The following is a 56862-nucleotide window of genomic DNA, read 5'->3' on the forward strand; positions in this document are numbered from 1 at the left end:
CAGACCTGGCCGCCGTTGTACACGCGGAAGTCCCACGCCTTCTTCGCCACGGCGGCGACGTCGTCGGCATCCAGCACGATCATCGGGTCGATGCCGCCGAGCTCCAGCACCGCCTTCTTCAGGTGCCTTCCCGCCTGAGCGCCGATGATCGCTCCGGCGCGTTCGGAGCCGGTCAGCGAGACCCCCTGCACCCGGGGGTCGGCGATCATCGCCGCGATCTGGTCATGCGAGGCGAAGACGTTCTGATATCCGCCGACGGGCACGCCGGCCTCCTCCATGATCGTCTGGATGGCGAGCGACGAGCGCGGGCAGATCTCCGCATGCTTGAGGAGGATGGTGTTCCCCAGCAGCAGGTTGGGCGCGGCGAAGCGGGCGACCTGGTAGTACGGGAAGTTCCACGGCATGACGCCGAGCAGCACGCCGATGGGCCGATGCTCGATGTACGCCTTGCCGGGGATGGTGCTGGGGATCTCGACATCGGTGATCAGCCCGGGCCCGTGGACGCCGTAGTACTCGATGATCGACGCGGCGAACTCGACCTCGTCGATCGCCTCGGCGATCGACTTGCCCATCTCGAGTGCGATGTGGCCGGCGAGCTCGTCCTTGCGCTCCTCGAAGAGCTCGGCGACGCGACGGACGACGGCGGCGCGCTCCTGCACGCTGCGCCCGCGCCATTCGCCGTAGGCGGAGTCGGCGGCCGCGACGGCATCCTCGATCTGCGCGTCGGTGGCGGTCTCGAACGCCTCCACGACCTCGCCCGTCGCCGGGTTCTGAACTCGGTACCCGCTCATATCGTTCCTCACTCGGTCGGGAGCACGGCGCATCGTCGGAGCCGTCGGTCTCGATGGTCGCGCGGGATGCCCACCGAACGCAAGTCGACGCGGGTCAGCGCGGCACGATCATCGCGATGGCGGTCACGGCGATGCCCTCGCCTCGGCCGGTGAACCCCAGTCCGTCCGTCGTCGTGGCGGTGATCGAGACCGGAGCGCCGCCGAGCGCCTCGGACAGCACCTGCTGCGCCTCTGCGCGCCGAGCGCTGAACCGTGGCCTGTTGCCCTGGAACTGGGCCGACACGTTGCCGATCGCGAACCCGGCCTGGGCGAGCAGCTCCGCCGTGCGTGCGAGGAACACCGCGGCGTGCGCGCCCGCGTACTCAGGGTGCGCCGTGCCGAAGTGCTGTCCGATGTCGCCCAGCCCCGCGGCACCCAGCAGCGCGTCGACGATCGCATGGGCCACGGCGTCGCCGTCGGAGTGGCCCGAGAGCGCCGGCTCCCCCGGCCACTCGAGGCCGGCGAGCCACAGGTCGCCCTCGCCGCCGAAGGCATGCACGTCGGTGCCGATCCCCACGCGGGGGACGGATGCCGTGGGCGCCGTGCCGCCGGCATCGGGGACCGTCGCGAAGGCGGGCGCGGCCGCCGACGACAGCAGGTGACGGGCGCGGTCGAGGTCGGCGGGCGTGGTGATCTTGAAGCCGGAGGGCGCGCCGTCGATCCGGCGCACGGCATGGCCGGCGGCCGCGAAGAGCGCGGCGTCGTCGGTGTACTCGTCGCCGCGGGAGAGCGCCGCGGCATACGCCTGCTCGAGGAGATCGCGAGGGAACCCCTGGGGCGTCATCGCGGCCGCCAGCTCCGACCGGTCGACGGGTCCGACGACGGCCTCGCCGTCGACGCGCTTCAGGGTGTCGACGACCGGGAGTGCAGGGATCACGCCCGTCTGCCCGTCGACGGCTGCGACCACGGCGTCGATCGTCTCCGGGGGCGTCAGCGCGCGCGCCGCATCGTGGACGAGCACGGTCCGCACGTCGCCCCACAGCGCGGAGAGCCCTGCGGCGACCGACTGCTGCCTGGTGTCACCGCCGGTGACGACGCGTCCGAGTTCGGCGCGATCGCCGGCGGCAGCGAGGAGCTCGGCCTCTGCGTCGCCTTCGAATCCCGGCGGGGCGACGACGACGACCTGGGCGGGACCCGCGGCGAAGACGCCGTCGAGGGCGTGTCGCAGGATCGAATGGGTGTCGATGCCGACGAAGGCCTTGGGGGCACCGGCGTCCAGCCTGGTGCCGGATCCGGCGGCGACGACGATGATCGCGGTGTGCGGGACGGGAAGCATGCTCACGCCCCTCACGTTACCGGCGCAGACGAAAGAAGGCGGATGCCGAAGCACCCGCCTTCATGTCTCGGATCCGCTCAGGACGCGAGGACCTCGTCGAGCAGGGCGCCCGCCTTGTCCTCGTCGATCTTCTCGGCGAGCGCGAGCTCGGAGATGAGGATCTGACGAGCCTTCGCCAGCATCCGCTTCTCGCCCGCGGACAGCCCGCGATCCTGATCCCGACGCCACAGATCGCGCACGACCTCGCTCACCTTGATCACATCGCCGGAGGCGAGCTTCTCGAGGTTCGCCTTGTAACGGCGCGACCAGTTGGTGGGCTCTTCGGTGAACGGAGCCCGCAGCACCTCGAACACATGGTCGAGGCCCTCCTTGCCGATCACATCGCGAACGCCCACGAGATCGACGTTCTCAGCGGGCACCTCGATGATGAGGTCCCCCTGGGTGACGTTGAGCTTCAGGTATTTCTTCGCCTCGCCCTTGATGATGCGCTCCTTGACCTCGATGATGGTCGCAGCGCCATGGTGCGGATAGACGACAGTCTCGCCAACCTCAAAAAGCATAAAAACGTGTCCTTTCGGCAACCTCAAGGATACCACAGGGGTGATGCGCTAAGGTTCGCGCCCCCACGTCCTGAGTCCGCCCTCTCCGTACGCATAGAATGGATGCGGATATCCCGTCGGACCTCAGGAGGACCCGTGAAATCGCGCCTTGTCGCATCTGCCGCCATCAGCGCCCTCGTTCTTCTCGGCGCGACCGGTTGCACGTTCATCTCGCCGCAGGCGACGACGATCGAGTACTCCGCCTCCGACGGCGTCAACGTCTCGGACTCCGACGGCCCCATCGACGTGCGCAACGCCTTCATCGTCGCCAACGAGGACGGCTCGGTCGGCAACTTCGTGGCCGCGGTCGTGAACGCCACCGGCGAAGAGGCGACGCTCACGATCACGATCGACGGCCTCGAGCCGATGACCGTCACCGTGCCGGCGAACCGGACCATCAGCTTCGGCGCCGAGGGCGAGGAGCCGAAGCGCATCGACGGCCTCGACACCATGCCGGGCGCCACTCTCGAGATGCACTTCCAGTCCGGCGACGGCGCGGGCACGAAGGCCGAGATCCCGGTGCTCGACGGCTCGCTGTCGTACTACGCCGACCTCGTGCCCACCGAGACGAAGCCCGAGCGCTCTGCGACGCCGGTGCCCACCGACACGGCGGCACCCGCTCCGCAGGAGTGACCAGAGACCACCGCAGCGAAGAGGCCGACACCCGCGGGTGTCGGCCTCTCGCGTATCAGGCCCCAAGGGCGGGCGCTCGCCTCAGCCCTCGAAGCGATACCCCAGGCCACGCACGGTGACGAGCATGACGGGCTCGCCGGGGTTCTCCTCGATGCGGGAGCGGATGCGCTTGATATGCACGTCGAGCGTCTTCGTGTCGCCGAAGTAGTCGCTGCCCCAGACACGGTCGATGAGCTGCCCGCGGGTGAGCACCCGACCCGAGTTGCGCATCAGCACCTCCAGCAGCTCGAACTCCTTGAGGGGCATGTTGATCTGCGCACCGGCGACGGACACCGTGTGCCGGTCGATGTCGAGCGAGACGCGACCGCCCTCCAGCACGCGCTCGTCGAGCTCGTTCTCGGCCTGCACCACGCGCCGCAGCACCGCACGCATACGGGCGAGCAGCTCACGAGAGGAGTACGGCTTCGTCACGTAGTCGTCGGCTCCGAGCTCGAGCCCCACCACGATGTCGACCTCGGAGTCCTTGGCCGTGAGCATGATGATCGGCACGGCGGACGTCGACCGGATCTGGCGGCAGACCTCGGTGCCGGGCATGCCGGGCAGCATGAGGTCGAGGAGCACGATGTCGGCGCCGCGCTCGCGGAAGGCCGTCAGTGCGCCGGGGCCGTCTTCGGCGATCTCCACCTCGTACCCCTCGCGGCGCAGGAGGTACGCCAAGGGGTCGGCGAGATCGGGTTCGTCTTCGACGAGAAGGATGCGGGTCATGCGTTCTCTCCGTTTCGGACGCGGGCTGCGGCCTTCGCCGCCTTGCGCTCGCGCTTCTTCTTGCTCTTCCTGTCGCTCTCGATGCTCGGAGGAGCATCGATCCGCGGAAGCCTGATGGTGAAAGTGGATCCTCGCCCCGGACGCGACCACAGCAGGACCTCGCCGCCGTGCCGCTGCGTCGCGTGCTTGACGATGGAGAGTCCGAGGCCCGTGCCGCCGGTGCGACGCGAACGCGCCTCATCCGCCCGGTAGAAGCGCTCGAAGATCCGTTCCCGGTCGGCCTCGGCGATGCCGATGCCCTGATCCGAGACCGCGACCTCGACGACGTCTCCGTCGGCCCTGACGCCGATGCCGACGCGCGAGCCCTTCGGCGAGTACACGATGGCATTGGCGATGAGGTTGCCGAAGGCCTCGATGAGGATCTGCGAGTCGCCCCGCACCCACACGCCCCGGTCTCCCCCTCGGGCGAGCTCCACCCCGGCCGAGTCGGCCTGCACCACGTGCGCCTCGAGCGACGCCGCGATGACCTCGTCGATGGAGACGGGGCGGACGTCGGACAGCGCGTCGTCGGCCTGCAGCCGCGACAGGCTCATGATACGCCCCGTCAGCTGTCCCAGCCGCGTGGCCTCGGCCGAGATCCTCGTCGCGAAGTGTCGCACCTGGGCGGGGTCGTCGGCTGCGGATTCGATCGCCTCGGCGAGCAGCGTGACCGCGCCGACGGGGGTCTTCAGCTCATGGCTGGTGTTCGCGACGAAGTCGCGGCGCATCTGATCGAGGCGCTCCTGCTCTGTGACGTCGCGGATGATCAGCAGGGACATCCGCGGGCTGATCGCGCTCGCCCTGGCCGACACCAGACGCGGGTCGAGGCTGAGCCCGCCGCGCGTGATGCGCATCGACTCGGTCGCCGAGCCGCCCTCGTTCCGCACCCCGCGCACGAGCTGCCGGAGCTCGGGGTTCTCGAGGGGCGACCCGACCTCGATGCCGAAGCGAGCCGCCGCTTTGGATGCGGCGAGGACCAGGCCCGAGGTGTCGACGACGCAGGCGGCGTCGTCCATGCTGCGCAGCACCGCGGTGACACCGTCGGGAACCACGAGCGACGTCTCATCGGCGATGCGGGCCCTCGCGCGGTACGCCCAGGCCACCAGGAGCGAGAGGCCGACGCCGATCACGAGGCCGGAGGCCAACGCGAGCAGCGCGATCTGCGGCAGGGTCATGTACTCAGCGTAGAGTGCGTTCACCGACGGATCGGCGGGTTGCCCGGCGCCTGCAACGGAGCGAGAAGTACTATTCACATGCTGGGCACCGTTCGTTAACCTTCGGAGCAGACAATCGCTTCGGGCCTGTGCGGGAGCGCGGACCTCCTCTCGCGCGGACGATCCAGCCGTCTCGCGCTGGCATCACAGCCGAGACCCGAATGAAAGGTTGCGCCCACCATGCGCGAAGTCTTCCACCAGTCCCTCGAGGACCTGCAGTCTCGCCTCGTCGAGATCGCCGACCTCGTCACGGTCTCGATCGACAAGGCCACGCGCGCGTTCGCGACGAGCGACGTCGCCCTCGCCGAAGAGGTCATCGCCGATGACGCCAAGATCGACGAGCTGGCCGTCGCTCTCGACGAGCAGGCCATCGAGATCCTCGCCCGTCAGCAGCCGGTCGCCCGCGACCTGCGCATCGTCGTGTTCGCGCTGCGCGTGAGCGCCTCCCTCGAGCGCATGGGCGACATGTCCGAGCACATCGCGCAGCTCGCGCGCCTGCGCTTCCCGGAGCGCGCGATCCCACGCGGCCTCAAGGGCACGTTCACGAAGATGGGCGAGCTCGACGTCGAGATCTCGCGCACGCTCAGCGAGCTGCTTCGCACCCAGGACCTCCGCCTGGCCGACACGATCCGCAACACCGACGACGACATCGACGAGCTGCACGCCAGCGTGTTCGAGAAGGTGCTCAGCGACAACTGGAAGGGCGAGGCCACGGCCACGGTCGACGCCACGCTCGCCAGCCGCTACCACGAGCGCTTCGCCGACCACGCGGTGGCCGTCGCCAAGAAGGTCGTCTACCTCGCCACGGGCGACTGGCACGTCGACGAAGACGACATCCCCTTCGCCGCCGAGCAGCAGGAGCTCGGTCACGCCTGACGCGCGAGAGCGCACACGAAGGGGGCGGATGCTGACAGCATCCGCCCCCTTCGTCGTCAGCCCTACTTCTTGCCCTGAGCGGCGACCGCGGCCGCACCCGCCGCGGCGGCCTCGGGGTCCAGGTACCGGCCGGGACCGGTGGGAACGTTGTTCTCGTCCAGCTCGTAGATGAGCGGGATGCCGGTCGGGATGTTCAGCTCGGCGATGTCGTCGTCGCTGATCCCCTCGAGGTGCTTCACGAGCCCGCGCAGGGAGTTGCCGTGGGCCGTGACGAGCACGGTCTTGCCCGCCTCGAGGTCGGGGACGATCGCGCTCTCCCAGTACGGCAGCAGGCGATCGATCACGAGCTTCAGAGACTCGGTGCGCGGCACCTCTCCGTCGATGTCCGCGTAACGCTCGTCGCCGACCTGGCTGAACTCGCTCTCGTCGTCGAGCAGGGGCGGCGGCACGTCGAACGAGCGACGCCACAGCTGGAACTGCTCGGGGCCGAACTCCTCGAGGGTCTGCGCCTTGTCCTTGCCCTGCAGCGCGCCGTAGTGGCGTTCGTTGAGACGCCACGAGCGGGTGACCGGGATCCACAGACGGTCAGCGGCGTCCAGGGCGATGTTCGCCGTCTGGATCGCGCGGCTCAGCAGCGAGGTGTGCAGGACGTCGGGGAGGATGCCGGCCTCGGCCAGCAGCTCACCGCCGCGACGGGCCTCGGTGCGCCCCTGCTCGTTGAGGCGGACATCCACCCAGCCGGTGAACAGGTTCAGTTCGTTCCACTCGCTCCGGCCGTGACGGAGCAGGATCAGGGTGCGGTTCGCAGTCATGGGCCCAGTTTATCGAGGCGGCGTCGTCGTGGTCGGCGACGTGCTGGGAGGATGGACGCATGGCGTCATCTCCTCTCGGTCGGCCCACCCGTGGCACCACCGGGACGAACCGGCTGCGGCGCAACGATCGCTGGATCGCCTCTGCCGCCGCGTTCCGCCGAGCGGCCGACCCTCTCGTCGTCGATCTCGGCTACGGAGCGAGCGGAGTCACCGCATTCGAGCTCGCCACCCGACTGCAGCGTGTGCGTGCGGACGCCGAGGTGCGCGGCCTCGAGATCGATCCCGCCCGCGTCGCGACCGCCACTGCCCAGCTCGCGGACGTGCACGCCGGCCGCGCGCCCTTCCCGCCTGACCTCCGTGTCTCGTTCGCACGCGGAGGGTTCGAGGTTCCGCTGCCGGACGGACGCCGGGCGGCGGTGATCCGCGCCATGAACGTGCTCCGGCAGTACGACGAATCGGACGTCCCGGCAGCCTGGCAGACGATGGCGGCCCGCCTCGCGCCCGACGGCCTGCTCGTCGAGGGGACCTGCGACGAGATCGGACGGGTGTCGAGCTGGATCGACGTCGACGCATCGGGAGCGCCGCAGCGCTTCACGGTCTCGCTGCGCCTGGCCGATCTCGAGCATCCGAGCATCGTGGCCGAACGACTGCCCAAGGCCCTGATCCATCACAACGTCCCGGGCGAGCGCGTGCACGCGCTGCTCGTCGCCCTCGACCGGGAATGGGACCGTGCGGCCGCTCTCTCGACGTTCGGGGCGACGCAGCGGTTCCTCGCGGCCGTCTCGGCGCTGCGCGAACAGGGGTGGCCCGTTCTCGGAGGGAAGAGCCGCTGGCGTCTCGGCGAGCTCACACTCCCCTGGGCCGCGGTCGCGCCGCTGCCGTGAGGCCCGCGGTCAGCCCGCGTGCCGGGGGTCCGGCGCGCTCGGGCGTCGCGACAGACGAGTGAGGCGAGGGATGTCGGCGGTCGCTCCGGCATCTGCGGGGACGATGACCTGCTGCGCGGCGGCGACGTCACCGCCGTCCGTCCGCACGACCAGGTCTCCGACCGGAGCACGGCGCGAGAGGATGGCGAGCGCGATCGGCCCGTCCTCGTGGTGACGGGCGACCGACGTGATGCGGCCGACCTCGTCCTCCCCCGCGAACACGGCGTCGCCGGCGGCGGGGAGCACGGCCTCGCTGCCGTCGAGGTGCAGCGCGGCGAGTCGGCGCGGCGGGTGTCCGAGGTTGTGCACCTTCGCCACCGTCTCCTGACCCCGATAGCACCCCTTGTTGAGGTGCACGGCGGTGCGGATCCAGTCGGACTCGTGCGGCAGCGACCGCTCATCGACCTCGGCGGACCACCGCGGTCGCCAGGCCGCGACGCGCAGCGCCTCAGCGGCGAGCAGGCCCGCGAGGTCCTCGGCCGAGAGGCTCGCTGCGAGCTCCTCCGCGGCATCGCGCGCCACGATCGCCACACGCCAGGCGAGTTCGGCACCGGGGTGATCGGCCACCTCGGCGTACTGGTGCCCGCCGGCGCTCACACGCTGCCAGGGGTCGGTCCAGACGAGCGGCATCCCTGCGGGAGCGGATGCTGCGCCCGTCGCCCGGTCCGCGGCGTCACCTCCATCGACGAAGCCGAGGAGGACGAGGTCGGGGCGCACCCCGACGGTGGCCTGCGTGCGGAACTTCATGCGCTGCAGCCAGGTGGCGAGCGCCTCGGCGTCGGCGGTATCCGCGATCAGCCACGTCGACGCGCCGTCGTCCACCACGCCGGCCGCGTGCTCGACGCGTCCCTGCGGATCGAGCACGAGGAGCTCGGTGCTCTCACCCGGGGCGAGCCGACCCACGGCCTGCGAGGTGATCGAGTCGAGCCAGCTCAGCCGCTCGGGCCCGGCGACCTCGATGACCGTCCGGTCGTCGAGAGGCGCGAGAGCCGACCCCGATTCCAACCGACGCTGTTCGCGGAACGCGTCTCCGAAGTGCTCGATCCCGTGCTCTCCCGCCACAGCGCCTGCGATATCGGCGAACCCTGCCATGTCAGACCCTCGCCAGTCGGGCGGACGCGTGCGAGCGCAGCGGGGTGCCGAGGGCGGCGATGTCCCACGCCCACAGCAGGTGCGCGTCGACGAGGCCGTACATGCGCGAAGCGCTGCCGTACTCCTTCGCCCCTGCACCGCGGACCACGGCGTCGGTCGAGATGTCGATGCGGGGGCCGTTGATCTCGCCCAGGTACAACTCGAGCATCCCGTCGGAGTGCGCGACCGAGACCTCCAGCGGGAAGCCTCCGGATGACGCGCGCAGCGCCTCGACGTCGTCGACGCCCCGCTCCTCCGCCTCGGAGACGGGCGGGAGGAGACCCGGACCGGCATCCGCATCCGTCGCCGGCCGGCTGATGCGCCAGAAGCCGGTCTCCGCGACGAGCGGCGTCGCCGTCGAGCCGGCGTCACCGGTGAAGGTGGCGGTCGCGGCGTAGTTCAGGAACGGGCCGCCGTCATGGCTGAAGCTCACGCGATGCGCGAACTCGCCCTGCAGCCGCTCGTCTCCGACGGGGTAGTCGATGACTCCGGTGCCCTCCCACACGCCGATCAGCCACGCCATGGGCGCGAGGTCGGCGGGGAGGTCGGTGGGCAGCTCGAGCACGGTGCGCTCAGCGCTGGCCGCGGAAGAGGTTGCGCAGCACGACGACCGAGACGAAGGCGATCGCGAGGCTCGCCAGGCCCAGGAGGCCGATGTAGAAGAGTTCGAGCGCCATGAGGTCCATGACCTCCACATTACCCCCCGTGCGGAGGGCTGTCTCGCGCGGACGCCCCGCGCGACACGAGGTGTCAGGCGACGAGTGCGGCGAGCGCGAATCCGACCGAGATGACACCCATGAGGAGGAGGGCGCCGATGGCGCTCCCGCCGACGCGGAAGATGAAACCCTGCGTGCGCCCGTACCAGAGCTGCACGGCGAAGGAGAGCAGCACGACGCAGCCGAACGCGACGAGCAACCAAGGGACACGCCACTCCTCCGGCACGAAGATGCCCACGCCGACCGACGCCACGAGTGCGACGCCCCAGACGACGAGGACGCCGACGAGCGCGTTGCGCGGTGCGAGGGCAGGTTGCGTCATGCCTCCATTGTGACCCATCGGCGCCCGGTATCATTGCGGCACGGCGTCCCCCAGCCGTCCGGAAGGAGTGCGTGTGGCCCAGGTCCTGGTGTTGACCAACGCTCCGGTCTCGGAGCAGGTCCTGCCCGCCTTGGAGCTTCTCAGCCACCGCGTGCGCCAGATACCCGCCGAGCCGGCCCAACTCGTCAGCGCGCCCGAGTACGACATCGTGATCGTCGACGGCCGCCTCGACCTCGTCGGCGCCAAGTCGCTGTGCCGCCTCCTGCGCGCCACGGGCCAGGCCGCGCCGCTGCTGCTGGTGGTGACCGAGGGCGGCATGAGCGCGCTCTCCGGCGACTGGGGCATCGACGACGTCCTCCTCGCGACCGCCGGCCCCGCCGAGACGGATGCACGCGTGCGGCTCGCCCTCGCCCGGCGCGACGAGGCGGCCGAGCCCACTCGCGTCCAGGCCTCCGGCGTGTCCATCGACGAGCAGTCCTACTCGGCGAAGCTGCACGGCAGGCCGCTGGACCTCACCTACAAGGAGTTCCAGCTGCTGCACTTCCTCGCGACCCATCCGTCGCGCGTCTTCACGCGGGAGCAGCTGCTCAGCGAGGTCTGGGGATACGACTACTTCGGAGGCACGAGGACGGTCGACGTGCACGTGCGGCGGCTCCGCGCCAAGCTCGGCGACCAGGAGCAGATCATCGGCACCGTGCGCAACGTGGGCTACCGGTTCAACGTGTACGACGACGAGACGATGGCAGCGGCGCGGTAACCGGCGGGTCCGTTCACACGCGCGTCACCTCACGGTGCTTAGATGTACCCCATGATCGATCCCGCTCTCGCCGACGCAGGTCTCGGCGATGCCGAAGACGATGACTTCGATGCCATCGAGTCTCCGGACGCGCTGCTCCCGGACCACCGCTACCTCGATCGCGAGCTGAGCTGGCTCGCGTTCAACCAGCGGGTGCTCGAGCTCGCGGAGGATCCGTCGCTGCCGGAGCTCGAGCGGGCGAACTTCCTCGCCATCTTCGCCAGCAACCTCGACGAGTTCTTCATGGTGCGCGTCGCCGGCCTCAAGCGCCGCATCGTGACGGGCCTCGCCGTGCCGACGAACATCGGCCGCTCCCCCGTCGACGCCCTCGCCGACATCTCCCGCGAGGCGCACGCGCTGCAGCTCCGCCACGCGGACGCATGGACCTCGCTCGTGCGTCCCGCCCTCGCCGACGCCGGCATCGAGATCACCGAGTGGTCGGAGCTCACCGACGACGAGCGGGCCAAGCTCTCGGACTACTTCGGCGCCCAGGTCTTCCCCGTGCTGATGCCGCTGGCGGTCGACCCCGCTCACCCGTTCCCCTACATCTCGGGTCTGTCGCTGAACCTGGCCATCCGCATCCGCAACGCGCGCACCGGACGCCAGGAGTTCGCGCGTCTCAAGGTGCCGCCCATGCTGCCGCGGTTCGTCGAGGTCCCCGGCAGCGGCGAGATCAAGCGCTTCCTCCGCCTCGAGGAGCTCATCGCCAACCACCTCGGCGATCTGTTCCCCGGCATGGAGGTGCTCGACCACCACGCCTTCCGCCTCACCCGCAACGAGGACGTGGAGATCGAGGAGGACGAGAGCGAGAACCTCATCCAGGCGCTCGAGGCCGAGCTCCTGCGCCGCCGATTCGGCCCGCCCATCCGCCTCGAGATCACCGACGACATGGACGAGGTCACGATGGACCTCCTCGTGCGCGAGCTGGACATCACCGACCTCGAGGTCTACCGGCTCCCCGGCCCGCTCGATCTGCGCGGACTGTTCGACCTCTCGCGCATCGACCGGCCCGACCTGCGGTATCCCCCGCACCTGCCCACGACGGCCGTGGCGTTCCAGCCGACGGGCAGCAACAGCAGGGCCGACATCTTCAAGGCCATCCGCAAGTCGGACGTGCTGGTGCACCACCCGTACGAGTCGTTCACGACGAGCGTCGTGGCGTTCCTCCAGCAGGCGGCCCGCGACCCGCACGTGCTCGCCATCAAGCAGACGCTGTACCGCACGTCCGGCGACAGCCCCATCGTGGAGGCGCTGATCGACGCCGCCGAGGCGGGCAAGCAGGTCCTCGCCCTGGTCGAGGTCAAGGCCCGGTTCGACGAGGCGAACAACATCGTGTGGGCGCGCAAGCTCGAGAAGGCCGGCGTGCACGTCGTCTACGGCCTGGTCGGACTCAAGACGCATTGCAAGCTCGCGCTCGTGATCCGCGAGGAGGACGGCGTGCTGCGCCACTACTCGCACATCGGGACGGGAAACTACAACCCGAAGACCAGCCGCATCTACGAGGACTTCGGCCTGTTCACCACCGACCCCCAGGTCGGCAAGGACCTCACCCGCCTGTTCAACGAGCTCAGCGGCTACGCCATCGAGAAGAAGTTCAAGCGCCTCCTCGTCGCGCCGCTGCATCTGCGCAAGGGCCTCGTGCGGCAGATCGACCACGAGCGCCGCAACGCCGAGGACGGCAAGCCCGCCAGCATCCGCATCAAGGTCAACTCGATGGTCGACGAAGAGGTCATCGACGCCCTGTACCGCGCGAGCGCCGCCGGGGTGAAGGTCGACGTGTGGGTGCGTGGCATCTGCAGCCTGCGCACCGACCTCGAAGGCATCAGCGACAACATCACCGTGCGCAGCATCCTCGGCCGGTATCTCGAGCACTCGCGCATCTTCGCGTTCCACAACGACGGCGACCCGCAGGTCTACATCGGCAGCGCCGACATGATGCACCGCAACCTCGACCGTCGCGTCGAGGCGCTCGTGCGGGTCACCGACCCGAACCACCTCAAGGATCTGCTCGCGTTCTTCGACCTCGCCATGGACCCCGGGACGACCTCATGGCACCTGGGCGCGGAGGGCGTGTGGACGCGGCACGCCGAGGACGCCGACGGCAAGCCGCTCGTCGACCTGCAGGACAAGACGATGGGGTTGATCCAACGACGCCGTCGCGCACGGGCGGTTCGATGACCCGGGCGCAGGCGCAGAGCAAGGACGCGACGCGGTCGAAGTGGACGGACAAGGCCGTCTACGCGGCGGGCGCCGTCGTCTGGCGTCTCGTCGACGGCAAGCTGCGCGTTCTGCTGATCCACCGCACCAAGTACCGCGACATCACGCTGCCCAAGGGCAAGGTCGACCCCGGTGAGATGCTCGCCGAGACCGCCGTGCGCGAGGTGCACGAGGAGACCGGCATCCGCGTCACCCTCGGCGTGCCGGTCGGGGTGAGCCGCTATCACCTGCCGTCGAGCAAGCAGAAGGTCGTGCACTACTGGGCGGCCGAGGCCACCGCGGACGCGATCCGCGAGTCCACCTTCGTCCCCAACCGCGAGATCGCGGCGGTCGAGTGGGTGAGCGTGAGCAAGGCGCGATCGCGGCTCAGCTATCCGGTCGACCTCGAGATCCTCGACTTCTTCGCGAATCTTGTCGACGACGGCGTGCTGCGCACCTTCCCCGTGATCGCGCTGCGGCATGCGAAGGCGCTGTCCCGCTCCGACTGGGACGGGGCGGATGCCGCGCGGCCGCTGACCGATCGCGGCCTGCGCCAGGCCGAGTCGATCGTCGGACCACTCCGTGCGTTCGGCGTGCGGCGGATCGTGACGAGCGATGCCGTCCGCTGCGTCCAGACCGTGAAGCCGCTGGCGAAGGCGCTCGATCGCAAGACCGTGAAGACCCCCAAGATCAGTCAGGATGCCTGGGAGGACGACGAAGACGATCTGCGGTCCGTCATCGGGCGTCGCGTCCGCTCCGGCAAGCCCGCGGTGATCTGCAGCCACGGCCCGGTGCTGCCCGGCATCCTCTCGGAGATCGCCCTCGCGACCGGCACGATCCAGGGGTCGTACGTCGCGGCGGCCGCCGACCTCGAGCCTGCCGCATTCTCCGTCGTGCATCTGTCGGCGACGAATCCCGGATCCGGGATCATCGCGATCGAGACCCATATCCCGAAGGTCTGAGCGAGCTCCCGAGGCCCGTCGAGGCCCAGGATATCGCGGGTGCCGCCCCAGAGAGACGCGCGCCGTTCACCTTCCGTTCACCTGCGCGGGAGAGTCTCGTTAACCGCCGCACCTAGCGTCACTGTGTGCCCTGCACCGGGCCCCACCCATCCATGATCGAAGGATCCACAGTGAAGATCTCCCGAATCGCACGTATCGGCGCCATCGGCGCCGTCGCCGCCCTCGCACTCGCAGGCTGTGCCGCGAACGAAGGCGGCAACGCCGGCGGCTCGACCGAGCCGTCCGACTCCACGCTCTCCGGCAGCCTCGACGCCACGGGCGCGTCCTCGCAGGAGGCCGCTCAGCAGTCCTGGGTCGCCGCGTTCCAGACGGCCAACCCCGACGTCACCATCAACTACACCGCGACCGGCTCCGGCACGGGTCGCGAGAACTTCATCGCGGGCTCGTCGAACTTCATCGGCTCCGACCGCGCCTTCGACGCCGAGGAGCTCGAGGCCGGCGGCTTCGGCTCCTGCGCCTCCGACGAGATCGTCGAGATCCCGGTCTACATCTCCCCGGTCGCCGTCGCCTTCAACCTCGAGGGCATCGACGAGCTGAACCTCGACGGTGCGACCCTCGCGGGAATCTTCTCGGGCACGATCACCAAGTGGAACGACCCGGCCATCGCCGACCAGAACGAGGGCGTCGCGCTCCCGGACCAGGCGATCGTCCCCGTGCACCGCGCAGACGCGTCGGGCACGCAGGAGACCTTCACGAAGTACCTCAGCGCCGTCGCCCCCGACGTGTGGACCTACGAGGCCAGCGACGAGTGGCCGCTCTCGACCGGTGAGGCCGGCGACGGCACCTCGGGCGTCGTCGACGCGATCACCAACGGCTCGGGCTACATCGGCTTCGCCGACGCGTCGCGCACCGCAGAGCTCGGTCAGGTCGCCGTCGAGGTCGAGGGCGAGTACGTCGCCTACTCCGCAGAGGCAGCAGCCGCGCTCGTCGAGGCATCGCCGCTCGAGGAGGGCCGTTCCGACCACGACCTCGCGTTCGCCGTCGACCCGGCCGCCGCACCCGCCGGCTCGTACCCGATCGCGCTCGTCTCCTACCTCATCGGCTGCGTCGAGTACGACGACGCCGAGACCGCAGGTCTGGTGAAGGCGTACTTCGAGTACGTCGCATCGGCCGAGGGCCAGGACGCGTCGGCTGAGGCCGCCGGCAGCGCCCCGATCTCGGACAGCCTGCGCGACCAGATCAACACCGCGATCTCCGCGATCGTCACGGAGTGACCGCGCGCTCAGCCATCCGCTGAGCTCCGGTCCCCCGACGCCCCCGGCGGTGTCGGTCGACAGGACTCGACCGACACCCCCGGGGGCACCCGCATGAAATCCCCCGTACGCCCCTCAGAGCACACCGTGGAGCCGCTCAGATGACCACCACCACAACGGGTCCCGACACCACCCGTTCCCCCGGGTCGCGCCCCGCGCTGCGTCGTCGGGGCGACCTCGTCTTCTCCGGCACCGCGCTCGCGGCGGGAATCACCATCCTCGTCACGCTCGCGGCCGTCGCCATCTTCCTCATCGTGCAGGCGATCCCGGCGCTGTCGTCGGACACCTCGAACAACCACATCCTCGAGGGCGAGTCGTTCCTCTCCTGGGTCTGGCCTTTCGTGTTCGGAACCCTGTGGTCGAGCTTCATCGCCCTGGTGATCGCCGCCCCCATCGCCATCGGCATCGCGCTCTTCATCTCGCACTACGCCCCTCGTCGACTCGCCGGCGTCCTCGGCTACATCATCGACCTGCTGGCCGCCGTGCCGTCGGTCGTCTTCGGCCTCTGGGGTGCTCTCACCTTCGCTCCGATGCTCGTGCCCTTCTACAAGTGGCTCAACGAGAACCTCGGCTGGATCCCGCTCTTCAGCGGCACCCCCTCCGGCACCGGAAAGACGATCCTCACGGCATCCCTCGTGCTTGCGGTGATGATCCTGCCGATCATGACCGCCATCTGCCGCGAGGTCTTCCTGCAGACCCCGAAGCTCCACGAGGAGGCAGCCCTCGCACTCGGCGCCACGCGCTGGGAGATGGTGCGGATGGCCGTCCTCCCCTTCGCACGCAGCGGAATGGTGTCGGGCGCCATGCTCGGCCTCGGCCGCGCACTCGGCGAGACGATGGCCGTGACCCTTGTGCTCTCGCCGCTCGGGATCGTCACCTTCAACCTCATCAACCCGGAGAATCCGACGACGATCCCCGCGATCATCGCCCTGCGCTTCCCCGAGGCCCACGACGAGGGTGTCAACACGCTCATCGCGGCAGGTCTGATCCTGTTCATCGTGACCTTCGCGGTCAACTTCATCGCCCGCTGGATCGTCTCGCGTCGCGCCGAGTTCTCGGGAGCCAACTGACATGACCGCCACGCTCACCCCCACGCCGGTCGCTCAGACCACGCACACCACCTCGGCAGGGCACCTCCCGAAGTGGGCCCCCTGGGCTCTCCTGCTGGTCGCCTTCGTCGTGTCGGCGACGATCTTCGCCTTCATGAACGCCGGGGGCGACCCGGCCGACTTCAACATCGCGCTCACGCTCGTCGTCGGCCTGCTGTTCTACATGGTCCTGATCTTCGTGATCTCCTCGGTGATCGAGAGCCGTCGACACGCGACCGACCGCCTGATGACCGCCCTGGTGTCCGGCGCCTTCGTCGTCGCGCTCCTCCCCCTCATCTCGCTGCTCTACACGGTCGTCATCAACGGCCTGGCGCGATTCGACGGCGAGTTCTTCAGCTTCTCGATGCGCAACATCGTGGGCGAGGGCGGCGGAGCGATCCACGCGGTCTGGGGCACGCTGCTCATCACCCTCGGCGCGACGATCATCTCCGTGCCGATCGGTCTCATGACCTCGATCTACCTGGTCGAGTACGGCGAGGGCCGCAGGCTCGCGCGCGGCATCACGTTCCTCGTCGACGTCATGACCGGCATCCCCTCGATCGTCGCCGGTCTGTTCATCTACTCGGTGTTCGCCCTCATCGTCGGGCCCGGAACCCGCATGGGCATCATGGGCTCGCTCGCGCTCTCGGTTCTGATGATCCCGGTCGTCGTGCGCGGGTCCGAAGAGCTCCTCCGCATCGTTCCGAACGAGCTCCGCGAGGCGGCCTACGCACTCGGTGTCCCGAAGTGGCTGACGATCATCAAGGTCGTCCTGCCCACCGCGATCGCGGGCATCACGACCTCGATCATGCTCGCGATCTCGCGCGTGATCGGTGAGACGGCGCCCCTGCTGCTCACCGTCGGCATCGTGCAGGGCATGAACACGAACATGTTCAGCGGGCAGATGGCGACATTGCCGGTGTTCTCCTACATGCAGGCCAAGTACCCGGGCATCCCGGTCGAGGCGTATCTCGACCGCGCCTGGGCCTCGGCCCTCACGCTCATCGTGATCGTGATGGTCCTGAACCTGCTCGCCCGCGTCATCGCCAAGGTGTTCGCGCCCAAGACAAACGGCCGCTGAGCGCGCCGCAACCCGAATCGACAAGAAGGATCTCCCGTGTCCAAGAGCATCGAAGTCAACGACCTCAACGTCTACTACAGCGACTTCCTCGCCGTCGAAGGCGTCAGCATCGACATCAAGCCCAACACCGTGACGGCATTCATCGGCCCGTCGGGCTGCGGCAAGTCGACCTTCCTCCGCACCCTCAACCGCATGCACGAGGTCATCCCCGGCGCACGCGTCGAGGGTGAGGTGCTGATCGACGGCAAGAACCTCTATGGCGCCAGCGTTGACCCGGTGCTCGTGCGGCGCCAGGTCGGCATGGTGTTCCAGCGCCCGAACCCGTTCCCGACGATGTCGATCAAGGAGAACGTGCTCGCCGGCGTGAAGCTGAACAACACGCGCATGGCGAAGAGCGACCAGGACGCGCTCGTCGAGAAGTCGCTCCGCGGCGCGAACCTCTGGAACGAGGTCAAGGACCGTCTCGACAAGCCGGGCTCCGGCCTCTCCGGCGGTCAGCAGCAGCGTCTGTGCATCGCCCGTGCGATCGCCGTCTCCCCCGACGTGATCCTCATGGACGAGCCCTGCTCAGCGCTCGACCCGATCTCGACCTTCGCGATCGAGGAGCTCATCGCCGAGATCAAGACCCAGTACACGGTCGTCATCGTGACCCACAACATGCAGCAGGCGAGCCGCGTCTCCGACCGGACGGCGTTCTTCAACATCGCCGGCACCGGCAAGCCGGGCAAGCTCATCGAGTACGACGACACGTCCACGATCTTCACCACCCCGTCGGTGCAGGCCACCGAGGACTACGTCTCGGGACGCTTCGGGTAAGCATCCGCCCGGGGCCCTTGGTTCGGCCCGGTTCCGGCTCTCCGCGCACAGCTTCGGAGACCACCCCGCGAAACGCCGTGTGAACGTCATGTTCCACGGCGTTTCGTCGTCGTGGTCCGAAGCTGTGCGCGCCGCGGGTCCCGCCACTGACTCTGCACGGGGGTCTCAATCCGTCGGTCGTCCACGGTTCGCGGTCTTACGCGACTGGTCGGGTGCACGCGGACCCCATCCTGGAGCGATGTGTCGCTCCGGAGTGGTCGAGGTATGGACGTGGCGCGAGCTCAGGTCGACGAGCTCTCGCGGCCGTCTCGAAGAGCGGATGCGGCGGGGCGAGCTCCGTCGCATCCGACGAGGGGTGTACGCGGCGGCGACCGCGTGCACGATCGCCATCCGCGCGGCGGAACACGGTGGCGCGCCCGCCTGCGAGTCCGCGGCGCGACACCTCGGCATCTGGGTCCTCGACGCGCCGGGCCTCCACGTCTGGCTGCGACCCGACCGACACCATCAGGCATCGAGAAGCCAGGACTGCGACTGCATCCGCCACTGGGACGCAGGATCATCAGCCGCGGCGTTCGCCCTCCCCTCCGTGCAGCGCATCCTCGTGCAGATCTATCGGTGCAGGGGCGCCGAGCCCTTCTTCGTCGCACTCGAGTCGGCACGGCGACTCGGCCTGATCTCTCGCCCGGCCCTGCGGTCGCTGAGACGAACGCTGGATGAGAGAGGCAAGGACCTCGTCGACTTCTCTCGCTCGGACGCGGACAGCGGGCTCGAGTCGCTCGTGCGGCTCCGCGTACGGAAGTTCGGCTGGAGCGTCCGCACCCAGGTTCGAGTGGTGGGCACGGGCGCGGTGGACCTCCTCATCGACGGCTGGCTCATCGTCGAGACGGACGGACGGCAGAATCACGAGGAGCCGGCTCATCGTCATCGTGACCTGATGAGGGACGCGACGGCAGCGTCGTGGGGTCACGTCTCACTGCGGTTCGACTACGCGATGGTTGTCCATGACTGGGACATCGTCGAACGGGCGATCGTCGCGATGATGGCGCTCATGCCTCGGGCATGACCGACCGCACGATCGTCTGCACGCATTGGCGCGCACAGCTTCGGAGCTCACACGTCGACACGCCGGCACGAGGAGCCGACACGCCGGGAGCGGGGCCCCGACTCCGAAGCTGTGCTCCGGCCGGGGGTCGGGATCGGGGGACGGAGGACGGGGGTCGGGGGACGGGGGTGGGGGTCGGGGTCGGGGACGGGGGACGGGTCAGTCGCGCGGAGACAGCAGGTACTGGTTGAGCTCGGCGGTGAACGCCGCGTCGACGGGCAGGGCGGCGCCGTCCACGCTGGTGATGGGGGCCGCGAGACGGACGCTCGACACCAGCCACGCGGCATCCGCCGTGGTGAGATCGGATGCCGGGACCTGCGCGTATGCGGCATCGAAACCTCGCGCGGCGAGATGCTCGTACACGCTCAGCTGCGTCGTGCCGTGCAGGATGCCGCCGTTCGGCGCGGGGGTGACGAAGCGGTCGCCGAAGCGCAGGATGAGCGATGCCGTCGGAGCCTCGAGCACGAAGCCGTCGCGCGAGAGGAAGATCGCGTCGTCGGCGCCCCGGCGATGCGCCTCGCGGAGCGCCGCCATGTTGACGGCGTATGAGAGGGTCTTGGCGCCCAGCAGCAGCCAGGGCGCCCGTTCGGCGATGTCCAGGTCATAGCCCCGGTCGAGGGTCACGACGCGCACGCCGTTCGTGCGGACCGCGGAGAAGTCGGATGCCGGTGCCACCGTCACCCATGCCGTCGGCGTCGGGCCGTGCTCGACGCCTCGGCTGAGGATGAGCTTGATGACGTACTCGCCCTCGCCGCAGTCCGCGGCGGCCCGGTCGACCGCCTGATGCCACTGAGCCTGGTTCGGGACGGGCAGATCGCACAGCCGAGCCGAGTGGGCGAGCCGTTCGAGGTGCGGAACCACCTCCTGCGCGTGCCGATCGACGACGCCGATGGACTCGAACACACCGTCGCCGCGCTGGGTGCTCAGCTCGCCGACGCTGAGCGCGGGGGCCGCTGCGTCGACACGCGTGAAGCTGTCGGAGAAGTCGTCTCGGACGGCATCCGACGTGGCTGGGTCGATCATGAGGGCGAAACGGCGGGTCATGCACAGAGCCTACGACGCCGGGAATAGCCACAGCGGTATCGCGTTACAATGGAGTGGCCGGGCCGCATAACCCCGGGCTCCATTTTTCGCCGCTGCGAGCGGCCTTCCGCCGAGAGGCGTTCTTGCGGCCCGGTCTTCTCATGTCCGGCAGCACGCCGCCCGGGTTCAGGCGTGAACGTCCCCGCGCGCAGAGACCGCGTTCAGGCGAGAGCGCCGGCCCGCCACAGCACGGCCGAGGCCGACAGGTCTTGCGCGTAGCTGCTGAGTCGCAGCGCCCTCGTCGTCAGCTCGCTCCCCCTGGCGGGTTCCGTGTTCTCGTAATCGTCGGCTGTGTGCGTGGCGCCCGAGGCCTGCACCCGGCAGAATGCCGCCGCACGGTCGAGGGCGACGGCGAAGTCGCCGCGGAACGCACCGCGGAGGATCGTGTCGATGAGCACGACGAGCTCCTCCGGATTGGCGGGAATGGGTGCGCCGGCGATCACCACATCGGCCGAGGCCAGCTCGACCCGTCCGCGCTCGTACAGCAGGGCGGCGGTCTGCGGATCGGCATGGATGGCGAGCTGCAGCAGATACAGCCTCCACAGGGCGCCCGGAAGGGTGCGTGACGGCGCCTTCGACCACAGCTCGGCGATCTCGTCGATGCCGTGCTCGGCGGTGAACGCCACCAGCCGCTCGGCGCTGACGCCGCTCTCGTCGGCGCGCACACGGGTGAGAAGAGCGGATGCCGTCGCGTGCGCCACCCGTGTCTCCTCCGCCGGATCGTGAGTGCCGACGATGTTGTCGAAGGCACTGGTGGGGCGGCGCACAGGGCGGGAGAACTGCTCGGGCATCACACCAGGGTACGCGTCGCGACCGACATCGGGGCGCGGTCTCCACACCTCGACCGGTGTCGGCGTCCGATACGTCAGGCGGTGGGGATGACGATGACCGGGTCGGTCGTCGGTGTACCCGAGGGAGAGCCGCCTGCCTGCTCGATCGTGACCGCGATGACGTCTCCTGCGTGCATCTCACCCGCGAGGACCGCGGTCGCGTCGCCGTCCTCTGCGTCGAACACGCCGGCGGACACCGGAGTGTCGCCGCGGACGTACCAGAGCTCGTAGGTCTCGCCGTCGGCCAGGGAGGGGATGCCGTCGGTGACCAGCACCGACTTCCCGAGCGAGGCCGACCAGTGCGCGGTCGCGGCGCCGCCGTCGGCGAGTTCGATGGTGGCCTGCTGCGCGTCCTCCGCAGCCCGGATGTCCTCGAGAGCGACGACGCTCGCCGGCCGGTTGAGATGGCTGTTGAGGGCCACGGTCCCGACCCCGACGCCGACGAGGAGCGCGAGGCAGGCCGCGAGCGCGAACAGGATGCGCAGCGGGTGCGCGGGAGCTTTGGCGTTCAGGCCCCCGGAGCTCGCTCTCGGCGACTCCGGCTCGGGTGCGGCATCCGCGTCGTTCGACGGCCCCACCTCGGCGACGATCGCGTCGCCGTCCTGCGGCGTCTGCGCGATGCGTGCGAGGAGGGATGAGCGGATGCTGCTCGGCGGCTCCACCGGCATGACGCCCTCGGCGAGGAGCGCCGCGGTCGCGGCATCCACGTCGGCGAGGCCCTGCCATTCAGGGTGCGCGACGAGCGCGGCGTGGTAGCGCTGCTGCTCGTCCGGCGACAGCGCGTCGAGTGCCGCCCCTGCCGCGAGGTCTTCGAATTCCTGCTCGTTCATGCTGTCACCCCCAGTGCTGTCCGGAGACGGGAGAGCCCGTCTCGCATCCGTGTCTTGATCGTCCCCAGCGGTGCCCCCACCAGCACTGCCACCTCGTTCTGACTGTAACCGCCGTAATAAGCGAGGACGAGCGCTTCGCGCTGTGCCTCAGGAAGACCCGAGAGGGCGTTGACGACCTTCTCGCCCTCGATCCCCAGTTCCACCCGTTCCGCGACACTGTCGTGTGCGACACCGATATCCCTGTAACCGGCCTTCACGTCCCGGTCCGCGCTGGACTGGGATGCTCGGACCCGGTCGACCGCACGGCGGTGAGCGATCGTCATCACCCAGGTTCTTCCCTGACCCTTGTTCGGAGCGAACCGCGAAGCGGATTGCCAGATCTCGAGAAAGACCTCTTGGAGGACCTCTTCGCTCTGGGAGCGGTTCACGAGCACGCGCAGGATGAGGCCGAAGACGCGGGAGGAGAGGGTGTCGTACAGCTCTGCGAACGCGCGCTCGTCGCCGTCGCCGATACGCACGAGCAGGTCGGCGACCGCATCACTCGCCGTACCGTCCTCGGGTACGTCCATCCCATCGATGACCATCCCCTCAAGCATGCCGCATCCTCCCCCCTTTCCCGTGTAACCGTCACCCGAACGTGAAGGAAAACACCTCGGATTCCGCGGTCGGTGAGGATCGGATCGAGAGAATCCGAGATTTCTCCCATCCGATCCCCAGAGTGCTCCGAACAGCTGTCAACGTCACGGAGAGGCCGTGGCACACAGTTCTGAAGGAGCTCGAGATGTTCAGCACCAAGAAGAAGGTCACCGCAGCGATCACCCTCGGACTTGCGAGCGCATTCTTGCTCTCCGCATGTTCGATGGGCGGCACCACCACGGAAGAGCCGGCAGAGTCGACGGCGCCGGAGACGTCGGAGGAGACGATGGCCCCCGAGACCATGGACCCCGCTGCCAACCTCGTCGGCCCCGGCTGCGCGGCGTACGCCGAGGCTGTTCCGGAGGGCGCCGGCTCCGTGTCGGGCATGGCTCAGGACCCGGTGGCCGTGGCCGCCTCCAACAACCCGCTGCTCACCACTCTCGTGGCGGCTGTCAGCGGTCAGCTCAACCCCGACGTCGACCTCGTCGACACGCTCAACGGTGACGAGTTCACCGTCTTCGCGCCGGTCGATGAGGCCTTCGCGAAGATCGACCCCGCGACCATCGAGGCCCTGAAGACGGACAGCGCCACGCTGAGCTCGATCCTCACGTACCACGTGGTCCCCGGCCAGATCGCTCCCGATGAGATCGACGGAATGCACACCACCGTGCAGGGCGCCGACCTCGAGGTCTCGGGCAGCGGCGACAGCCTGATGGTCAACGACGCGAACGTCATCTGCGGTGGCGTCCAGACCGCCAACGCGACCGTGTACCTGATCGACTCGGTCCTGATGCCCCCGGCTGCGTAATCAGCAAGGGACGCCGAGCTGAAAGCTCGGCACCCCCGCTCATTCGTCAGGGGGAGGGCGACGAGCGGGAGGAAGGGGCCGTCGACGAGACACTTCGTCGGCGGCCCTTTCTGTGCGCCCTAGACTGGGAGTGCGGGCCTCTAGCTCAGTTGGCAGAGCATCGGACTTTTAATCCGCGGGTCGTGGGTTCGAGCCCCACGGGGCCCACCGCGTATCACCGCCGGTCGCATCCGGCCACCCCCTTCACCGCATCCGCGTGCCGCGAGAGGGTCGAATCGTCCCATCCGGGACTCGACCCCTCAACGAAAGGACGCATCATGGCGACTCTCACCGACAGCCGAGTGGCATTCCTGGCGACAGACGGATTCGAGGACAGCGAGCTGACCAGCCCGTGGGAAGCGGTGCAGGGCGAGGGCGCGAGCGCGACCCTGATCGCGCCGGAGGGCGAGCAGATCAAGGGCAAGAACGGTCATGTCCAGCACGTCGACCTCACGTCGGCTGATGCGAAGGCCGACGAGTTCGACGCGCTGGTTCTACCGGGCGGTGTCGTGAACGCCGACCACCTGCGCCTCGACAAGCCCTCGATCGATCTCGCGCGCACGTTCTTCGAGCAGCACAAGCCGGTCGCGGTCATCTGCCACGGCGCATGGATCCTCATCGAGGCCGGCGTCGTCGACGGGCGGACGCTCACCAGCTACCCCAGCCTCGCGACCGACCTCCGCAACGCCGGAGCGTCCTGGGTCGACGAAGAGGTGGTCGTCGACCAGGGCCTCGTCTCGAGCCGCACCCCTGACGACCTGCCCGCGTTCAACGCGAAGCTCGTCGAGGAGATCTCCGAAGGACGCCACGCAGGCCAGACCGCGTGACCTGAGCATCCTTCCGGCCGTCGGCGGTCCGGCGTCAGGCGCCCTCGCGGGCTCGATGACGCCGGACCGCCGCTCTGTTCGCGCACCGCACCGAGCAGAACCGCTGGCGTCCGTTGCGGGTCACGTCGACGACGACCCTCGTGCACGGCGACGCCTCACAGCGGCCCAGCCGATCCATGCCCCGCGTCACCAGATGCAGCGAGGTGCCGACGGCGATGATGGCTCGCAGCACATACGGCAGCGACTGGACGTCATCGCGATAGTGGAGATGCCACCCCTCGCCGTCATGGTTCGTGAGACGGGGATACGCCGCCGCCTGCGCCATCTGCGTGTTGAGAAGCCTCGCCCGTTCATCGGCGTCCTGCGCGTCGACGATCCGCAGCCAGTCGTCGATGACGCGACGCACCTGCTCGTGATCGTCGGGAGCGGGCGGGAAGACCATCGTCATGCCCTTGTCGAGGGTCCGCTGCTCGATGCCTTCACGGTCCTCCGGAAAGTCATCGGCCAGAGATGCCGCGAGCAGGATCGCGTACTCGCCGTAAGGGTTGAGATGCATAAGGCCATTACATCACGCTGGATGCATGACCTCGCTGCACACGCTTCCGATCGCCCGACAGACGCTCACCGCCCACGAGCACTCCTGGGTCGTGGACTCACGGCATCCGACCTCCGACGGCGTCGTGCTCTACGTGCGCTGTGGCGGATGCGACACCCGCCGCGTCGATCTGCAGACGCACCCGACGATGCCTCCGGCAGCCCTCAGCCAGGAGCTCCGTCATTGATCCCCCAGCTCAGGCCTCGACGACCTCGCCCGTGAGCGGAACCCACGGCGCGCCGACCGTGCGACGGAACACGAGAGGGATGCCGCGTCCGTCGCGCTCGATGGAGTCGGACACCTGCAGGTGCAGATGAGGCTCCGTGCTGTTGCCGGAGTTGCCGCACTCGCCGATCCGTTCTCCGATGCGCACCCGCTGGCCGGCCTCCACCCGCACGCTCCCCGACCTCAGGTGAGCGAGCAGCACGAGGGCCCCACTCGATCGGATGACGACGTGGTTGCCTGCCACGGCGGCAGCCCCCGCGCGGATCCGCGAGGCCTGGGTGATGGCGTACCAGAGGGATGAGGCCCCCGCGCGATGCGCCGCATGGTCCACCTCCCCGTCGTGCACGACGACCACCTCCCCGGCGGCGGGCGCGAGAATCGGTCGGCCGAAGCCCGCGAAGGCCGTCGGGGGCTCGCTGGCGACGACGCTCGCGAGGGTTCGCGGCGCGCTGCGACCCGTCTCGTCCACCGGGACGAAGTCGATCGCATACGACGTGCCGAACTGCGGCGTCCCATGACTCGGCACCCGGGACGCAGGACTGTTCTGCACCAGCCACCGGCCGACGAACGGCAGTTCCAGCGCGAACGGCGTCTCGGTCATGCGGTGAGCTCGGTCAGAGTGCGCAGCGTGCGCAGGTTCCGTGCAGTGCCCGCGACGCCGAGCGCGCGATCCAGCACTGCTGTGGTGAGCTTCGTGGACCGCACCCCGCCCTCGCCGTAGTCGATCCACAGCTCGTCGCCGATCAGGGCGATCCGCTCCCCCGACACCAGACGCGGGAGGAGCGCATCGACGGCGCCGGCGGCCGCCGGCCCGCCGAGGAACATCGCGTGCAGCATCTTCTCCGACGCGTCGGGGAACGGCAGCGCGTCGAGCGCCGCTCGCAGGTCCTCATGGGTGCGCACGATCACCGGGGTGTCCACGTCGAACTCCGCGGCGATCAGCGAACGAACCCGCTCGCTCGCGGCGCGCGGATCGGACGGATGCGCGCACACGATGTTGCCGCTGGCGATGTACGTCGACACCTTTCCCAGCTCGGGTTCGAGGACCTCGCGCAGTCGCGCCATCGGCACCCGGCTGCGGCCGCCCACGTTCACGGCACGCAGCAGCAGGACGCTGCGCGTCACGCAGCGCCGCTGTCGGCGAGCGCTGCTCCCGCGTGCGCGAGCTCTGCCAGGGCCGTCGCGCTCGGTTCGGCGGCGACACCGGCGACCAGGTCGGTGAGGACGCGCACCTGCACGCCGTGCGCGATCGCGTCCAGAGCGGATGCCCGCACGCAGTGGTCCGTGGCGAGACCGACGACGTCGGCGGAGAGGATGCCGGCTGCGGAGAGCAGCCCGCCGACGGTCTCCCCGGATTCCGTGACCCCTTCGAACATCGAGTACGCCGGCGCTCCCTGCCCCTTGCGGACGTGATGGGTGATGGCATCGGTCACGAGCAGCGGGTCGTAGTCCGCGCCGTCGGAGCCCGCCACGCAGTGCACGGGCCAGCTGTCGATGTAGTCCGGTTCCTCATCGAAATGGCCGCCGTTGTCACCGTCGGCGTCGTGCCAGTCCCGCGACGCGATGATCAGCTCGTAGTCGCCGGCATGCGCGGCGAGATGCGCCGAGATCGCGGATGCCACGGCATCCCCGCCTGTGACGGGCAGCGCACCGCCCTCGGTGAAGTCGTTCTGGACGTCGACGATCAGAAGCGCTCTGCTCATGCTTCGAGGGTACGCCCGAGCGGACCGGCCGGAGGGAACCAGAAGGCCCCGTGATGTTCTTCGCATCACGGGGCCTGGTGGAGCCGCTTGTCAGAATCGAACTGACGACCTTTTCATTACGAGTGAAATGCTCTGCCGACTGAGCTAAAGCGGCGCGATCATCGATCTTACCCGAGCCGACGCCTCATCGCCAATCGAGCGATCCGGCATCGGCGGGCGTGCGGCGCTCACTCGCACCGCAGCCCGTCTTCGGGCACCGTGTCGTCGAGGAGGAACGCCTCCACGGCGCCGTCGACGCACGCGTTGCCCTTGTTGTAACCGGTGTGGCCCTCGCCCACGCGGGTGATGAGGACGCCTTCTTCGAGCTGACCGGCGAGGGACTCGGACCATTCGTAGGGGGTGGCGGGGTCGTTGGTTGTGCCGACCACGACGATGGGCCCTGCGCCCTGCGCGGTGATCTCACCGCGGGTGCCGGTCGGCGGGTACGGCCACACCTCGCAGGAGTCGGGACCGGACCAATACGGGGCGATCGTCGGAGCACCTTCGGCGATCTTCGCGTTCGTGGCAGCCTCGGCGGCCGGATCGTCCTCGACCGGGTAGTCCATGCAGTTGTACGCCCGGAAGGCCTCGCTCGAGTTGTCGATGTAGCTGCCGTTCTCGCGGCCGTTGTAGAAGTCGGCGAGCAGGAACGCCGTCGACGGGTCGCCCTGCAGCGCCTCGTCGAACGCCTGCGTGAGGTAGGGCCAGCTGTCGGCGGAGTACAGGGCGGCGATGATCGCGGTCATCAGCGCATCCGCGCCGAGCATGCGACCGTCGCCGTTCTCCAGCGGGACGGCGTCGACGCTGGCGAGCAGGGCCCCGAGGTCTGCCATCGCCTCGTCGACCGAGCCGTTGAACGGGCACTCCCCCGAGTCGAGGCAGTCCTGCATGTACGCGCGCAGCGCGGATTCGAAGCCGAGCGCCTGCGTCGCACCGACATCGAGCCCCGAGACGGCGGGGTCGATGGCGCCGTCGAGCACGAGCCGTCCGGCCTTCTCGGGGTAGAGCGACGCATACGTCGCCCCGAGGAAGGTGCCGTACGAGTACCCGAGGTAGTTGAGCTGCGTGTCGCCGAGCACGGCACGGATCAGATCCATGTCCCGCGCGGAGTTGATCGTCGTGATGAACGGCAGGATGCCGCCGCTGTTCGCCTCGCAGGCATCGGCGAATCGCTGGTGCCCCTCGAGGAGCTCGGCCTCCCACTCGGCCGTTCCGCGGGCCGCCGTGGGGATGGAGTAGAGGTACTCGTCCATTCCGGCCGCATCGAAGCAGGTGACCGCGCTCGACTGGCCGACGCCGCGCGGATCGAAGCCGATCACGTCGTAGTTCTCGATGAGGTCGGCGCCCACGGCGAACTCGAGGCTGTCGCGTATGAGCTCGACCCCGCTCGCGCCCGGTCCGCCGGGGTTGGTCAGCAGCGAGCCCTTCGCCGTGTCCGTGCCCGTGGCCTGATGCCGGACGACCGAGAGCGTGATCTCGCCCTCGCCCGGGTTCTCCCAGTCGAGGGGCGCCGTGACGTCCGTGCAGTCGAATCCGAGTCCGCAGTCGGTCCAGGCGAGGGTCTGCCCGTAGTACGGCAGCAGCTCCTCCGCGACGCCGTCGGTGTCGGGCGCGTGGGTGACCGACGGCTTCGACTCCGCCCCTTCGGGGATCATCGCGTAGAGGCATCCGGAGAGCGCGACGGATGCCACGGCGAGCCCGGCGACGGCCCCGAGGGCTCGGCGGATGCGGGAAGTCGATCGATTGTTCACGGTGTCCTCCCGCTCGTGACCGTCACGAGCAAGCTCTCCAGGGCGAGCAGCGGTGCGACATTGCGCTCCAGCGACTGCCGTGTCTCGGCAAGGTGGTCGAGTACGACAAGCGTACGGGTCTCGGGCCAGGCGGCGGCGAGGGCTGCGAGCTCTTCGCGGAGTTCGCGGTTGATCAGCGCATCGTCTCTGCCGAACTGCAGCATCACGACGTCACGGAAGAGGGACTGCAGATCGGTGAGCACTCGGTCGATGCCGTCGCGGAGACTGCGGGTGGCACGCTTCTTCTGGTCGTCCTCGAGGGCCGAGATCTGCGTGCGCAGCGCGGGCGGGACGGCCTGACCTTCGGCGATGCCCACCGTGCGCAGCAGCGCGGCGCGCTCGGCGGCGTCGCGCTCGGCCGTCAACGCCTTGGCGTCGTCGGTCGCGGCCTGGATGATGCGGCCGGCGACGTCGACCGCATCGTTCACCCCTCGCACCCCGAGCACCGACCGCAGCGTCTCGTCGCGTCGGCGACGCGCGGCATCGTCAGTGGCGAGACGCTGAGCCATGCCGATGTGCCGTTGCGCGTGCCGCGCGGCCTGCTCGGCCACGGCCTCGTCGACGCCTGTGCGGAGTGTGATGAGGCGCGCGACGTCGGCGACGTCGGGCTCGCGGAGACGGAGGGATCGCACCCGAGAGCGGATCGTGGGCAGCAGGTCGGCCTCGCTCGGCGCGCAGAGGATCCACACGGTCTTCTCCGGCGGTTCCTCGAGCGCCTTCAGCAGGACGTTCGAGGTGCGCTCGACCATGCGGTCGGCATCTTCGACGACGATCACCCGGTATCGTCCGGCCGACGGCGCGAAATACGACCGTTCGACCAGCGACCGCGCCTCGGCGATCGTGATGATGACCTTGTCGGTGCGAAGGGCAGTCACATCAGGGTGCGTGCCCGCGAGCACCTGCCGCATCGCCGCCTCGTCGTCGGGGTGATCGGCGATCAAGGCGGCGGCGAACGCATAGGCGAGGGTCGAGCGTCCGGAACCGGGAGGGCCGGTGATCAGCCACGCGTGCGAGAGGGCGGCCGGGTCGGATGCTGCTCCGCGGAGCGTCTCGACGGCGGCGTCCTGCCCCCAGACGTCGGCCCACGGAAAAGGGGCGGCGACGGTCTGGGGCATGCCCTCAGCCTAATCGGGAGGACCGACATGCGCGGCGATACGGACGATCGACGCGACAGCCGGGGGTGCGGACGCTGGTCAGCAGTGGTCTGCGGATGCAGCCGTCAGTCAGCCGAGAAGCCCGACGACGCGTTGCCTGATCTGCGCGGCGATGGCCTCGGGCGATGCCGAGGCGTCGAGCACGAGGAAGCGCTGGGGCTCCGCACGGGCGAGCTCGAGGTACGCGTCTCGCACGCGGGCGTGGAACTCGGTCTTCTCGGCCTCGAGGCGATCGAACGGCTTGTCGGCGGAATCCAACCGCACCCGCGCGGCCTCCGGCGCGAGGTCGAGGAGCACCGTGAGGTCCGGAAGGGCTCCCTCGGCGGCCCAGAGCGAGAGGTCGCGGATCTCGTCGCCGTCGAGCACGCGTCCTGCGCCCTGATAGGCGACCGACGAGTCGAGGTAGCGGTCCTGCAGCACGACCTCTCCTCGCGCCAGCGCCGGCCGCACGACTGTCGCGACGTGGTGGGCGCGGTCGGCCGCGTACAGCAGCGCCTCGGCGCGCGGAGCGATGTCGCCCCTGTGGTGGAGCACGATGTCGCGGATCAGGTGTCCGACCTCGGTCCCGCCGGGCTCCCGCGTGCGGACGACCGTGCGTCCCGCATCCGCGAGCCAGTCGGCGAGCAGGTTCGACTGAGTGGTCTTGCCCGATCCGTCGCCGCCCTCGAGGGTGATCCACACGCCGGAGCGCGCGGTCACCGAACGATCCTCAGGCCTGTCGGGTCCGCTCACTCCGCACGCTTCGCGGCGTTCGCGGCGCGGGTGGCCGCAGCCTTCTTCGCTGCCGCCGAGCGCGCGGCCGCCTTCTCGGCATCCGTCGCCGGCTTCGTGGCGGCGGTCTTCTTCGCCGCCGGCTTCTTCGCCGCCGGCTTCTTGGCGGCGGGCTTCTTGGCGGGGGCCTTCTTGGCGGGGGCCTTCTTCGCCGGCGCCTTCTTCGCCGCCCCGCGCTTGGGCGCAGGGCCCTTGGCGCGCTTGTCGGCGAGCATCTGCACCGCGATCTCGAACGTGATGTCCTCGACCTTCTGGCCGCGGGGGATCGTGACGTTCGTCTCGCCGTCCGTCACGTACGCCCCGAACCGGCCGTCGCGGATGCGGATCGGCTTGTTGCTGACGGGGTCGGCCTCGAACTCGGCGAGCGCACTGGATGCGCGACGGGATCCGGCTCCGTACTTCGGCTGCTTGTAGATCTCGAGCGCCTGCTCGAGGGTCACGTCGAAGATCTGCGATTCGCTCTCGAGCGAGCGAGAGTCGGTGCCCTTCTTGAGGTACGGGCCGAAGCGCCCGTTCTGAGCGGTGATCTCCTCGCCGGTCTCAGGGTCGGCCCCCACCACTCGAGGCAGGCTCAGCAGCTGCAGGGCGGTGTCGAGATCGATCGTGTCCACCGACATCGACCGGAACAGGGAACCCGTGCGCGGCTTGGGCGCCGTTTCCTTCTTCGCTCCGCGCTTCGGCTTCGGCGCCTCGACGACCTCGCCGGTGGCCTCGTCGACCGCGGCATCGTCGGACACCGGGTCGTTCTCCTGCACGTACGGACCGAAACGGCCGTCCTTGACGACGATGACCTTGCCGTTGTCGGGATTCACGCCGAGCACGCGATCGCCGGCGACGGGGGCGTCGATGAGCTCCTGCGCCTTGGCAGCGGTCAGCTCGTCGGGTGCGAGGTCCTCGGGGACGTTCACGATCCGCGGCTTCTCGTCGGGCGCGTCGGGGTTCGCGACCTCGAGGTACGGCCCGTACTTGCCGAAGCGGAGCGTCGCGGTGTCGGTGATGGGCGTCGAGTTCAGCGCCCGTGCGTCGATCTCGCCGAGGTTGTCGACGACCTGACGGAGCCCCACCTGCGAGTCCGAGCCGTAGTAGAAGGAACGCAGCCATTCGACGCGTTTCTGCTCGCCCCGCGCGATGGCGTCGAGGTCGTCCTCCAGCGCAGCGGTGAAGTCGTAGTCGATGAGATCGGCGAAGTGCTCCTCGAGAAGGCGCACGACGCTGAAGGCGAGCCAGGTCGGAACGAGCGCCTGACCGCGCTTGGTGGCGTAGCCGCGGTCGATCACGGTGCCGATGATGCTGGCGAAGGTCGACGGGCGGCCGATGCCATGCTCTTCGAGGGCCTTGACCAGCGATGCCTCGGTGTAGCGGGGCTTCGGCGTGGTGCGGTGGCCCTTGGCCTCGGCATCCGACATCCGCAGCTCGTCGCCGACCGCGACGATCGGAAGCGACTGGTTCTCGTCGGCGTCCTTGTCGTTGCGCTTCTCGTCGCGACCCTCTTCGTAGGCCTCGAGGAAGCCCTTGAAGGTGTAGACGGTGCCGGACGCGGTGAACTCCGCCTTCTGGCCCGCGGCGTCGACATCGATCGTCACCGTGGTGGTCTCGTACTTGGCGTCGGCCATCTGGCTGGCGACGGTGCGCTTCCAGATGAGGTCGTAGAGCCGATGCTCCTCGCGGTCGAGCTCGGACGAGACGGACTTCGGCGTGCGGAAGTTCTCACCCGACGGGCGGATGGCCTCGTGCGCCTCCTGCGCGTTCTTGCTCTTCGACTTGTACACGCGGGGCTTGAGCGGCACCGCGCTGTCGCCGTAGAGCGCGACCGCCTGGCTCCTCGCCGCCTGCACCGCCTGGGTGCTCAGCGCCACGGAGTCGGTACGCATGTAGGTGATGTACCCCTTCTCGTAGAGGCGCTGGGCGACGCTCATCGCCTGCTTCGCGCTCATCGAGAGCTTGCGCCCGGCCTCCTGCTGCATCGTGGAGGTGGTGAAGGGGGCGTAGGGGCTGCGGGTTCCGGGCTTCGCCTCGACCTTGGTGACGGTGCCGGCACCGGCGGCATCGACGGCGAGGGCGAGCGCTGCGGCCTTCTTCTCGTCGAGGATGACGACGGCCTTCTTGAGCTTTCCGGTGTCGTCGAAGTCGGTGCCGCGGGCGAGCTGCCCGCCGTCGACCCGGACGAGACGAACCCGGAAGCCGGAGGACGACGACGCGAGGGCCTCGACGTCCCAGTACTCGGCCGAGACGAACGCCATGCGCTCGCGCTCGCGCTCGACGATCATGCGGGTGGCGGCGGACTGCACGCGTCCGGCGGAGAGGCCCGTCTTGACCTTGTACCAGAGCACCGGCGAGACGTCCCAGCCGTAGAGACGGTCGAGGATGCGACGGGTCTCCTGCGCGTCGACGAGGTCGGTGTCGAGTTCGCGGGTGTTGCCGATGGCGGCCTGGATGGCGTCCTTGGTGATCTCGTGGAAGACCATGCGCTTGACAGGCACCTTGGGCTTGAGAGTCTCGAGCAGATGCCAGGCGATGGCCTCGCCTTCGCGATCCTCATCAGTGGCGAGCAGGAGCTCGTCGGCGGTCTTGAGCGCGCGCTTCAGCTCGGCGACCGTCTTCGTCTTGCGATCGGAGACGACGTAATAAGGGTCGAAGTCGTTGTCGACGTCGATCGAGTACTTCCCGTAGGCCTGCTTGTCAGCGGCCGGGATGTCCTTCTTGTCTGCCAGATCGCGGATGTGGCCGACCGAGCTGAGCACCTCGTAGCCATCGCCGAGGTAGCCCTGAATCGACCGCATCTTCGTCGGAGACTCGACGATGACGAGCTTCTTGCCTTCAGCCAAGGGTTCGTCCTTTCTTCGAAGCACACCATACACACCACCGTGATGGGTTGCTCACGGAGGTCGCCTGCGTTTTCGCCGGAGAGTGGCTCGCGCCGCCGTCAGCTCCCCTCGGGTGGCCCTGCTCGGGCTCGGGAGACGGCAGCGAGTCCAGCGTACGCCGCCTCGACCTGCACGGTCGCCGCGAAGCCCTCGACCGAGCACGCGGTCAGAGTGGTGCGGGACGCCGCCGCGACCCGGGCGGCGAGGGCGCACGGTGCGTCCGACGCGGGGACGGCGCCGCTCGCCGCATCGGCCGCGGCGAGCGCGGCGGCATCAGCCGCACCCGCCGCGCGCTGCGCCGTGACCGCGGCGCCACCGACCGCGGCGAGACCGAGCGAGAGGGCGGCCGCCACGGCGAGGACGCCCGCTGCGAGCGCTGAGCCCGCCATCAGCTCTTCCCACAGACAGTGGACGGCATCACAGCCCTCCGCCGAGCGCACAGCTGGACGCGTGGAGCGGCACCCGGATGATCGCGCCGACGGCGACCTCGGCGCGCGCGGTGACGCACACGAGGTCGCCCGAGCCGCCGCTGGACAGGCGCGCGCCGGGCACGGCGGTGGCGACGACATGACGCGCGTCACCCTCGCTCTGCCCGCGTCCGAGCAGCCGTGCCGCGTCTGCGGCGGCATCCTGGAGTGCGACCTGCTGGGCGGCCGCGCCGAGCGCCGCGGCCCCGAGGAGGAGCGTCAGCACGACGGCCGGGAGTGCGAGCGCGAGCTCGGCCGCCACCGACCCTCTGTCCTGGTCGCCCTCTCCGGAGGGCACGAGTGCTCGCATCGTCATCACGACACCGTGAGAGCCCGACGCACGAGGTCGGTGAGGATGCCGCGGACCTCGCCGGACCGCAGGATCACGACGAGGAGGCCGGCGAAGGCCACGGCGGCCATCGTCGTGATCGCGTACTCGGCGGTCGCTGCGCCCGTGTCGTCGCCGAAGAGCCCGGCGGCACGCCGCCGCGTCAGCGTCGGGATGGTGGTGATGGTGCTCATGGTGTTCCTTCTTTCTCTGTGTGGACGCCTGTGCATCCGGTGGTCCCGGCCGTCAGAGCGGCAGAGGTGTGGAGGCGAGCACGCTCAGCATCAGCGGCGCCACGCCGAGGAGGAGGAACGCGGGGAGCGTGCATACGCCGAGCGGGATCAGGAGCTGCGTCGAGAGCTTCGCCGCGCGCATCCTGCCCTCGACGCGCGAGCGATGACGATCCTGCGCGGCCGACGCCCGGAGCAGCTCGCCCGCAGGCACTCCCGCCGCTCGGGAGAGATCGAGGACGGACCGGATGCGGTCATCGTCGCCGAGGTCCGAGGTGGGGCTCTCACGGACGAGCCGGAGCGCCCTCTCGATCGATGCTCCGCCGGAGAGCGCCACGGCCACGAGCTCGGCCTGCATCCCTGGGGTGCCCGGTCTCGGGCGGGCACGCCTGAGCAGTCGGCCGGTCCACAGGCGCGCGGCGAGGACCAGCAGCAGCCCGGCCACGACGCAGGCGGTGCCGAGGGGATTGCCGACCATGACCCCGAGCGTGTCGAAGCCCAGGGCGAAGCCGAGCAGCAGTCCGGCGAACGGCATCCACAGGAGGAGTCGAGCGGTTCCGGCGGGCTCGGCGAGAGCGATGCGCACGTCGTCGGCCGCGGATGCCGCATCGCGCAGCGTCTCGGCGATCATCCGCAGCACCTCGGCGAGCGGCGCGCCGACGATCGTCGCCACCTCCCAGGCGGCGGCGAGGTCACGCCAGGCACCGCCCTCGGCCTCGATCGCGGTGACCAGCGGCTGTCCTCGATCCGTCCGCTCGACGACGGCGAGCGCGTGCTCGTCGCCGGTGTCGGCGAGGTGGCGCCACGCGGTCATCGGGATCGCTCCCGCCTGCAGGAGAACGGCGAGCGTCTGCACCGAGGTGGCGGGGTCGGCAGCCGACTCGGCCGCCGCGCGACGCCGCAGGCTCACCACGGCTGCACCTCCTCGATGCCCAGCCGGTCGCCGACGAGGGTGAACCGCCCGGCCTGGGCGATACGTCGCTGTCCGCCCGGCGCCCGCTCGAGATGCAGCACGACGGTGAAGGCGCTCACCACCTGGCGCGCGAGCGCGACGGCGTCCATCCCTGCGAGGGCCCCGAGCGCCTCTATGCGGGCCGGCACGTCCGCCAGCCCGCTCGCGTGCAGTGTCCCCGCTCCCCCGTCATGCCCGGTGTTGAGCGCGGTGAGGAGCTCTCGGACCTCTTCGCCGCGGCACTCCCCGACCACCAGACGATCGGGACGCATCCGCAGGGACTCCCGCACGAGCCGGGCCAGGCTGATGCCCCCGGCGCCCTCGAGGTTCGACTGCCGCGCTTCGAGGGCCACATGGTGCGGATGCCCCGGCCGCAGCTCGGCGACGTCCTCGATCGTGACGATCCGCTCGGTCGCCGGAGCGTCCGCGAGCAGCGCCGACAGCAGAGTCGTCTTGCCTGTGCCGGTGCCGCCCGTGATGAGGACGTTCGCCCGGTCTTTCACGAGCTGCAGCAGCCAGCTCTGCTGCCTGGCGTCGAAGGTCCCGAGGGCGGCGAGCGCATCGAGGTCGGCCGCTCGAACCCGAGGCACCCTGATGGACAACGCCGTCCCGGACGTCGAGATCGGCGAGAGGACCGCATGGACGCGGATGCCGGAGTCGAGCCGCACGTCGACGCACGGCGCCTGGTCGTCGAGGTGCCGACCGCCGAGACCGATCAGCGCGACCGCGAGGTCGCGGACCTCGCGCTCGGATGCCATCCATCCGGGGACGGCTTCGACTCCGCGTCCGCGATCGACGAAGAGGCCCGCGGCGCCGTTGACGAAGATGTCGGTGATCTCTTCGTCTCGGATGTGGTCGGCGAGCGCACCGAACGCCGGGTCGACGCTCAGCGGCGCTGAACGCGCGGAGGCGGCATCCGCGCCGGCACCGACACGGGGACGGATGACGAAGGAATCGGGCATTCCCTGAAGGTAGGGCGCTCGGTGGCCGCCGGTCCGGCGATCGCCGACTCGACCACGTCGCCTGTGAGCAACGAGATCGGATCCACATCGGTGCAGAAGACGAGCGCACCGGGTGCGCGTCGCCTCGGGAGCGCTCCCAAATGAAAGGGCGGCACCTCACGGGGGGAATGAGATGCCGCCCACGGCGGTCCCCGACGGGGGAATCGGGCACGCCAAGGCCGGAATGAGAATTCGGCTGTCGTCGAGTGTACGCAAGGCGACCGTCCTGACAAAACCGGCCGGAGTACCGACTTTCGGCAGTATGCGGTGTCCGACGCCGAGGCTAGATTCACGGTGACCTGATCGTGCTGATCCGCACGGTCACGCCTGCACGACCTGCCACGCCGCAAAGGAGCGCCTGCCGATGAGCAGCCAGATCGATCATCTTCTCGATGAGACCCGCAAGTTCCCGCCGTCTGACGAGTTCGTCGCGCAGACGATCTCCTCGCCCGCGCTGTACGAGAGCGCCGCCGCAGATCGCGAGGGGTTCTGGGCCGCGCAATCCCGAGAGCTTCTGGACTGGCACAAGCCCTTCACCCGGGTGCTCGACTGGTCGACCCCGCCGTTCGCGAAGTGGTTCGACGACGGCGAGCTGAACGTCGCGTACAACTGCCTCGATCGACACGTCGAGGCCGGCAACGGCGACCGCGTCGCACTGCACTGGGAGGGCGAGCCCGGCGACTCCCGGAGCATCACGTACTCCGAGCTGACCGAAGAGGTCAAGCGCGTCGCGAACGTCCTCGAGGGTCTCGGCATCGGTCACGGCGACCGCGTCGCCATCTACCTCCCGATGATCCCGGAGGCCGTCGCCTCGATGCTCGCCGTCGCCAGGGTCGGCGCGATCCACTCGGTCGTCTTCGGCGGCTTCAGTGCCGACAGCCTCCGCTCCCGCATCGACGACGCCGGCGCCAAGCTCGTCATCACCGCCGACGGAGGCTATCGCAAGGGCCGCGTGTCGGCCCTCAAGCCGGCGGTGGACCAGGCCCTCGCCGACCGGGGCGACGGGGAGCAGCAGACCGTGGAGCACGTCCTCGTGGTGAAGCGCGGCGAGAACGAGGTCGACTGGGAGGACGGGCGCGACCTCTGGTGGCACGACGTCGTCCCGGCGGCATCCGCCGAGCACACCGCGCAGGCCTTCCCCGCCGAGAATCCGCTCTTCATCCTCTACACCTCCGGCACGACCGGGAAGCCGAAGGGGATCCTGCACACCTCGGGCGGATATCTCACGCAGGTCGCCTACTCGCACAGATACGTCTTCGACCTGCACCCCGAGACGGACGTCTACTGGTGCACGGCGGACATCGGCTGGATCACGGGCCACAGCTACGTCACCTACGGCCCGCTCGCGAACGGCGCGACCCAGGTCATCTACGAGGGCACCCCCGACGCCCCGCACCCCGGCCGCTGGTGGGAGATCATCGAGAAGTACAAGGTCTCGATCTTCTACACGGCGCCGACCGCCATCCGCTCGTTCATGAAGATCGGGCGCAGCGTGCCCGCGAAGTTCGACCTGTCATCGCTGCGTCTGCTCGGCTCGGTCGGGGAGCCCATCAACCCGGAGGCGTGGATCTGGTACCGCGACGTGATCGGCGCGGGCGCGACACCCATCGTCGACACCTGGTGGCAGACCGAGACCGGCGCGATCATGGTCTCGGCACTGCCGGGCGTCACGGCCACCAAGCCGGGCTCGGCACAGGTCCCGCTCCCCGGCATCTCGATCGACGTGGTCGACGAGTCGGGCGCCGAGGTGGGCAACGGCAACGGCGGCCTCCTCGTGATCACGGAGCCGTGGCCGAGCATGCTCCGCGGCATCTGGGGAGACCCCGAACGCTACACGGAGACGTACTGGGAGAAGTTCGAGAAGCAGGGCTACTACTTCGCCGGGGACGGCGCGCGACTCGACGACGACGGTGACCTGTGGCTGCTCGGACGGGTCGACGACGTCATGAACGTCTCGGGCCACCGACTCTCCACCGCCGAGATCGAGTCGTCGCTCGTCGCGCACGAGGCCACGGCGGAGGCCGCGGTGGTCGGCGCCGCGGATGACACCACGGGTCAGGCGGTCGTCGCCTTCGTCATCATCAAGGAGAGCTACCTCTCGGCGCACGATCCTGCCGGCCTCGCCCAGCAGCTGCGCGTCTGGGTCGGAGAGCAGATCGGCGCCATCGCGCGACCGCGTGACGTGTACATCGTCGGAGAGCTGCCGAAGACCCGCTCCGGCAAGATCATGCGCCGCCTGCTGCGCGATGTGGCTGAAGGCCGCGAGGTCGGCGACACCACGACGCTCGCGGACACCGCCGTGATGAGCATCATCTCCGCACAGGTCAAGTAGCAGGCCGGACGCAGAACGCCCCCTCCCGATCGGGAGGGGGCGTTCTGCGTGAGAGGTGTCAGGCGAGGACGAACGTGACCTCGACCTCGACCGGACTGTCGAGCGGCAGCACCGGCACTCCGACGGCGGCGCGGACATGCTGGCCCGCCTCGCCGAAGATCTCGCCGAGCACGAGACTCGCGCCGTTGATCACGCCCGGCTGACCGGTGAAGTCAGGGGCGGATGCCACGAAGCCGCCGACACGGAGCACACCGGCGATCCTGTCGACTCCGCCGGCTGCGGCGGCTGCCGCCGCCAGTGCGTTCAGCGCGCAGACGCGGGCGTACGTGTTCGCGTCCTCAGCGCTGACCTCGGCGCCGACCTTGCCGGTCGTTGGCAGCTCGCCGGCGGTGAACGGCAGCTGGCCGGACGTGTAGACGAGTCCCTCGTGCACGACGGCCGGCACGTACGCGGCGACCGGCGCTGCGACGACCGGGAGCTCGATGCCGAGATCGGCGAGACGCTCGGAGACGCTCATGCCGCCCCTCCCTCGAACTGGCGCGATGCCTCTGCAGCGGCGGCGAGGCCCGCCGCGTTGCCCGTGGCATCCGAGGTCACCGGACGCTTGAAGTAGGCGACGAGCCCGCCTTCGGGTCCCTGGACGACCTGCACGAGCTCCCACCCCTGCTTGCCCCAGTTGTTGAGGATGGCAGCGGTGTTGTGGATCAGCAGCGGCGTGGTGAGGTATTCCCACGTGGTCATGGCACTCCTGTCTGGCGGCATCCGCGCGCAGATGCGTCAAAGGCGGTATTCAGGGAACTCCCCTACGATCAAGCGTATGCCTCAAAAGAATCGCACGGTGAAGGGTGCGCTCGGCGGGATCCTCGGACTCGTCGGCCTGAGCGCCGTCGCCGGTCTCCTCGTCACGGCCAGCGTCACCCCGGTCCTGGCCATGACCGGTATCGCCGGCTCCCAGGCACTCACGATCTTCGACAAGCTCCCGACGAACCTCGATGTCACCGCGCCGATGGAGCAGTCGACGATCTACGCGTCGACGGCCGACGGTCCGGTCGAGCTCGCGTCGTTCTTCGAGCAGAACCGCATCCCCGTCACCTGGGAGCAGATCAACCCCGTCGTCTACGACGCGATCCTCTCCAGTGAGGACAAGGACTACTTCTCGCACGGCGGCATCAACGTCGGCGCGACGGCCAAGGCCCTCGTCGACAACCTCCGCGGCACCGACGACCGAGGCGCCTCGACGATCACCCAGCAGTACGTGAAGAACGTGCTGATCCAGGAGTGCGAGCAGGACGCGGACCCTGCATCGGGCACCTACGCCGACGATCTGCAGCAGTGCTGGCTCGACGCCACGAACGCGGTCGGCGCGAAGGGCGTGGAGCGCAAGCTCCAGGAGATGCGCTTCGCTCTGCAGATCGAGAAGGAGTACTCGAAGAACGACATCCTCCTCGGCTACCTGAACATCGCGAACTTCGGCGGCACCGTCTACGGCATCGAGTCGGCGGCGAACCGCTACTTCTCGACCACCGCCGCGAACCTCACGCTGGCGCAGGCCGCCACGATCGCCGGAATGGTGCAGAACCCGAACCAGTACCGGATCGACAAGCCCGAAGGCACCTGGACCGACGACGACGGCGTCGCACACAACAGCGAGGCGGACGGATACGCGCAGACGCTCGAGCGCCGCCACTACGTGCTCAACCGCATGCTCACCGACGGCAAGATCACCCAGGCGCAGTTCGACGAGGCGGATGCTTCGCCGATCACGCCCGCGATCACCGCTCCGACCCAGGGCTGCGTCGCCGCGAACGACATCGCCCGCAGCGCCTACTTCTGCGAGTACGTGAAGTCGGTCGTGCTGAACGACCCGGCCTTCGGCGACACCCCCGAGAAGCGCCGCGACCTGCTGCGTCAGGGCGGCCTGCAGATCTACTCGACGATGAACATCGACATCCAGAACGCCGGCGCCCAGGCGATGCTCGAGACCGTGCCGGGCAACTACGACAACCAGCGCTTCGGCGCCGCGGGGGTCTCGCTCGAGACGAGCACCGGCCGTGTCCTCGCGATCACGCAGAACACGACGTTCAGCGAGACCGTCACCGACGACCAGGCGTACACGTCGCTCGTCTTCGCGACCGACAAGGCGCACGGCGGATCGAACGGCTTCTCGGTCGGCTCGACGTACAAGCTGTTCACGCTGATCGACTGGCTCGAAGAGGGGCACTCGGTTCGCGAGACCCTCAACGGCACCAACCGCGTCTTCACGAAGTTCAAGTGCGGTGACGACGGCATCACGAACAAGACGAAGATCCAGAACTTCGGCAACCAGGGCGGCTACACCGGCACGGTGATGAAGTTCACGGCCGACTCGCTGAACAGCGGATACCTCGCGATGGCCGAGAAGCTCGACCTCTGCAAGATCAACGCCGTGGCCGACCGCATGGGCGTGACGCTGTCGAACGGCGGCAAGACGACCGACGACCCGGCCGCCCCGTACGACATCCTCGGACCGAAGTACATCTCCCCGCTGGCCATGGCCGGCGCGTACGCCACGGTCGCGAACGGCGGCGTCTACTGCACCCCGAAGTCGATCGACCGCGTGGTCGACGCCCAGGGCAACGAGCTCCCCATCCCCGAGTCCAAGTGCTCGCAGGTCATCTCGCCCGAGGTCGCTGCGACCGCGGCATTCGCGCTGCAGGGCGTCATGAACGGCGGAACCGGCGCGAAGGCGAACACCCGGGACGGTGTGCCGCTGATAGGCAAGACCGGAACGCACGAGTCATGGGGAACCATGATGATCGAGTCGAGCACCAAGGTCACGACCGCGGTGTGGGTCGGCCGTTCCGAGGGACAGGCCAGCATCCTCCGTCAGAGCTGGGGCGGAACCGCGCTCAACGAGATGCGCTACGGCCTCGCCAGGACCATGCAACGGACCGCGAACGACATCTTCGGCGGCGACGCGTTCCCCGCCCCCGACAACAACCTCAGCCGTCAGGTGCTGACGGAGGTGCCGAGCGTCATCGGCAAGTCCGTGGGCGAGGCGACCGCCATCCTCGAGGATGCGGACTTCCAGGTCGCCGTCGGCCCCGCCGTCGACGGACCTGCCGGTGACGTCGTCGTCGCGCAGGACCCGGTGGGGCAGGCTCCGAGCGGCGCGACCGTCACGATCTCACCGAGCAACGGCCAGGGCGCGACCGTGCCGGACATCACCGGTCAGTCGAAGGCCAATGCCCAGAGCGCGCTCTTCGGCGCAGGATTCTCGTCGATCTCGTTCGACAACTCCTGCAACCCGCCGACCGCGACCGTCACGTCGACCAACCCCGCAGCGAACACGGCGACCAACAAGAGCACCGAGATCACGGTCACGTGTCGGTGACCCGCCGTCGCGCCGCCCACCCGGCCCTCATCGCACTCGGTGCGGTGGGGGCCGCCGGTGCCGCGGCCGCGGTATGGGGCATCGGCATCGAGCGCTATCTGTTCACGGTGCGCGAGGTCACAGCATCCGCTCTGGCACCCGGTTCCGCTCCGCTGCGCGTCCTGCACATCTCCGACGCCCACATGGCTCCGTGGCAGCACCGCAAGCAGGACTGGCTCGCATCGCTCGCCCAGCTGAAGCCCGACCTCATCGTCAACACCGGCGACAACCTCGGACACCGCGACGGCCTGGACGGCATCCGCCGCGCCTTCGAACCCTTCGCGGGCATCCCCGGGGTGTTCGTGCACGGATCGAACGACGTGACCGCTCCGTCGCCGCGCAACCCCCTCCTGTACTTCGCCGGACCGTCTCAGAAGCGCCGCGCCCCGGCCCCGGCCCTCGACACGGACGCGATGGACGCCTTCTTCACCGACGACCTCGGGTGGACCGGTCTGAACAACGCGGCCACCCGGATGACGGTCGCCGGCAGCTCCCTCGACCTGTTCGGCGTCGACGACGCGCACCGCGACTGGGACCGCCTGGAAGACCTCCCGGCGGCGATCGAGGCGCTCGGACCGCGAGACGCCGGTTCGTCGGTCCTCGGGGTCACCCACGCACCGTACCGCCGTGTGCTCGACGAGTTCGTCGATCTGGGCGCCGACGCGATCCTCGGCGGACACACCCACGGCGGGCAGGTCTGCCTCCCCGGCTACGGCGCATTGGTCGCGAACTGCGACATCCCGCTGAAGCAGGCGAAGGGCCTCAGCACGTGGACGCACGACGGTCGTTCGGTCCCGCTCAACGTCAGCGCCGGGTGCGGGCATTCCATCTACGCCCCCGTGCGCTTCGCCTGCCGGCCCGAGGCGACGCTGCTCACGCTCACGGCGCGCGGATGATCCTCCGATTCGGCGCTGCGGAGTTTTCCTTGTAGACTCGGAGGGTTGCAAAACGGGGTGTGGCGCAGCTTGGTAGCGCGCTTCGTTCGGGACGAAGAGGTCGCAGGTTCAAATCCTGTCACCCCGACCAGTAACACCGGAAGGCCGCCCTCGGGCGGCCTTCTCTGTACCGGGATCGAAGCGAAGGGGATCGCGTGGGTCGACTGCTCCCGCCGCCGCGCCGTGCGACGCGCGGCATCGCCATCGCCCTCGGAGTCGTCTTCCTCGCAGGCCTCGCCCTGCTGACGCTCACCCCGCGGCGCGTCGAGGAGTCGATGCCGAACCTCCTCGACCTCCTGGTCACCGCCGCGCACCGGCTGGGCTGGGAGTCGCTGGACTTCACCCGCCTCGAGATCATCGCCAACGTGCTCGTGTTCGTGCCGGTGGGCATCCTGTCGTTCCTCCTCGTGCCCCGCCGCTGGTGGCCGATCGCGATCTTGCTCGGCCCCGCACTGTCCCTGTCGATCGAGATCGCGCAGCGCGTGGCACTCCCCCACCGCGCAGCCACGGTCGGCGACGTCATCGCCAACTCCGGCGGCGCCCTCATCGGGGTCTTCCTCGCGATGGTCTGCACGCTCCTCTTCGCCCCGCGAACTCCGCAGAATCCCTCTCGTAGCCTGGAAGCATCATGACAACGCCTGCCCTCGTCGCCTTCGACCTCGATGACACGCTCGCCCCGTCGAAGGGCGCCATCAGTCCGAGGATCGCCGCGCAGCTGCTCGCGCTGCTCGAGACCGTCGACGTGGCCATCATCTCCGGCGGCAACGAGGCGCAGTTCCGCGCCCAGGTGATCGCGCAGCTCGGCGACGCCGACACGGTCGCCGTGGCTCGGCTGCACCTCCTGCCCACCTGCGGCACCCGCTACCTCCGGCACGACGGCAGCGACTTCGCGCCGCTGTATGCGCACGACCTCAGCGAGGACGAGAAGGCCGGCGCGCTCACCGCGCTGCGCGAGGAGGCTGAGCGGCTCGGACTGTGGGAGACCGAGCCGTGGGGCGAGATCCTCGAGGACCGAGGATCCCAGATCACGTTCTCGGCGCTCGGGCAGAAGGCGCCGCGCGACGCGAAGCACGCCTGGGACCCCGACGGCGCGAAGCGCGAGGCGCTGCGGGATGCCGTCTCGGCACGGCTTCCCGGCCTCGAAGTGCGCTCCGGCGGCTCGACGTCTATCGACATCACCCGCGCCGGGATCGACAAGGCCTACGGCATGCAGAAGCTCGCCGAGCACACCGGCATCCCGCTCGCCTCGATGCTCTTCTACGGCGACCGCCTCGATGAGGGCGGCAACGACTACCCGGTCCTGGCCCTCGGCGTGCCCTCCGTCGCCGTGGACGGCTGGGAGGACACGGCCGAGAAGCTCGACGAGCTGCTGAAGACGCTCTGAGTCAACGCCCGCTCTCTGAGTCAGCGCCGGCTCTCTGACTCAGCGCCCGCTCTGACTCAGCGCACCACGGCCTCGGAGGCGTCCCGCGCCACGGGCACGAGGCGGGTCAGCTGGGTGACGTGCGCGGGCTCGAGCTCCGCCAGCGACGCGACACCCAGCAGACGCATGGTGCGCTCGATCTCCGTGCGGAGGATCGAGATCGTGCGGTCGACTCCGGCGCGGCCCCCCGCCATCAGTCCATAGAGGTAAGCCCGGCCGATGAGCGTGAAGTCGGCGCCCATCGCGACCGCCGCGACGATGTCGGCGCCGTTCATGATGCCGGTGTCGATCATCACGGTGAAGTCGTCGCCGACGGCCTTGCGGACGCTCGGCAGCAGGTGGAACGGGATGGGCGCGCGGTCGAGCTGCCGCCCGCCGTGGTTGGAGAGCACGATCCCGTCGACGCCCGCGTCGCGCAGTCGCACCGAGTCCTCGACGTTCTGAACACCCTTGATGACGATCTTGCCGGGCCACAGGTCGCGGATGACCGCGAGGTCGTCGTAGCTGATGGTCGGATCCATGGCCGCGTCGAGCAGCTCGCCGACGGTGCCGCCGGTGGTGCTCAGCGACGCGAACTCGAGCTTGGGCGTCGTGAGGAAGTCGATCCACCACCACGGCCGGGGAATCGCATTGATGATGGTTCCCAGCGTCAGCTGAGGCGGGATGCTGAAGCCGTTGCGCTTGTCGCGCAGGCGTGCGCCGGCCACGGGGGTGTCGACGGTGAACTGCAGGGTGTCGAAGCCGGCGGCGGCGGCACGTCGGGTCAGCTCGTACGAGATCTCCCGGTCGCGCATGACGTAGAGCTGGAACCAGTTGCGGCCGTGGGGGTTCGCGGCCTTCACGCCCTCGATCGACGTCGTGCCGAGCGTCGAGAGGGTGAACGGGATGCCGGCTGCGGCGGCGGCTCCGGCACCCGCCACCTCGCCCTCCGTCTGCATGAGGCGTGTGAAGCCCGTCGGCGCGATGCCGAAGGGCAGCGCCGAGGGTCCGCCGAGGATGTCGACGGACGTGTCGACGTCGGGTGCGGGCTTGAGGATGCCGGGGTGGAACTCGACGTCCTGGAAGGCCTGGCGTGCGCGGCTCAGCGACAGCTCGCCCTCGGCCGCGCCGTCGGTGTAGTCGAACGCCGCCTTCGGCGTGCGGCGCTTCGCGATCGTGCGCAGATCGTCGATGGTGAGCGCTCCGTCGAGACGGCGCTTCTTGCCGTCGAGCTGCGGCTTCTTGAACTGCATGAGCTCGAGCAGCTCGGCGGGGTTGGGCAGCTGGCGCTGGACCATGGCATGTCCTCTCAGTCGATGGATCGTTCGCGCTGGGTCAGGCCCGTCGCGGTGTAGTAGCCGGTGATGTGGGCTCGCACGAGGGTCTGCGCGGTCGCCGCATCTCCGGCGGCGATGGCCTGGATGATCGCTCGGTGCTCGGAGCGCAGCACGTCTGCCATGGCATCCCAATCCGCGATCGCCGAGGCTCCCTGCTGCACGTAGGACTCGATGGAGGTGCGCAAGCCCGCCATGATCGCTGCGACGACGGTGTTGCCGCTCGATTCGGCGAGGGCGAGGTGCAGCTGGGCGTCCAGCGCGAGGAACTCCGCGGAGGTCAGCCCCGCGGCATCCATCGCTTCGAGCACACGGTGTGCTGCCGCGAGATCGGGGGCCTGCTGGCTCGCCAGGGCGGCGGCGACCGCGTCTTCGAGCAGCAGTCGGGTCTGCACGACATCGGTCAGCGGAAATCCCTGCGCGGCGACCTGGAGACGGAGAAGAGTCGACATGCCTCCGGTCGGGGTCGCGATCACGATGGCGCCGGATTGCGGGCCGGAGCCGGTCGACGTGCGGATGAGGCCCATGACCTCGAGCACGCGCAGCGCCTCGCGCACACTGGAGCGGCCGACACCGAGGTCGGCGGCGAGGTCGCGTTCGGAGGCGAGACGGTCGCCCGGGCCGATGCGGCCGTCGAGCAGGTCGCGCTCGACGTGTTCGAGCACGAGGCGCCAGGCGCGAGCGGGCTGCTCCGGCATCCGTCCTCCTTCGTCGCGGGCGCATCTGTGGTCTGACCACAGTAGCGCGTGTGGTCTGACCACGCAACGTCCGTGCAGGACTCAGCAGAGAACGCGCGTTCCGGGCGAGATGGGTCGCCGGAGGCGCCGGATTCGGAATCCGTGCTGAATCGTGCACACCCCCGCGACCGGCACGGACGGCCAAACCGCCGGGGTCAGCCCAGACGTCCGCCGGATTCCTCGAGGTAGCACCGTCCGCACAGCGACTCGTAGGTCGTCAGCTCGGGCGCGGCGGAGCCGTCAGCGCCCTCATCGATCGCGACCTGGTCGCCGTCGAACACGAATCGGCCGCCGACGACCCGGCCGTTGAAGACCGCCTTGCGTCCGCAGCGGCAGATGGTCTTGAGCTCCTCGAGCGAATGGGCGATCGCCAGCAGCCGCGCGGATCCGGGAAAGGCGTGGGTCAGGAAGTCGTTGCGGATGCCGTAGGCGATCACGGGGATGCCGTCCTCGACGGCGATCCGGAAGAGATCGTCCACCTGCTCGGCGGTGAGGAACTGTGCTTCGTCGATCAGGAGGCAGGCGATGTCCCGGCCCTCGTTGCGCTCGGCGAAGAGGGCGCGCGCGTCGTCCTCCGCTCCGATGAGGAAGTCGACCTCCCGCGTCATCCCGAGCCGACTGTCGATCTGCGAGGCGCCCTTGGTGTCGATCGCGGGCTTCGCGAGCAGGACGTGCTGGCCCCGCTCCTCGTAGTTGTACGCCGCCTGCAGCAGCGACGTCGACTTGCCGGAGTTCATCGCTCCGTAACGGAAGTAGAGCTTGGCCACCGGTCCGCTACTCGTTGATGCCCAGGGTGGCCGCCGTGGCCGCCGTGGACTTCTCGGCCAGCGCGGCATCCTTGTTCAGCTGCTGCCCGAAGGTCGGGATGAGCTCGCGCAGGTCGGACTCCCAACCCGGGTACTCGTCGGGGAAGCACTTCTTCAGCAGGTCGAGCATGATCGGCACGGCCGTGGATGCGCCGGGCGAGGCCCCGAGGAGGCCGGCGATCGAGCCGTCTGCGGAGGCGACGACCTCGGTGCCGAACTGCAGGATGCCGCCCTTCTTGGCGTCCTTCTTCATCACCTGCGCACGTTGACCCGCGTCGATGAGCGTCCAGTCCTCATCCTTCGCGGTCGGCATGAAGGTGCGGAGACTGTCGACCTTCTTGGCGTGGTTCTTGAGGAGCTCGCCCACGAGGTAGGTGATGAGGTCGGGGTTCGCGAAGGCGACCCGCAGCATCGGCCACAGGTTGTGGGTGCGCACCTGCGTCACGAGGTCGAGCATCGAGCCGTTCTTGAGGAACTTCGGGCTGAAGGTCGCGAACGGACCGAACATCAGCGATGCCTCGCCGTCGACCACGCGGGTGTCGAGGTGCGGCACCGACATGGGGGGCGCGCCGACGGACGCCTGCGAGTAGACCTTCGCCTTGTGCTGCGCGACGATCTTCGGGTTCGAGGTCTTGAGGAACTGTCCGCCGATCGGGAAGACGCCGTACCCCTTGATCTCGGGGATGCCGGAGCGCTGCAGCAGCTTGAGCGCCCAGCCGCCCGCACCGACGAACACGAACCGCGCCTTGATCTCGCTCGGGGTGCGGCCGATCGTCGTGCGGTACTTGACCAGCCAGTCGCCGTCCTTCTGCTTCTTCAGCGAGCGGACCTCCTGGTTCGTCCGCAGGGAGACGCCGGAGGAGGTCAGGTGATCGAACAGCTGGTGCGTGAGCGCACCGAAGTCGACGTCGGTGCCCGCCGGCACGCGCGTCGCCGCGAACGGCTCGCCCTTACGGCGCTTCTGCATGAGCAGCGGCGCCCACGTGTTGATGACTCGCGAGTCGTCGCTGTACTGGATTCCCTCGAAGAGCGGCTCCTTCTTCAGGACCTCGTAGCGGTCCTTGAGATAGGCGACGTCCTTCTCTCCGCGCACGAACGTCATGTGCGGGGTGGCGTTGATGAAGGTGGACGGCTCGTCGAGCACGCCCTTCTCCACGAGGGACGACCAGAACTGGCGGCTCTGCTGGAACTGCTCGTTGATCGAGATCGCCTTGGCAGGATCGAGGGGGGCGCCCTTCTGCTGCGGCATGTAGTTGAGCTCGCAGAGCGCCGCGTGTCCGGTGCCCGCGTTGTTCCAGGGGTTGGAGGACTCCTGAGCCACATCGGAGAGTCGCTCGAAGGCGACGATCTTCCAATCCGGCTGCAATTCGTGCAGCAGGGTACCCAGGGTGGCGCTCATGATGCCACCACCGATCAAGACGACATCGACGGTTTCGGTCACCAGGACAGTCTAGTTCGCGGGCAGGACGCGACAGACCACGCGGCCGGCTCGACCAGAGCGGTTCGGTATCGCGGGGATGCGGTCAGGCTATGGCCACCAGGCGCTCGGCGAGGATCTCGGCGATCTGCACGGCGTTGAGCGCCGCGCCCTTGCGCAGGTTGTCGTTGCTGATGAACAGCACGAGTCCCCTGTTCTCGGGCGCCGACTGGTCGGCACGGATGCGGCCGACGAAGCTCGGGTCCTTGCCCGCGGCCTGCAGCGGGGTCGGCACCTCGTCGAGCACGACTCCCGGGGCGCTGCTCAGCACCTCGCGCGCACGCTCGGGCGTGATGTCGCGCGCGAACTCGACGTTGATCGAGAGCGAGTGCCCGGTGAACACGGGAACCCGCACGCAGGTGCCGGCGACGCGGAGGTCGGGGAGCTCGAGGATCTTGCGGCTCTCGTTGCGGAGCTTCTTCTCCTCGTCGGTCTCGTTGAAGCCGTCGTCGACGAGGTTGCCGGCGAACGGGATCACGTCGAACGCGATCGGGGCGACGTACTTCTCGGGCTCGGGGAAGTCGATCGCCGAGCCGTCGTGCACGAGGCGCAGCGTGTCGCCCTGGGCGAGGACGCCCTCGACCTGGCCGAGGAGCTCCTGCGCGCCGGCGAGACCGGAGCCGGAGACGGCCTGGTAGGTCGACACGATGAGGCGCTCGAGGCCTGCCTCGGCATCCAGAGCCTTCAGCGCCGGCATGGCTGCCATCGTCGTGCAGTTCGGGTTCGCGATGATGCCGCGGGGGCGATCGTCGATCGCATGCGGGTTGACCTCGCTGACCACGAGAGGGACCTGCGGGTCGTTGCGCCACGCGCTCGAGTTGTCGACGACGACAGCCCCCGCCTCGGCGAAGCGCGGGGCGTACGCGCGGCTGGCGGTGGCACCGGCCGAGAACAGGGCGATGTCGATGCCCGCGGCATCCGCCGTCTCGACATCCTCGACGACGACCGTCGCGCCGCCGAACTCGATCGCCGTGCCCGCGGAGCGGGACGACGAGAACAGACGCAGCTCGCGGATCGGGAACGACCGCTCGGCGAGGATGTCGCGCATGACGGTGCCCACCTGGCCGGTGGCGCCCACGATGGCGACGGAGAGTCCTGAGTCGGAGATGCGGGTCATGAGGTTCCTTGGCGTCGTGCAGTACTGCAAGAGAGGCTTCGGGCGCGACGTCGGGATGCGGATGCCGCGCCTGTCGCCGATGTCAGGGTTTCGGTGAGTCTACCGTGCCGTCCCGCAGGGGGCGGTTCGTCTGGCTGGAGATAATGCGGCCTGGCTGGCAGGATCCGGCCGGATCACCGGCCAGGCGGGGAGACCACCAGCCGTTCGGCCCGATTCAGCGACCGGACCCGGCGTGGACGGTCGCCTCGGCGTCGCCGTCGAGCCCGTACGCCGTGTGCACGGTGCGGGCGGCCTCGGCGAGATCCGTGTCGCGCAGCACGACCGAGATGCGGATCTCCGAGGTCGAGATCATCTCGATGTTGATGCCTCCCGACGACAGCGCCTCGAAGAGGGTCGCCGAGACCCCCGAGTGCGTGCGCATGCCCGCACCCACGACCGAGAGCTTGCCGATCTGATCGTCGTGGATGAGGTTCTGGAAGCCCACCTCGGTCTGCTCGCCGGCCAGGGCCTTGAGGGCAGCCGCAGCATCCGCCTTGGGAACCGTGAACGAGATGTCGGTGCGGCCGGTCGCCGACACGTTCTGCACGATCATGTCGACGTTGGCACCCGACTTCGCGACGATCTTGAAGATCTCCGCGGCCTTGCCCGGGACGTCGGGGACGCCCGAGACGGTGATCTTGGCCTGGCCGAAGTCGGTGGCGACACCGGCGACGATCGGTTCTTCCATGGCTGCTCCCTCGGCTTCGCGAGGGTTCTTCATGCCCTCGCCCAGAACGTATGTGCCCTCGGACGACGAGAACGTCGACCGGGCGTGGATCAGCACGCCGTGACGGCGTGCGTACTCGACGGCGCGGATGTAGAGGACCTTCGCGCCGTTGGCGGCGAGCTCGAGCATCTCCTCGCTCGAGACGTGGTCGAGCTTCTGCGCCTTCGGGATGACGCGCGGGTCGGCCGTGAAGATCCCGTCGACGTCGCTGTAGATCTCGCAGACGTCGGCGGAGAGCGCCGCCGCGAGGGCGACCGCCGTCGTGTCGGAGCCGCCGCGCCCGAGCGTGGTGATGTCGCGGGTGTCGCGGTTGAAACCCTGGAACCCCGCGACGATGACGATCGCGCCCTCGTCGAGCGCCTCACGCAGACGGATGGGGGTGACGTCGACGATGCGCGCGGCTCCGTGCTGGGAGTCGGTGATCATGCCCGCCTGGCTGCCGGTGAACGAGCGCGCCTCGAAGCCCATCGAGTGGATCGCCATCGCCAGCAGAGCCATCGAGATGCGCTCACCGCTGCTCAGCAGCATGTCGAGCTCGCGCGGCGCGGGGATCGGAGCGACCTCGTTCGCGAGATCGAGCAGCTCGTCGGTCGTGTCGCCCATGGCGCTCACGGCGACGACGACGTCGTGCCCTGCGCGCCGCGTGTCGACGATGCGCTTGGCGACGCGCTTGATGCTCTCTGCGTCGGCGACGGAAGAGCCGCCGTACTTCTGCACGATGAGGGCCACGTTCACTCCCTGGGGTGTCGGGCGGATCCGCCCACGCTCATTCTACGATCGGCGCATATGCCCTGCCTCGCATGTGACGCGGGGCGGGTGGCCGGGGTCGGGGTGCGAGGCCGGCACAGCTTCGCAGATGGGGTCCGACACTCCGGAGAGTCCGGCGCGCCGGGCGGCGAGTCGCCCGCAGCATCCAAAGTTGCCCGCGAGGGACGGGCGTGCGGATGCGGGGAGAGGTCGGGCTCGGGAGTGAACGGGCCGGGGCCGGTCGGCGGGGCCGGTCGACGGGCTGGCGGGCGGGGCCGGCGGGCGGGGCTGGTGGGCAGGCCGGCACAGCTTCGGAGATGGGGTCCGACACTCGGGAGAGTCCGGCGCTCCGGCGGCGTGTCGCCGGCGGCATCCGAAGTTGTGCCCGCGCGGGAGGAGAGTAGGAGAGTTCGGAGCGCTCAGGGCGCGGGCGGGAGCGGGGCGGCGACGAGGCCGGGAGGAGCGGATGCCGGCGGGCGCAGACGTCCGCCGGTCGCGGCGAACCAGCATCCGATGATGATGAGGGGGAACCCGATCAGCAACCCGGGCGTGAGCGGCTCGGACAGGACGATCGCTCCGAGAATGATCGCGACGACGGGGTTCACGTAGGTGAACAGCGGGGCGCGCACCGGCCCGACCTCTCGGATCAACGCGAAGAAGGCGAGGAAGGCGACGGCCGTGCAGATGACGGCGAGCGCGAGGAGCGCCGCGATCGACGGCAGAGTCGGCACCTCGTGCTGGGTGAGCAGACCGATCGGCAGGTAGATGACGCCGATCATCAGCAGCGACAGGGTGATCGTCCCGAGCGAGGGGATGTGGGAGAGCTTGCGGGCCACGATGAACGGGGCGATCGCGTACAGGACCGCGACCAGAAGCACCTCCCCCGCCGCGAGCAGGCTCACCTCGCCGCCGAAGAGGCCCGGGCCGGCGACGACGATCGCGACGCCGATGAAGCCGATGAGGAGGCCGATGCCGCGTGCGGGTCGGAGGACGCCCCTGTCACCTCCGCCCAGCGCGATGAGCGCGGCGAACAGCGGGACAGTGGCGACGAGCAGCCCGGTCATGCCCGAGGGCAGCGTCATCTCCGCGTGGCCGAGGAGCACGAACGGCCCGGCCATCTCGATCGCGCCGAAGGCCAGGACCCACGGCCACACCGTCCACGCCTCGCGCAGAGCACCGCCGCGGATGGCGAACGGCAGGAGCAGCAGAGCCGCGATGAGGGTGCGCCCGGCGACGATCGCCGGCGGCGAGAACGACTCGACCGCGACGCTGATGAAGAGGTACGGCACACCCCACAGCAGGGCCATCGCTCCGAAGAGCAGCCACCCCCGTCGAGAGAAGCCGCCGTGCGGATTCACAGCACGCGCCGGCCCTCGAACGCGCGACCGAGGGTGACCTCGTCGGCGTACTCGAGGTCGCCGCCGACCGGCAGGCCGGAGGCGAGGCGTGAGACGGTGATCTGCATCGTGGTCAGCAGGCGGCTGAGGTAGCTCGCAGTGGCCTCGCCCTCGAGGTTCGGGTTCGTCGCGAGGATGACCTCCTGCACCGTGCCGTCTGCGAGCCGTGTCATGAGCTGCGCGATGCGCAGGTCGTCGGGGCCGATGCCGGCGATCGGGCTGATCGCTCCGCCGAGCACGTGGTACAGACCGCGGAACTCGCGCGTGCGCTCGATCGCCGCGACGTCCTTCGCATCCTCGACCACGCAGATGAGGGTGCCGTTGCGCCGGGGATCTCGGCAGATCGCGCAGCGCTCCTGTTCGGCCACGTTGCCGCAGACCTCGCAGAACCGCACGCGGATGCGGATCTCGGTGAGCAGCTCGGAGAGACGCGCGACGTCGAACGTCGGTGTCTGGAGGATGTGGAACGCGATGCGCTGAGCGGACTTCGGACCGATGCCCGGCAGGCGGCCGAACTCGTCGATCAGCTCTTGGACGATGCCGTCGTACATCAGGAGAACCTCGTCGGGGGCTCGTAGGGCTCTTCGCGCACGAACGTCGCGCCGAGCACCTGGCGGATCACGGCTTCGCCGTAGCGCTGGACTCCCCCGGCGGGGGTGCGCTCGGCGACGACCGGGGCGGATGCGGTCGGCATCGCCTTCGTCGATGGGGTCGGCGCCGCGGCCGCCGGCGTCCGTGGCTCGACGGGAGCACGCCCACCTCCGGACGGGGCCGGCTCGTACGCAGGGTCGTACGGAGGCTCGTCGTCGAAATAGGGAGGCTCGTCGTCGACCGGATACGGCGGGACGTCGGGGTCGACGGTCGCCCGCGCCGGAGATGCCGCGACCGCCGATGACGCAGGGTTCGCTGCAGACGAGACCGGCCCCGCGGACGGCGTCTCAGTCTGAGACGGGCGGGATGCCGACGGAGCCGCCGGTGCCGATGCCGCCGATGCCGGGGCCGCGGAGGAGCCCGCCGGAGCGGACGAGGGAGCAGGCACCGGGGCGACGGACGCGGGGATCGGCGCCACCGCCCATTCGGTGACCGGTCCGGCAGAGGCGCTGCGAGTCTGGGGACGAGGCGACGCCGCTGACGCAGGCTCCGATGCAGGCGCGTCGGCCGCCGGGCCGCCTGACGACGACGTCGAGGGCTGACGCGGCGCGCCGCCCGCGGGCATCGGCGCCGGGAGGTACTTGACCTTGACCCCGAGCTCCTGCTCGATCGCGCTGCGCAGGTGGTCGGACGGCCCTGACCCGGGAGTCGTGCCCTTGAACTTCGCCACGTCGTGCTGGCTCGTGAAGCCCAGGGTGAGGACCTCGGTGTCGGTGGCGTAGGCGAGCGGCTGCACGGCGGTGGCCAGCAGCCAAGAGGTGCGGCTGATGCTCTCCAACCGCTTCAGCACCGACGGCCAGGCCGAAGTCACCTGTTCGAAGGCGACGGGGCCGCTCGGCGTCGCCGCAGCGGGAGACTGCGCGGTCGCGCCGCTCTGTTCGACGGAGGGTGCCGTCGCCTCCACCGCGTCGCCCGCTCGCTCTGCATCCGACGATGTGGCGCCCGAGGGTGCGGCATCCGACGGCGCCGCGGGCGCCGAAGCGGCCGGAGCCGCGGGCTCGGACACGGAAGGAGCCGCCGGCTCGGACACGGATGGCGCCGCAGGCTTGGACACAGCAGGCGCCGCCGGCGCGGAGGCGGCCGCAGTCGCAGCGCCCGCCGAGGGTGCCGGCGCCGTGCGTGCCGGAGCCGGAGCTGCCGGCGCGGGGGTCGCCGCCTCTGCCATTCCGGCGAGAACCCGGGCGACCATCAACTCGAGGTGGAGTCGGGGCGAGGTCGCACCGGACATGTCGTCGAGCGCGGCGCTGACGACGTCTGCCGTGCGTGACAGACGCGCCGCGCCGAACGAATCGGCCTGGCTCCGCATACGCGCGAGCTCGTCTTCGGCGATGCCGCGGAGCACGGATGACGCACCGGCCCCGACCGCCGCGATGACGATGAGGTCTCGCAGGCGTTCGAGCAGATCGTCGACGAAGCGGCGAGGATCCTGCCCGGTCTGCACCACGCGGTCGATCGCCGGGAAGGCGGCCGCGGCGTCGCCGGCCGCCAGGGCGTCGACGATCTCGTCGAGCAGCGCCGCGTGGGTGTAGCCGAGCAGGGCGACTGCGCGCTCGTAGGCGACCGTGACCGTCTCGGAGCCCGCCGGGGAATCGGATCCTGCGATCAGCTGGTCGAGCAGCGAGAGCGTGTCTCGCGGGGAGCCGCCTCCGGCGCGGACCACCAGCGGCAGCACACCCCGCTCGGCCTCGACGCCCTCTTCGGCGCAGAGCTTCTCGACGTACTCGAGCATCGCCGCAGGCGGCACGAGCCGGAACGGATAGTGGTGCGTGCGCGAGCGGATCGTGCCGAGGACCTTCTCGGGCTCGGTGGTCGCGAAGATGAACTTGACGTGCTCCGGCGGCTCTTCGACGAGCTTCAGCAGCGCGTTGAAGCCCTGCGGCGTGACCATGTGCGCCTCGTCGAGGATGAAGATCTTGTAGCGGTCGCGGCTCGGCGCGAACGTCGCGCGCTCGCGGAGATCGCGCGCATCGTCGACGCCGTTGTGGCTGGCGGCGTCGATCTCGACCACGTCGAGGGATCCGCCGCCGGCACGCGACAGCTCGACGCAGCTCGGGCAGGTGCCGCAGGGAACGTCGGTGGGGCCTTCGGCGCAGTTGAGGCAGCGCGCGAGGATGCGGGCCGACGTCGTCTTGCCGCAGCCGCGCGGACCGGAGAAGAGATAGGCGTGCCCGACGCGGTCGCCACGCAGGGCGGTCATCAGCGGATCGGTCACCTGGGACTGCCCGATCATCTCGCCGAACGACTCGGGGCGGTAGCGGCGGTAGAGGGCTGTGGTCACCTGAACAGCCTACGGCGTGCCACGGACGTTCCGGCAGGCGCGACCGGTCGACCGCCACGGCGTCCGCACCCGCTCGACCACGGCGAGCACGAGCAGGAGCGCTGGGGGCGCGAACCCGAACAGCGATGCAGCGACGCAGCGACGATCACTCTCAGTCGATCGGCTCGATCACCGGGATCGCGGTGGTGATCACGGGAACGGATGCCGAGAGCCGCGTGCCGTCTTCTCGCAGCGCGTCGGCGAACTGCCGCAGCGTCGGCCGGCCCGGGATGATCGGGCCCTGATCGGCCAGGGCGACCACGACGTCGGCATCCGTCGTCGCGATGAACGCCTCGTCACGGACCGTGAAGGCCACGGGGTCACCGGATCGCACGTGCACGCGCAGCTCGTTCTTCGTGATCGTGACCTGCAGCTCCGACCCCTGCCATTGCAGCGGGTACGCCAACGACGGCCAGTCCGCGGGCAGACGCGGGTCGAAGCTGAGCTCGCCCGCGTAGTCGCGCATGCCGCCGAAGCCGCAGACGAGTGCGGTCCAGACGCCGCCGGCCGAGGCGACGTGCACGCCGTCGGCCGCATTGTGGTGCAGGTCGTGCAGATCGACGAACAGGGACTGACGGAAGTACTGGAGCGCGAGGTCCTGGTAGCCGACCTCGGCCGCGAGGATCGACTGCACCACGGCCGACAGCGTCGAGTCGCCGGTCGTCAGCGGGTCGTAGTAATCGAAGTCCGCCTTCTTCTCCTCGGCAGTGAAGTGGTTGCCCTGCAGGAACAGCGCGAGCACGACGTCCGCCTGCTTGAGCACCTGGAAC

Annotated in this window: 57 protein-coding genes and 3 tRNA genes (2 of these 60 cut by a window edge); 21 read left to right on the forward strand and 39 right to left on the reverse strand. The window is 69.4% G+C overall.

The window, feature by feature from the left end; translation table 11 throughout:
* From BN2660_RS01505 to BN2660_RS01515, 3 genes are all read right to left on the reverse strand, one after another.
* Positions 1–791: the 5' portion of an NAD-dependent succinate-semialdehyde dehydrogenase gene (locus BN2660_RS01505; protein ID WP_091226382.1), read on the reverse strand. 586 nt of this gene lie to the left of the window's left edge; the window shows 791 of its 1377 coding nt (coding positions 1–791); its start codon is at positions 789–791; its stop codon lies beyond the left edge, outside the window.
* 94 nt (positions 792–885) lie between these two features.
* Complete coding sequence (gene ispD, locus BN2660_RS01510) at positions 886–2112, reverse strand: 2-C-methyl-D-erythritol 4-phosphate cytidylyltransferase (RefSeq protein WP_091226385.1); 1227 nt, start codon at positions 2110–2112, stop codon at positions 886–888.
* Between the two features lie 71 nt (positions 2113–2183).
* Complete coding sequence (locus tag BN2660_RS01515) at positions 2184–2666, reverse strand: CarD family transcriptional regulator (protein WP_045255828.1); 483 nt, start codon at positions 2664–2666, stop codon at positions 2184–2186.
* A gap of 135 nt (positions 2667–2801) precedes the next feature.
* Between BN2660_RS01515 and BN2660_RS01520 the strand changes: the two genes are divergently transcribed.
* Positions 2802–3338 carry a DNA modification methylase gene (locus BN2660_RS01520; protein ID WP_091226388.1) on the forward strand — a complete coding sequence of 179 codons (537 nt, stop codon included), beginning with the start codon at positions 2802–2804 and terminating at the stop codon, positions 3336–3338.
* Positions 3339–3419: 81 nt separating this feature from the next.
* Here the strand turns inward: BN2660_RS01520 and BN2660_RS01525 are convergent, their stop codons facing one another.
* Positions 3420–4103, reverse strand: a complete 684-nt coding sequence (locus BN2660_RS01525; protein ID WP_091226391.1) for a response regulator transcription factor — start codon at positions 4101–4103, stop codon at positions 3420–3422.
* On the reverse strand, positions 4100–5317 hold the full coding sequence (locus tag BN2660_RS01530; protein ID WP_091226545.1) for a sensor histidine kinase: 1218 nt from the start codon (positions 5315–5317) through the stop codon (positions 4100–4102). Before BN2660_RS01530 ends, BN2660_RS01525 begins: the two co-directional genes overlap by 4 nt.
* Before the next feature lie 219 nt (positions 5318–5536).
* Here BN2660_RS01530 and phoU point away from each other — a divergent pair, with 219 nt between their 5' ends.
* Positions 5537–6232, forward strand: coding sequence for a phosphate signaling complex protein PhoU (gene phoU / locus BN2660_RS01535; protein ID WP_091226393.1), 696 nt, complete (start codon positions 5537–5539; stop codon positions 6230–6232).
* Between the two features lie 62 nt (positions 6233–6294).
* On the opposite strand, the gene BN2660_RS01540 is transcribed toward phoU, so the two are convergent.
* Positions 6295–7044 (reverse strand): phosphoglyceromutase, encoded by a 750-nt coding sequence (locus tag BN2660_RS01540; protein WP_091226396.1) that lies wholly within the window; start codon positions 7042–7044, stop codon positions 6295–6297.
* 59 nt (positions 7045–7103) lie between these two features.
* On the opposite strand from BN2660_RS01540, the gene BN2660_RS01545 reads away from it, so the two are divergent.
* On the forward strand, positions 7104–7928 hold the full coding sequence (locus BN2660_RS01545; protein ID WP_091226399.1) for a class I SAM-dependent methyltransferase: 825 nt from the start codon (positions 7104–7106) through the stop codon (positions 7926–7928).
* A gap of 9 nt (positions 7929–7937) precedes the next feature.
* Here the strand turns inward: BN2660_RS01545 and BN2660_RS01550 are convergent, their stop codons facing one another.
* From BN2660_RS01550 to BN2660_RS01560, 3 genes are all read right to left on the reverse strand, one after another.
* Positions 7938–9059, reverse strand: a complete 1122-nt coding sequence (locus tag BN2660_RS01550; protein ID WP_091226401.1) for a CAF17-like 4Fe-4S cluster assembly/insertion protein YgfZ — start codon at positions 9057–9059, stop codon at positions 7938–7940.
* A gap of 1 nt (position 9060) precedes the next feature.
* The gene (locus tag BN2660_RS01555) at positions 9061–9663 is read right to left on the reverse strand and encodes a nitrobindin family protein (protein ID WP_091226404.1); all 603 of its coding nucleotides are present in this window, start codon (positions 9661–9663) and stop codon (positions 9061–9063) included.
* Positions 9664–9848: 185 nt separating this feature from the next.
* Positions 9849–10136 carry a hypothetical protein gene (locus BN2660_RS01560; protein ID WP_091226406.1) on the reverse strand — a complete coding sequence of 96 codons (288 nt, stop codon included), beginning with the start codon at positions 10134–10136 and terminating at the stop codon, positions 9849–9851.
* A 73-nt stretch (positions 10137–10209) separates the two neighbouring features.
* Between BN2660_RS01560 and BN2660_RS01565 the strand changes: the two genes are divergently transcribed.
* The 8 genes from BN2660_RS01565 (at position 10210) to BN2660_RS01600 (ending at position 19451) form a co-directional block, all read left to right on the forward strand.
* Positions 10210–10893 carry a winged helix-turn-helix transcriptional regulator gene (locus BN2660_RS01565; protein ID WP_091226408.1) on the forward strand — a complete coding sequence of 228 codons (684 nt, stop codon included), beginning with the start codon at positions 10210–10212 and terminating at the stop codon, positions 10891–10893.
* Between the two features lie 51 nt (positions 10894–10944).
* A complete protein-coding gene (locus tag BN2660_RS01570; RefSeq protein WP_091226411.1) occupies positions 10945–13110 on the forward strand; it encodes an RNA degradosome polyphosphate kinase in 2166 nt (721 codons plus the stop codon).
* Positions 13107–14090, forward strand: coding sequence for an NUDIX hydrolase (locus BN2660_RS01575; RefSeq protein ID WP_091226414.1), 984 nt, complete (start codon positions 13107–13109; stop codon positions 14088–14090). Before BN2660_RS01570 ends, BN2660_RS01575 begins: the two co-directional genes overlap by 4 nt.
* Before the next feature lie 170 nt (positions 14091–14260).
* On the forward strand, positions 14261–15364 hold the full coding sequence (gene pstS, locus BN2660_RS01580; RefSeq protein ID WP_091226417.1) for a phosphate ABC transporter substrate-binding protein PstS: 1104 nt from the start codon (positions 14261–14263) through the stop codon (positions 15362–15364).
* A gap of 140 nt (positions 15365–15504) precedes the next feature.
* Complete coding sequence (gene pstC, locus BN2660_RS01585) at positions 15505–16473, forward strand: phosphate ABC transporter permease subunit PstC (protein ID WP_091226419.1); 969 nt, start codon at positions 15505–15507, stop codon at positions 16471–16473.
* 1 nt (position 16474) lies between these two features.
* Positions 16475–17572 carry a phosphate ABC transporter permease PstA gene (gene pstA, locus BN2660_RS01590; protein ID WP_091226421.1) on the forward strand — a complete coding sequence of 366 codons (1098 nt, stop codon included), beginning with the start codon at positions 16475–16477 and terminating at the stop codon, positions 17570–17572.
* A gap of 36 nt (positions 17573–17608) precedes the next feature.
* Positions 17609–18388, forward strand: coding sequence for a phosphate ABC transporter ATP-binding protein PstB (gene pstB / locus BN2660_RS01595; protein ID WP_091226424.1), 780 nt, complete (start codon positions 17609–17611; stop codon positions 18386–18388).
* Positions 18389–18626: 238 nt separating this feature from the next.
* Entirely contained in the window at positions 18627–19451 is an 825-nt protein-coding gene (locus BN2660_RS01600) for an endonuclease domain-containing protein (protein WP_091226426.1), read from the forward strand.
* A gap of 198 nt (positions 19452–19649) precedes the next feature.
* Here BN2660_RS01600 and BN2660_RS01605 read toward each other — a convergent pair whose 3' ends face one another.
* The 4 genes from BN2660_RS01605 to sigK all read right to left on the reverse strand — a co-directional run bounded on the left by BN2660_RS01605 (position 19650) and on the right by sigK (position 22829).
* Positions 19650–20534 (reverse strand): aminodeoxychorismate lyase, encoded by an 885-nt coding sequence (locus BN2660_RS01605; RefSeq protein ID WP_091226429.1) that lies wholly within the window; start codon positions 20532–20534, stop codon positions 19650–19652.
* A 200-nt stretch (positions 20535–20734) separates the two neighbouring features.
* Positions 20735–21364 (reverse strand): DNA-directed RNA polymerase subunit beta, encoded by a 630-nt coding sequence (locus BN2660_RS01610; protein WP_091226431.1) that lies wholly within the window; start codon positions 21362–21364, stop codon positions 20735–20737.
* Positions 21365–21438: 74 nt separating this feature from the next.
* Complete coding sequence (locus BN2660_RS01615; RefSeq protein WP_091226433.1) at positions 21439–22233, reverse strand: anti-sigma factor; 795 nt, start codon at positions 22231–22233, stop codon at positions 21439–21441.
* Positions 22230–22829 carry an ECF RNA polymerase sigma factor SigK gene (gene sigK / locus BN2660_RS01620; RefSeq protein ID WP_176697047.1) on the reverse strand — a complete coding sequence of 200 codons (600 nt, stop codon included), beginning with the start codon at positions 22827–22829 and terminating at the stop codon, positions 22230–22232. Before sigK ends, BN2660_RS01615 begins: the two co-directional genes overlap by 4 nt.
* Positions 22830–23014: 185 nt before the next feature.
* Between sigK and BN2660_RS01625 the strand changes: the two genes are divergently transcribed.
* The 3 genes from BN2660_RS01625 to BN2660_RS01635 all read left to right on the forward strand — a co-directional run bounded on the left by BN2660_RS01625 (position 23015) and on the right by BN2660_RS01635 (position 24543).
* Positions 23015–23677: a fasciclin domain-containing protein gene (locus BN2660_RS01625; RefSeq protein WP_091226436.1), complete on the forward strand. Its 663-nt coding sequence runs from the start codon at positions 23015–23017 to the stop codon at positions 23675–23677.
* Positions 23678–23811: 134 nt separating this feature from the next.
* Positions 23812–23884: transfer RNA gene (locus BN2660_RS01630), tRNA-Lys, on the forward strand.
* Positions 23885–23994: 110 nt separating this feature from the next.
* Positions 23995–24543 carry a type 1 glutamine amidotransferase domain-containing protein gene (locus BN2660_RS01635; RefSeq protein WP_091226438.1) on the forward strand — a complete coding sequence of 183 codons (549 nt, stop codon included), beginning with the start codon at positions 23995–23997 and terminating at the stop codon, positions 24541–24543.
* A gap of 34 nt (positions 24544–24577) precedes the next feature.
* Here BN2660_RS01635 and BN2660_RS01640 read toward each other — a convergent pair whose 3' ends face one another.
* Positions 24578–25099, reverse strand: coding sequence for a CGNR zinc finger domain-containing protein (locus tag BN2660_RS01640; RefSeq protein ID WP_091226441.1), 522 nt, complete (start codon positions 25097–25099; stop codon positions 24578–24580).
* Between the two features lie 25 nt (positions 25100–25124).
* Between BN2660_RS01640 and BN2660_RS01645 the strand changes: the two genes are divergently transcribed.
* Positions 25125–25325, forward strand: coding sequence for a hypothetical protein (locus BN2660_RS01645; protein WP_091226443.1), 201 nt, complete (start codon positions 25125–25127; stop codon positions 25323–25325).
* Positions 25326–25334: 9 nt separating this feature from the next.
* Here the strand turns inward: BN2660_RS01645 and BN2660_RS01650 are convergent, their stop codons facing one another.
* From BN2660_RS01650 to BN2660_RS01710, 13 genes are all read right to left on the reverse strand, one after another.
* Positions 25335–25964, reverse strand: a complete 630-nt coding sequence (locus BN2660_RS01650; protein WP_091226446.1) for a M23 family metallopeptidase — start codon at positions 25962–25964, stop codon at positions 25335–25337.
* Positions 25961–26488, reverse strand: coding sequence for a DUF1697 domain-containing protein (locus BN2660_RS01655; RefSeq protein WP_091226449.1), 528 nt, complete (start codon positions 26486–26488; stop codon positions 25961–25963). Before BN2660_RS01655 ends, BN2660_RS01650 begins: the two co-directional genes overlap by 4 nt.
* Positions 26485–27066, reverse strand: coding sequence for an isochorismatase family protein (locus tag BN2660_RS01660; RefSeq protein WP_091226451.1), 582 nt, complete (start codon positions 27064–27066; stop codon positions 26485–26487). Before BN2660_RS01660 ends, BN2660_RS01655 begins: the two co-directional genes overlap by 4 nt.
* Positions 27067–27144: 78 nt before the next feature.
* A tRNA-Thr gene (locus BN2660_RS01665) sits at positions 27145–27220 on the reverse strand.
* A 73-nt stretch (positions 27221–27293) separates the two neighbouring features.
* Entirely contained in the window at positions 27294–28856 is a 1563-nt protein-coding gene (locus BN2660_RS01670) for an alpha/beta hydrolase (protein ID WP_091226453.1), read from the reverse strand.
* The gene (locus tag BN2660_RS01675; RefSeq protein ID WP_091226455.1) at positions 28853–30010 is read right to left on the reverse strand and encodes a DNA polymerase III subunit delta'; all 1158 of its coding nucleotides are present in this window, start codon (positions 30008–30010) and stop codon (positions 28853–28855) included. The genes BN2660_RS01670 and BN2660_RS01675 overlap by 4 nt, the downstream gene beginning before the upstream one ends.
* Before the next feature lie 108 nt (positions 30011–30118).
* Positions 30119–30748: a dTMP kinase gene (tmk, locus tag BN2660_RS01680; protein ID WP_091226458.1), complete on the reverse strand. Its 630-nt coding sequence runs from the start codon at positions 30746–30748 to the stop codon at positions 30119–30121.
* Between the two features lie 29 nt (positions 30749–30777).
* Positions 30778–33645, reverse strand: coding sequence for a type I DNA topoisomerase (gene topA / locus BN2660_RS01685; protein ID WP_091226460.1), 2868 nt, complete (start codon positions 33643–33645; stop codon positions 30778–30780).
* A 98-nt stretch (positions 33646–33743) separates the two neighbouring features.
* Positions 33744–34073 (reverse strand): helicase, encoded by a 330-nt coding sequence (locus tag BN2660_RS01690; protein WP_091226462.1) that lies wholly within the window; start codon positions 34071–34073, stop codon positions 33744–33746.
* A gap of 28 nt (positions 34074–34101) precedes the next feature.
* Positions 34102–34467, reverse strand: a complete 366-nt coding sequence (locus BN2660_RS01695) for a TadE family type IV pilus minor pilin (RefSeq protein ID WP_141651216.1) — start codon at positions 34465–34467, stop codon at positions 34102–34104.
* The gene (locus tag BN2660_RS01700) at positions 34467–34673 is read right to left on the reverse strand and encodes a DUF4244 domain-containing protein (RefSeq protein ID WP_091226465.1); all 207 of its coding nucleotides are present in this window, start codon (positions 34671–34673) and stop codon (positions 34467–34469) included. The genes BN2660_RS01695 and BN2660_RS01700 overlap by 1 nt, the downstream gene beginning before the upstream one ends.
* 52 nt (positions 34674–34725) lie before the next feature.
* The gene (locus tag BN2660_RS01705; protein ID WP_176697048.1) at positions 34726–35622 is read right to left on the reverse strand and encodes a type II secretion system F family protein; all 897 of its coding nucleotides are present in this window, start codon (positions 35620–35622) and stop codon (positions 34726–34728) included.
* Positions 35616–36623: a TadA family conjugal transfer-associated ATPase gene (locus tag BN2660_RS01710; protein WP_091226467.1), complete on the reverse strand. Its 1008-nt coding sequence runs from the start codon at positions 36621–36623 to the stop codon at positions 35616–35618. Before BN2660_RS01710 ends, BN2660_RS01705 begins: the two co-directional genes overlap by 7 nt.
* Positions 36624–37026: 403 nt before the next feature.
* Here BN2660_RS01710 and acs point away from each other — a divergent pair, with 403 nt between their 5' ends.
* Positions 37027–38994, forward strand: coding sequence for an acetate--CoA ligase (gene acs / locus BN2660_RS01715; protein WP_091226469.1), 1968 nt, complete (start codon positions 37027–37029; stop codon positions 38992–38994).
* 58 nt (positions 38995–39052) lie between these two features.
* Here acs and BN2660_RS01720 read toward each other — a convergent pair whose 3' ends face one another.
* Positions 39053–39511 (reverse strand): RidA family protein, encoded by a 459-nt coding sequence (locus BN2660_RS01720; protein ID WP_091226470.1) that lies wholly within the window; start codon positions 39509–39511, stop codon positions 39053–39055.
* Entirely contained in the window at positions 39508–39735 is a 228-nt protein-coding gene (locus tag BN2660_RS01725) for a Sp36 family protein (protein ID WP_091226472.1), read from the reverse strand. The genes BN2660_RS01720 and BN2660_RS01725 overlap by 4 nt, the downstream gene beginning before the upstream one ends.
* A gap of 76 nt (positions 39736–39811) precedes the next feature.
* Here BN2660_RS01725 and BN2660_RS01730 point away from each other — a divergent pair, with 76 nt between their 5' ends.
* The 5 genes from BN2660_RS01730 (at position 39812) to BN2660_RS01750 (ending at position 44725) form a co-directional block, all read left to right on the forward strand.
* Positions 39812–42367: a transglycosylase domain-containing protein gene (locus BN2660_RS01730; RefSeq protein ID WP_091226474.1), complete on the forward strand. Its 2556-nt coding sequence runs from the start codon at positions 39812–39814 to the stop codon at positions 42365–42367.
* Positions 42364–43302 (forward strand): metallophosphoesterase, encoded by a 939-nt coding sequence (locus BN2660_RS01735; RefSeq protein ID WP_091226556.1) that lies wholly within the window; start codon positions 42364–42366, stop codon positions 43300–43302. The genes BN2660_RS01730 and BN2660_RS01735 overlap by 4 nt, the downstream gene beginning before the upstream one ends.
* A 53-nt stretch (positions 43303–43355) precedes the next feature.
* Positions 43356–43432 (forward strand) — tRNA-Pro (locus BN2660_RS01740).
* 64 nt (positions 43433–43496) lie between these two features.
* Positions 43497–43973 (forward strand): VanZ family protein, encoded by a 477-nt coding sequence (locus BN2660_RS01745; RefSeq protein WP_091226477.1) that lies wholly within the window; start codon positions 43497–43499, stop codon positions 43971–43973.
* Positions 43970–44725, forward strand: coding sequence for an HAD-IIB family hydrolase (locus BN2660_RS01750; protein WP_091226479.1), 756 nt, complete (start codon positions 43970–43972; stop codon positions 44723–44725). The genes BN2660_RS01745 and BN2660_RS01750 overlap by 4 nt, the downstream gene beginning before the upstream one ends.
* Before the next feature lie 56 nt (positions 44726–44781).
* Here BN2660_RS01750 and BN2660_RS01755 read toward each other — a convergent pair whose 3' ends face one another.
* The 10 genes from BN2660_RS01755 to BN2660_RS01800 form a co-directional block, all read right to left on the reverse strand.
* Entirely contained in the window at positions 44782–46041 is a 1260-nt protein-coding gene (locus tag BN2660_RS01755; RefSeq protein WP_091226482.1) for an alpha-hydroxy acid oxidase, read from the reverse strand.
* A gap of 11 nt (positions 46042–46052) precedes the next feature.
* Positions 46053–46775: a FadR/GntR family transcriptional regulator gene (locus BN2660_RS01760; protein ID WP_091226484.1), complete on the reverse strand. Its 723-nt coding sequence runs from the start codon at positions 46773–46775 to the stop codon at positions 46053–46055.
* A gap of 194 nt (positions 46776–46969) precedes the next feature.
* Positions 46970–47581, reverse strand: coding sequence for a thymidine kinase (locus BN2660_RS01765; protein ID WP_091226487.1), 612 nt, complete (start codon positions 47579–47581; stop codon positions 46970–46972).
* A gap of 7 nt (positions 47582–47588) precedes the next feature.
* Positions 47589–49061: a malate:quinone oxidoreductase gene (locus BN2660_RS01770; RefSeq protein WP_091226490.1), complete on the reverse strand. Its 1473-nt coding sequence runs from the start codon at positions 49059–49061 to the stop codon at positions 47589–47591.
* 82 nt (positions 49062–49143) lie between these two features.
* Positions 49144–50214 carry an aspartate-semialdehyde dehydrogenase gene (locus BN2660_RS01775; protein ID WP_091226492.1) on the reverse strand — a complete coding sequence of 357 codons (1071 nt, stop codon included), beginning with the start codon at positions 50212–50214 and terminating at the stop codon, positions 49144–49146.
* A gap of 214 nt (positions 50215–50428) precedes the next feature.
* Entirely contained in the window at positions 50429–51709 is a 1281-nt protein-coding gene (locus tag BN2660_RS01780; RefSeq protein ID WP_091226559.1) for an aspartate kinase, read from the reverse strand.
* A gap of 437 nt (positions 51710–52146) precedes the next feature.
* Positions 52147–53085, reverse strand: coding sequence for a DMT family transporter (locus tag BN2660_RS01785; protein WP_091226494.1), 939 nt, complete (start codon positions 53083–53085; stop codon positions 52147–52149).
* Positions 53082–53675 carry a recombination mediator RecR gene (gene recR, locus BN2660_RS01790; protein WP_091226496.1) on the reverse strand — a complete coding sequence of 198 codons (594 nt, stop codon included), beginning with the start codon at positions 53673–53675 and terminating at the stop codon, positions 53082–53084. Before recR ends, BN2660_RS01785 begins: the two co-directional genes overlap by 4 nt.
* Positions 53675–56053 (reverse strand): DNA polymerase III subunit gamma and tau, encoded by a 2379-nt coding sequence (locus tag BN2660_RS01795; protein ID WP_091226498.1) that lies wholly within the window; start codon positions 56051–56053, stop codon positions 53675–53677. Before BN2660_RS01795 ends, recR begins: the two co-directional genes overlap by 1 nt.
* A 151-nt stretch (positions 56054–56204) precedes the next feature.
* A protein-coding gene (locus BN2660_RS01800) for a glycoside hydrolase family 65 protein (RefSeq protein WP_091226500.1) crosses the window boundary here: on the reverse strand, positions 56205–56862 show its 3' portion. It continues 1853 nt past the right edge of the window; the window shows 658 of its 2511 coding nt (coding positions 1854–2511); the start codon falls outside the window, past its right edge — the gene reads right to left on this strand; it ends in the stop codon at positions 56205–56207.

Origin of the sequence: Microbacterium sp. 3J1, assembly GCF_001049495.1 — a bacterium.
Taxonomy (GTDB): domain Bacteria; phylum Actinomycetota; class Actinomycetes; order Actinomycetales; family Microbacteriaceae; genus Microbacterium.

Coding starts and splice junctions, on each gene's coding strand:
- BN2660_RS01775 (WP_091226492.1), bottom strand. CDS start 50,214: ATGACCCGCATCTCCGACTCAGGACTCTCCGTCGCCATCGTGGGCGCC.
- BN2660_RS01540 (WP_091226396.1), bottom strand. CDS start 7,044: ATGACTGCGAACCGCACCCTGATCCTGCTCCGTCACGGCCGGAGCGAG.
- BN2660_RS01690 (WP_091226462.1), bottom strand. CDS start 34,073: ATGGCGGGCTCAGCGCTCGCAGCGGGCGTCCTCGCCGTGGCGGCCGCC.
- BN2660_RS01660 (WP_091226451.1), bottom strand. CDS start 27,066: ATGAGCAGAGCGCTTCTGATCGTCGACGTCCAGAACGACTTCACCGAG.
- acs (WP_091226469.1), top strand. CDS start 37,027: ATGAGCAGCCAGATCGATCATCTTCTCGATGAGACCCGCAAGTTCCCG.
- sigK (WP_176697047.1), bottom strand. CDS start 22,829: ATGCTTGAGGGGATGGTCATCGATGGGATGGACGTACCCGAGGACGGT.
- BN2660_RS01750 (WP_091226479.1), top strand. CDS start 43,970: ATGACAACGCCTGCCCTCGTCGCCTTCGACCTCGATGACACGCTCGCC.
- BN2660_RS01725 (WP_091226472.1), bottom strand. CDS start 39,735: ATGACCACGTGGGAATACCTCACCACGCCGCTGCTGATCCACAACACC.
- BN2660_RS01710 (WP_091226467.1), bottom strand. CDS start 36,623: ATGCCCGATTCCTTCGTCATCCGTCCCCGTGTCGGTGCCGGCGCGGAT.
- BN2660_RS01570 (WP_091226411.1), top strand. CDS start 10,945: ATGATCGATCCCGCTCTCGCCGACGCAGGTCTCGGCGATGCCGAAGAC.
- BN2660_RS01700 (WP_091226465.1), bottom strand. CDS start 34,673: ATGAGCACCATCACCACCATCCCGACGCTGACGCGGCGGCGTGCCGCC.
- BN2660_RS01730 (WP_091226474.1), top strand. CDS start 39,812: ATGCCTCAAAAGAATCGCACGGTGAAGGGTGCGCTCGGCGGGATCCTC.
- BN2660_RS01635 (WP_091226438.1), top strand. CDS start 23,995: ATGGCGACTCTCACCGACAGCCGAGTGGCATTCCTGGCGACAGACGGA.
- BN2660_RS01720 (WP_091226470.1), bottom strand. CDS start 39,511: ATGAGCGTCTCCGAGCGTCTCGCCGATCTCGGCATCGAGCTCCCGGTC.
- BN2660_RS01600 (WP_091226426.1), top strand. CDS start 18,627: ATGTGTCGCTCCGGAGTGGTCGAGGTATGGACGTGGCGCGAGCTCAGG.
- BN2660_RS01605 (WP_091226429.1), bottom strand. CDS start 20,534: ATGACCCGCCGTTTCGCCCTCATGATCGACCCAGCCACGTCGGATGCC.
- BN2660_RS01545 (WP_091226399.1), top strand. CDS start 7,104: ATGGCGTCATCTCCTCTCGGTCGGCCCACCCGTGGCACCACCGGGACG.
- pstC (WP_091226419.1), top strand. CDS start 15,505: ATGACCACCACCACAACGGGTCCCGACACCACCCGTTCCCCCGGGTCG.
- BN2660_RS01615 (WP_091226433.1), bottom strand. CDS start 22,233: ATGAACGAGCAGGAATTCGAAGACCTCGCGGCAGGGGCGGCACTCGAC.
- pstA (WP_091226421.1), top strand. CDS start 16,475: ATGACCGCCACGCTCACCCCCACGCCGGTCGCTCAGACCACGCACACC.
- BN2660_RS01695 (WP_141651216.1), bottom strand. CDS start 34,467: ATGACGATGCGAGCACTCGTGCCCTCCGGAGAGGGCGACCAGGACAGA.
- BN2660_RS01525 (WP_091226391.1), bottom strand. CDS start 4,103: ATGACCCGCATCCTTCTCGTCGAAGACGAACCCGATCTCGCCGACCCC.
- BN2660_RS01530 (WP_091226545.1), bottom strand. CDS start 5,317: ATGACCCTGCCGCAGATCGCGCTGCTCGCGTTGGCCTCCGGCCTCGTG.
- recR (WP_091226496.1), bottom strand. CDS start 53,675: ATGTACGACGGCATCGTCCAAGAGCTGATCGACGAGTTCGGCCGCCTG.
- BN2660_RS01645 (WP_091226443.1), top strand. CDS start 25,125: ATGACCTCGCTGCACACGCTTCCGATCGCCCGACAGACGCTCACCGCC.
- BN2660_RS01550 (WP_091226401.1), bottom strand. CDS start 9,059: ATGGCAGGGTTCGCCGATATCGCAGGCGCTGTGGCGGGAGAGCACGGG.
- BN2660_RS01640 (WP_091226441.1), bottom strand. CDS start 25,099: ATGCATCTCAACCCTTACGGCGAGTACGCGATCCTGCTCGCGGCATCT.
- BN2660_RS01650 (WP_091226446.1), bottom strand. CDS start 25,964: ATGACCGAGACGCCGTTCGCGCTGGAACTGCCGTTCGTCGGCCGGTGG.
- BN2660_RS01560 (WP_091226406.1), bottom strand. CDS start 10,136: ATGACGCAACCTGCCCTCGCACCGCGCAACGCGCTCGTCGGCGTCCTC.
- BN2660_RS01755 (WP_091226482.1), bottom strand. CDS start 46,041: ATGGTCCAGCGCCAGCTGCCCAACCCCGCCGAGCTGCTCGAGCTCATG.
- BN2660_RS01515 (WP_045255828.1), bottom strand. CDS start 2,666: ATGCTTTTTGAGGTTGGCGAGACTGTCGTCTATCCGCACCATGGCGCT.
- BN2660_RS01675 (WP_091226455.1), bottom strand. CDS start 30,010: ATGCCCCAGACCGTCGCCGCCCCTTTTCCGTGGGCCGACGTCTGGGGG.
- BN2660_RS01575 (WP_091226414.1), top strand. CDS start 13,107: ATGACCCGGGCGCAGGCGCAGAGCAAGGACGCGACGCGGTCGAAGTGG.
- phoU (WP_091226393.1), top strand. CDS start 5,537: ATGCGCGAAGTCTTCCACCAGTCCCTCGAGGACCTGCAGTCTCGCCTC.
- BN2660_RS01610 (WP_091226431.1), bottom strand. CDS start 21,364: ATGCCCGAGCAGTTCTCCCGCCCTGTGCGCCGCCCCACCAGTGCCTTC.
- BN2660_RS01760 (WP_091226484.1), bottom strand. CDS start 46,775: ATGCCGGAGCAGCCCGCTCGCGCCTGGCGCCTCGTGCTCGAACACGTC.
- BN2660_RS01625 (WP_091226436.1), top strand. CDS start 23,015: ATGTTCAGCACCAAGAAGAAGGTCACCGCAGCGATCACCCTCGGACTT.